Origin of the sequence: Variovorax ureilyticus (genome assembly GCF_050632185.1) — a bacterium.
GTDB lineage: Bacteria > Pseudomonadota > Gammaproteobacteria > Burkholderiales > Burkholderiaceae_C > Variovorax > Variovorax ureilyticus_A.
Genome location: NZ_CP192579.1, coordinates 1917438 through 1974572, shown reverse-complemented (window position 1 = coordinate 1974572; position 57135 = coordinate 1917438). Strand labels below are relative to the sequence as shown.

At 64.8% G+C, this 57135-nt stretch carries 47 protein-coding genes, 1 tRNA gene and 7 pseudogenes (2 of these 55 running past the window's edge); 26 read left to right on the top strand and 29 right to left on the bottom strand.

Annotation, left to right across the window (positions count from 1 at the left end; all coding sequences use genetic code 11):
- On the bottom strand, nt 1-247 hold the 5' portion of the coding sequence (locus ACQ858_RS09765) for a TIR domain-containing protein (protein ID WP_028838255.1). 221 nt of this gene lie to the left of the window's left edge; the window shows 247 of its 468 coding nt (coding positions 1-247); its start codon is at nt 245-247; the stop codon falls past the left edge of the window.
- A 268-nt stretch (nt 248-515) separates the two neighbouring features.
- Between ACQ858_RS09765 and ACQ858_RS09760 the strand changes: the two genes are divergently transcribed.
- Nucleotides 516-899 carry a helix-turn-helix transcriptional regulator gene (locus ACQ858_RS09760; protein ID WP_028838256.1) on the top strand — a complete coding sequence of 128 codons (384 nt, stop codon included), beginning with the start codon at nt 516-518 and terminating at the stop codon, nt 897-899.
- A 14-nt stretch (nt 900-913) separates the two neighbouring features.
- Here the strand turns inward: ACQ858_RS09760 and ACQ858_RS09755 are convergent.
- The 7 genes and pseudogenes from ACQ858_RS09755 to guaB all read right to left on the bottom strand — a co-directional run bounded on the left by ACQ858_RS09755 (nt 914) and on the right by guaB (nt 7189).
- Nucleotides 914-1439, bottom strand: a pseudogene (locus ACQ858_RS09755) (helix-turn-helix transcriptional regulator).
- A 4-nt stretch (nt 1440-1443) separates the two neighbouring features.
- Complete coding sequence (locus ACQ858_RS09750; protein ID WP_083881241.1) at nt 1444-1719, bottom strand: hypothetical protein; 276 nt, start codon at nt 1717-1719, stop codon at nt 1444-1446.
- 60 nt (nt 1720-1779) lie between these two features.
- The gene (locus tag ACQ858_RS09745) at nt 1780-3036 is read right to left on the bottom strand and encodes a tyrosine-type recombinase/integrase (RefSeq protein WP_431276483.1); all 1257 of its coding nucleotides are present in this window, start codon (nt 3034-3036) and stop codon (nt 1780-1782) included.
- A 301-nt stretch (nt 3037-3337) separates the two neighbouring features.
- Complete coding sequence (gene guaA, locus ACQ858_RS09740; protein ID WP_431276482.1) at nt 3338-4951, bottom strand: glutamine-hydrolyzing GMP synthase; 1614 nt, start codon at nt 4949-4951, stop codon at nt 3338-3340.
- A gap of 3 nt (nt 4952-4954) precedes the next feature.
- Nucleotides 4955-5389 (bottom strand): type II toxin-antitoxin system VapC family toxin, encoded by a 435-nt coding sequence (locus ACQ858_RS09735; protein WP_431276481.1) that lies wholly within the window; start codon nt 5387-5389, stop codon nt 4955-4957.
- Nucleotides 5386-5634: a type II toxin-antitoxin system Phd/YefM family antitoxin gene (locus tag ACQ858_RS09730; RefSeq protein WP_431276480.1), complete on the bottom strand. Its 249-nt coding sequence runs from the start codon at nt 5632-5634 to the stop codon at nt 5386-5388. Before ACQ858_RS09730 ends, ACQ858_RS09735 begins: the two co-directional genes overlap by 4 nt.
- Nucleotides 5635-5718: 84 nt before the next feature.
- Nucleotides 5719-7189: pseudogene (gene guaB, locus ACQ858_RS09725) on the bottom strand (IMP dehydrogenase).
- A 242-nt stretch (nt 7190-7431) separates the two neighbouring features.
- Here guaB and ACQ858_RS09720 point away from each other — a divergent pair.
- A complete protein-coding gene (locus ACQ858_RS09720; protein WP_431276479.1) occupies nt 7432-7875 on the top strand; it encodes a DUF4124 domain-containing protein in 444 nt (147 codons plus the stop codon).
- Between the two features lie 19 nt (nt 7876-7894).
- On the opposite strand, the gene ACQ858_RS09715 is transcribed toward ACQ858_RS09720, so the two are convergent.
- On the bottom strand, nt 7895-8227 hold the full coding sequence (locus ACQ858_RS09715; protein WP_431276478.1) for an RnfH family protein: 333 nt from the start codon (nt 8225-8227) through the stop codon (nt 7895-7897).
- Nucleotides 8227-8673 (bottom strand): type II toxin-antitoxin system RatA family toxin, encoded by a 447-nt coding sequence (locus ACQ858_RS09710; protein ID WP_431276477.1) that lies wholly within the window; start codon nt 8671-8673, stop codon nt 8227-8229. The genes ACQ858_RS09715 and ACQ858_RS09710 overlap by 1 nt, the downstream gene beginning before the upstream one ends.
- A 62-nt stretch (nt 8674-8735) precedes the next feature.
- On the opposite strand from ACQ858_RS09710, the gene smpB reads away from it, so the two are divergent.
- The 5 genes from smpB to ACQ858_RS09685 all read left to right on the top strand — a co-directional run bounded on the left by smpB (nt 8736) and on the right by ACQ858_RS09685 (nt 11551).
- Nucleotides 8736-9215, top strand: coding sequence for an SsrA-binding protein SmpB (gene smpB, locus ACQ858_RS09705; protein ID WP_431276476.1), 480 nt, complete (start codon nt 8736-8738; stop codon nt 9213-9215).
- Nucleotides 9216-9224: 9 nt separating this feature from the next.
- Complete coding sequence (locus ACQ858_RS09700; protein ID WP_431276475.1) at nt 9225-9800, top strand: putative colanic acid biosynthesis acetyltransferase; 576 nt, start codon at nt 9225-9227, stop codon at nt 9798-9800.
- A 66-nt stretch (nt 9801-9866) separates the two neighbouring features.
- Nucleotides 9867-10376 (top strand): RNA polymerase sigma factor, encoded by a 510-nt coding sequence (locus ACQ858_RS09695; RefSeq protein WP_431276474.1) that lies wholly within the window; start codon nt 9867-9869, stop codon nt 10374-10376.
- Between the two features lie 12 nt (nt 10377-10388).
- A complete protein-coding gene (locus ACQ858_RS09690) occupies nt 10389-11123 on the top strand; it encodes an anti-sigma factor family protein (RefSeq protein WP_431276473.1) in 735 nt (244 codons plus the stop codon).
- A gap of 44 nt (nt 11124-11167) precedes the next feature.
- On the top strand, nt 11168-11551 hold the full coding sequence (locus ACQ858_RS09685; RefSeq protein ID WP_431276472.1) for an ATP-binding protein: 384 nt from the start codon (nt 11168-11170) through the stop codon (nt 11549-11551).
- Nucleotides 11552-11617: 66 nt separating this feature from the next.
- On the opposite strand, the gene ACQ858_RS09680 is transcribed toward ACQ858_RS09685, so the two are convergent.
- From ACQ858_RS09680 to ACQ858_RS09620, 13 genes and pseudogenes are all read right to left on the bottom strand, one after another.
- The gene (locus ACQ858_RS09680; protein WP_431276471.1) at nt 11618-12028 is read right to left on the bottom strand and encodes a hypothetical protein; all 411 of its coding nucleotides are present in this window, start codon (nt 12026-12028) and stop codon (nt 11618-11620) included.
- A 67-nt stretch (nt 12029-12095) separates the two neighbouring features.
- On the bottom strand, nt 12096-13013 hold the full coding sequence (locus ACQ858_RS09675; protein WP_431276470.1) for a DMT family transporter: 918 nt from the start codon (nt 13011-13013) through the stop codon (nt 12096-12098).
- Nucleotides 13013-14845, bottom strand: coding sequence for a translational GTPase TypA (gene typA, locus ACQ858_RS09670; RefSeq protein WP_431276469.1), 1833 nt, complete (start codon nt 14843-14845; stop codon nt 13013-13015). Before typA ends, ACQ858_RS09675 begins: the two co-directional genes overlap by 1 nt.
- The gene (gene truB / locus ACQ858_RS09665) at nt 14842-15789 is read right to left on the bottom strand and encodes a tRNA pseudouridine(55) synthase TruB (RefSeq protein WP_431276468.1); all 948 of its coding nucleotides are present in this window, start codon (nt 15787-15789) and stop codon (nt 14842-14844) included. Before truB ends, typA begins: the two co-directional genes overlap by 4 nt.
- Before the next feature lie 2 nt (nt 15790-15791).
- Nucleotides 15792-16163 (bottom strand): 30S ribosome-binding factor RbfA, encoded by a 372-nt coding sequence (rbfA, locus tag ACQ858_RS09660; protein ID WP_431276467.1) that lies wholly within the window; start codon nt 16161-16163, stop codon nt 15792-15794.
- A gap of 133 nt (nt 16164-16296) precedes the next feature.
- Nucleotides 16297-19242: a translation initiation factor IF-2 gene (infB, locus tag ACQ858_RS09655; protein WP_431276466.1), complete on the bottom strand. Its 2946-nt coding sequence runs from the start codon at nt 19240-19242 to the stop codon at nt 16297-16299.
- A gap of 24 nt (nt 19243-19266) precedes the next feature.
- Complete coding sequence (nusA, locus tag ACQ858_RS09650; RefSeq protein ID WP_431276465.1) at nt 19267-20751, bottom strand: transcription termination factor NusA; 1485 nt, start codon at nt 20749-20751, stop codon at nt 19267-19269.
- Nucleotides 20752-20768: 17 nt separating this feature from the next.
- Nucleotides 20769-21392, bottom strand: coding sequence for a ribosome maturation factor RimP (rimP, locus tag ACQ858_RS09645; RefSeq protein ID WP_431276464.1), 624 nt, complete (start codon nt 21390-21392; stop codon nt 20769-20771).
- Between the two features lie 158 nt (nt 21393-21550).
- Nucleotides 21551-22755, bottom strand: a pseudogene (locus ACQ858_RS09640) (YbfB/YjiJ family MFS transporter).
- 18 nt (nt 22756-22773) lie between these two features.
- Nucleotides 22774-24387, bottom strand: a complete 1614-nt coding sequence (locus ACQ858_RS09635; RefSeq protein WP_431276463.1) for an ABC transporter ATP-binding protein — start codon at nt 24385-24387, stop codon at nt 22774-22776.
- Entirely contained in the window at nt 24384-25409 is a 1026-nt protein-coding gene (locus ACQ858_RS09630) for an ABC transporter permease (RefSeq protein WP_431276462.1), read from the bottom strand. Before ACQ858_RS09630 ends, ACQ858_RS09635 begins: the two co-directional genes overlap by 4 nt.
- Nucleotides 25410-25428: 19 nt before the next feature.
- Nucleotides 25429-26460 carry a microcin C ABC transporter permease YejB gene (locus tag ACQ858_RS09625; protein WP_431276461.1) on the bottom strand — a complete coding sequence of 344 codons (1032 nt, stop codon included), beginning with the start codon at nt 26458-26460 and terminating at the stop codon, nt 25429-25431.
- A gap of 6 nt (nt 26461-26466) precedes the next feature.
- Nucleotides 26467-28281, bottom strand: coding sequence for an extracellular solute-binding protein (locus ACQ858_RS09620; protein WP_431276460.1), 1815 nt, complete (start codon nt 28279-28281; stop codon nt 26467-26469).
- A 37-nt stretch (nt 28282-28318) separates the two neighbouring features.
- On the opposite strand from ACQ858_RS09620, the gene fabI reads away from it, so the two are divergent.
- Together fabI and ACQ858_RS09610 are read left to right on the top strand one after the other, a co-directional pair.
- A complete protein-coding gene (fabI, locus tag ACQ858_RS09615; RefSeq protein ID WP_431276459.1) occupies nt 28319-29110 on the top strand; it encodes an enoyl-ACP reductase FabI in 792 nt (263 codons plus the stop codon).
- Nucleotides 29111-29314: 204 nt separating this feature from the next.
- A complete protein-coding gene (locus ACQ858_RS09610) occupies nt 29315-30079 on the top strand; it encodes a DNA ligase (protein ID WP_431276829.1) in 765 nt (254 codons plus the stop codon).
- 11 nt (nt 30080-30090) lie between these two features.
- Here the strand turns inward: ACQ858_RS09610 and ACQ858_RS09605 are convergent, their stop codons facing one another.
- Complete coding sequence (locus ACQ858_RS09605) at nt 30091-32361, bottom strand: Orn/Lys/Arg decarboxylase N-terminal domain-containing protein (RefSeq protein ID WP_431276458.1); 2271 nt, start codon at nt 32359-32361, stop codon at nt 30091-30093.
- A 120-nt stretch (nt 32362-32481) separates the two neighbouring features.
- Between ACQ858_RS09605 and ACQ858_RS09600 the strand changes: the two genes are divergently transcribed.
- From ACQ858_RS09600 to ACQ858_RS09560, 9 genes and pseudogenes are all read left to right on the top strand, one after another.
- Nucleotides 32482-32913 (top strand): NfeD family protein, encoded by a 432-nt coding sequence (locus tag ACQ858_RS09600; protein ID WP_431276457.1) that lies wholly within the window; start codon nt 32482-32484, stop codon nt 32911-32913.
- 25 nt (nt 32914-32938) lie between these two features.
- Nucleotides 32939-33172, top strand: a pseudogene (locus tag ACQ858_RS09595) (SPFH domain-containing protein); the annotation flags it as partial.
- A gap of 236 nt (nt 33173-33408) precedes the next feature.
- A complete protein-coding gene (locus tag ACQ858_RS09590; RefSeq protein ID WP_431276456.1) occupies nt 33409-34722 on the top strand; it encodes a hypothetical protein in 1314 nt (437 codons plus the stop codon).
- Nucleotides 34715-37999, top strand: a complete 3285-nt coding sequence (locus tag ACQ858_RS09585) for a VPA1269 family protein (RefSeq protein WP_431276455.1) — start codon at nt 34715-34717, stop codon at nt 37997-37999. The genes ACQ858_RS09590 and ACQ858_RS09585 overlap by 8 nt, the downstream gene beginning before the upstream one ends.
- Before the next feature lie 2 nt (nt 38000-38001).
- On the top strand, nt 38002-38691 hold the full coding sequence (locus ACQ858_RS09580) for a hypothetical protein (protein ID WP_431276454.1): 690 nt from the start codon (nt 38002-38004) through the stop codon (nt 38689-38691).
- A complete protein-coding gene (locus tag ACQ858_RS09575; RefSeq protein ID WP_431276453.1) occupies nt 38688-39143 on the top strand; it encodes a hypothetical protein in 456 nt (151 codons plus the stop codon). The genes ACQ858_RS09580 and ACQ858_RS09575 overlap by 4 nt, the downstream gene beginning before the upstream one ends.
- Nucleotides 39140-41248 carry an AAA family ATPase gene (locus tag ACQ858_RS09570; protein WP_431276452.1) on the top strand — a complete coding sequence of 703 codons (2109 nt, stop codon included), beginning with the start codon at nt 39140-39142 and terminating at the stop codon, nt 41246-41248. Before ACQ858_RS09575 ends, ACQ858_RS09570 begins: the two co-directional genes overlap by 4 nt.
- A 257-nt stretch (nt 41249-41505) precedes the next feature.
- Nucleotides 41506-42261, top strand: coding sequence for an SPFH domain-containing protein (locus tag ACQ858_RS09565; protein WP_431276451.1), 756 nt, complete (start codon nt 41506-41508; stop codon nt 42259-42261).
- A gap of 41 nt (nt 42262-42302) precedes the next feature.
- Nucleotides 42303-42393 (top strand) — tRNA-Ser (locus tag ACQ858_RS09560).
- Between the two features lie 171 nt (nt 42394-42564).
- On the opposite strand, the gene ACQ858_RS09555 is transcribed toward ACQ858_RS09560, so the two are convergent.
- The 4 genes from ACQ858_RS09555 to ACQ858_RS09540 form a co-directional block, all read right to left on the bottom strand.
- On the bottom strand, nt 42565-43782 hold the full coding sequence (locus ACQ858_RS09555) for a branched-chain amino acid ABC transporter substrate-binding protein (protein ID WP_431276450.1): 1218 nt from the start codon (nt 43780-43782) through the stop codon (nt 42565-42567).
- 125 nt (nt 43783-43907) lie between these two features.
- The gene (locus tag ACQ858_RS09550; RefSeq protein ID WP_431276449.1) at nt 43908-44342 is read right to left on the bottom strand and encodes a hypothetical protein; all 435 of its coding nucleotides are present in this window, start codon (nt 44340-44342) and stop codon (nt 43908-43910) included.
- On the bottom strand, nt 44342-44779 hold the full coding sequence (locus ACQ858_RS09545; protein ID WP_431276448.1) for a DNA polymerase III subunit chi: 438 nt from the start codon (nt 44777-44779) through the stop codon (nt 44342-44344). The genes ACQ858_RS09550 and ACQ858_RS09545 overlap by 1 nt, the downstream gene beginning before the upstream one ends.
- Nucleotides 44776-46290: a leucyl aminopeptidase gene (locus ACQ858_RS09540; RefSeq protein WP_431276447.1), complete on the bottom strand. Its 1515-nt coding sequence runs from the start codon at nt 46288-46290 to the stop codon at nt 44776-44778. Before ACQ858_RS09540 ends, ACQ858_RS09545 begins: the two co-directional genes overlap by 4 nt.
- A gap of 20 nt (nt 46291-46310) precedes the next feature.
- Here ACQ858_RS09540 and lptF point away from each other — a divergent pair, with 20 nt between their 5' ends.
- The 5 genes and pseudogenes from lptF (at nt 46311) to ACQ858_RS09515 (ending at nt 51077) form a co-directional block, all read left to right on the top strand.
- Complete coding sequence (gene lptF / locus ACQ858_RS09535; protein WP_431276446.1) at nt 46311-47420, top strand: LPS export ABC transporter permease LptF; 1110 nt, start codon at nt 46311-46313, stop codon at nt 47418-47420.
- Nucleotides 47417-48523, top strand: a complete 1107-nt coding sequence (lptG, locus tag ACQ858_RS09530; protein ID WP_431276445.1) for an LPS export ABC transporter permease LptG — start codon at nt 47417-47419, stop codon at nt 48521-48523. Before lptF ends, lptG begins: the two co-directional genes overlap by 4 nt.
- Before the next feature lie 11 nt (nt 48524-48534).
- Nucleotides 48535-48903 (top strand): sirohydrochlorin chelatase, encoded by a 369-nt coding sequence (locus tag ACQ858_RS09525; protein ID WP_431276444.1) that lies wholly within the window; start codon nt 48535-48537, stop codon nt 48901-48903.
- Between the two features lie 64 nt (nt 48904-48967).
- Nucleotides 48968-49909 carry a CysB family HTH-type transcriptional regulator gene (locus ACQ858_RS09520; protein WP_431276443.1) on the top strand — a complete coding sequence of 314 codons (942 nt, stop codon included), beginning with the start codon at nt 48968-48970 and terminating at the stop codon, nt 49907-49909.
- 75 nt (nt 49910-49984) lie between these two features.
- A pseudogene (locus ACQ858_RS09515) lies at nt 49985-51077 on the top strand (pyridoxal phosphate-dependent aminotransferase).
- 62 nt (nt 51078-51139) lie between these two features.
- Here ACQ858_RS09515 and hrpA read toward each other — a convergent pair.
- A pseudogene (hrpA, locus tag ACQ858_RS09510) lies at nt 51140-55003 on the bottom strand (ATP-dependent RNA helicase HrpA).
- Nucleotides 55004-55139: 136 nt separating this feature from the next.
- Between hrpA and argA the strand changes: the two are divergent.
- From argA to dapC, 3 genes and pseudogenes are all read left to right on the top strand, one after another.
- A pseudogene (gene argA, locus ACQ858_RS09505) lies at nt 55140-56485 on the top strand (amino-acid N-acetyltransferase).
- A 35-nt stretch (nt 56486-56520) separates the two neighbouring features.
- Nucleotides 56521-56967 (top strand): hypothetical protein, encoded by a 447-nt coding sequence (locus ACQ858_RS09500; protein WP_431276442.1) that lies wholly within the window; start codon nt 56521-56523, stop codon nt 56965-56967.
- On the top strand, nt 56964-57135 hold the 5' end (the start) of the coding sequence (dapC, locus tag ACQ858_RS09495; protein ID WP_431276441.1) for a succinyldiaminopimelate transaminase. 1049 nt of this gene lie beyond the right edge of the window; 172 of the gene's 1221 nt are visible here — the first part of the coding sequence; the start codon lies at nt 56964-56966; its stop codon lies off the right edge, out of view. Before ACQ858_RS09500 ends, dapC begins: the two co-directional genes overlap by 4 nt.

Genomic DNA, 57135 nt, shown 5'->3' with positions numbered 1-57135 from the left:
AGTTCACCCAATCGCTGTTCTTGGTTTGGGGTGAGACATAGCAAATGAACACCCCAGCCCAATTGATGGCAGGCGCAAGGATCTGCGTCTTGATGTAGTGCTCATCAGTGGCATTGTTGAACTTTCCTGTGTGGATGGAGGAATCCCGGACTTCCACCCCCTTCGGCGCCAACAAATCCTTGAGCTTCTGGAGCCCATGATCGTCCTTATGGACATGGCTGATGAATACGTTCCTTTTGTCTGCCACCTGTCACCTCCATGGTTTCGCATGTTTTGATGGATCGTAACCGGGTTTACCGCCGGCGTGGTAGGGGCTCCTGGCCAGCTTGAGGTCGAACTGCTGCCGGACGGGCCGAGAGTCAAAATCCATCGCTTTGGGCGAGGCGAAGCGCGCTGGTTGGGACATGACGCTTAACCGAGTGCGCACGAAGCCGTAGACCTCCTATGCCCTCCTACGCCACAACAGGTTGTGCCGATAGGTACTGAAATTCACCATATCGCCATGCAGCGTATTCATGGAGTTCGAGGTGAAAACCCTATCGCACCTATCCAATGTGCTCGAGGCCGTCCCCGGCCAGTCTCTCCCTTTGCCTGGGACGGAGGCCTACGAGGCGCTGCCACAGTTCCCCAAGCGCAGTCCACTTCCATTTCGGCGCACCATCCGCCGTCATGAGTTGCGTCAGATCGTCCCCTTGGCCGAAACGACGATCTACGAAATGGAGCGTCGCGGCGAGTTCCCTCGGCGTTTCAATCTGACGCCGCGCTGCGTGGTGTGGGACCTGGCCGAGGTGGAGGCCTGGATCGAGGAGCGCAAGCAAGCCCCTCGCATCAGCGCCGCCAAGCCGGATGTCCACCTGCGAAAAACCCGCCCTGTTCGGGCGGGTTCCGGTCGGGAATGAGGCTGGCGACGGCCTCATTCAACGAGAGCTTCCAGCTCGTCGGAAGCTGAGCGCGATAACCGCCGCCCCTCCTTGACCACGTTGACCTGCAAGGCAACGCACGCCACCTCCAGAACGTCCATGGCCAGCGAGTAGCTACCCTTTGCCTGCAGCCAGGCCAGCACATCCGCCAAGTGCCAGATCGACGCGCTGCCCTCATGCACCGGCGCTGGGAAGCTGCCCGGATGGGCCAGCATCAGCTTGCGCATGTTCTGCCGCGACACGCCCACGATGTCGGCCACGTCGGTCAGCCCAACCAGATCCGGTGCGACTTCGATCAGCACTGGCCGCTGGCACCGCGCTCCGCACGTCGGCCAACGCGCTGCGCACAGCCGCGTCCGCACTGTCCGCCTCTCGGGTGAACTCCAGCGCGAGCCGCCCCGGCTGCCCGATGCCGACCAGGGCATCGTCGCACCCGGCCTCGCCCAGACGCTCGACCAGTGCATCCGGGTCACGGTCATCGTCGGTGAGTTGGTATTTCAGGGTGAAGGTGTATTCCATCGTGCTACTCCTCGGCATCGTCGGCTGCCTCCTGCTGCTTGCGGTGCGTCGTGCAGTTGTCCACGACTCGCCGCAAGGCACGCGCATGGTTGCCAGGGTTCTTCGGCGTACTCCACACGCTGGTGATACAGAACTCGCCGCAGCGACACTCCGCATCGTTGTACGGACAATAAATCCGCCCCCAGGCGTGGCTGCCACCGACTTCCACACGCCAGCCCTGCCCTTCGGCGTGCCTGAGTGCTTCCTCGACTTCTTTCTTCGGATGAGAGGACCGGGCCATCAACAGTCTCCAGTATGAGAATACTTACCAAGGTTGTCAAGTGACAACCTTGGTCCTGCTTCAGGCCATTGCGCTCAACACCGGCACGACCACGTTGTCCGGCATCAGCTTCGGCACGTAGGTCTGCCCGTCGATCCAGGCATCGACCATGTTGGCCCACTCCTGCAGCATGTGGCGCCGCTGCTCGGCGTACTCGGCCTTGTTGTAGATCGAGCGCGAGGAACGCCCGTCCTCGTGCGCCAGGCACTTCTCGATCCAGTCACGGTTGAAGCCGATTTCGTTCAACAGCGTCGAGCCGGTACGGCGCAGATCGTGGACGGTGAAGGGCTCCAACGGCAAGCCCGCCGCCTTCGCTCGCTCTGCAACGATCTGCGTGACCCGGTTCAAGGTCGCGTTCGACATGCAGCGCTCGGCGTCGTAGCGCGATGGCAGCACGAACTTGGAGCCTGCCGCGCAGGTGTGCAGCGCCACGAAGATGTCCAGCGCCTGGCGCGACAGATAGACCACGTGCGGGTTGCGCCCCTTCATGCGCTGCTTCGGGATCGTCCAGGTCGCATTCTCGAAATCGACCTCATCCCAGGTGGCTTGAATCAGCTCGCTCTTGCGCACCAGCGTCAACAGGATCATGCGCAGCGCCAGCCGGATGGTCGGATAGGTCGCCACCGACTCCATCTGCCGCGCCATCAGCCGGATCTCCAGCGGCGACAAGGCGCGATCCTTCGGCACGAAGGTCGCGATCGATGCGGCGCCCACATCCTCGGCTGGGTTGTCCACCTTCTCGCCGTGCAGGATGGCGAAGGCATAGACCTGCTTCACGATGTCCCGGACGTGTACCGCCGTGGCGGGCGCCCCGCGCGCCTTCACTTTGTTGCAGAGGGCGCGCAGGTCATCGGCGGTGATTTCGTTGAGCTGCCGATTCTGGAAGGCCGGCAGGATGTCCCGATCGACGATGCTCTTGCGCATCGCCTTGGTGCTGTCGGCCATCCGTGCTCCGGCCAGCCACTTCTCGGTCACGTCGCCAAAGGTCTTGGCGGCGGTCAGGCGGCGCTTCTCGCGCTGCTTCTCCAGCGCGGGGGACTTGCCCTGGGCGACGGCCTTCTTGGCGTCGATCAGCTTTTCGCGGGCCATCGCCAGCGATATGCCCGCCGGCCCGTAGCGGCCAATGGTCAGGGTCTCACGGCGCCCGTTGAGACGGTAATCGTAGCGGAAGGTGACGGTACCGGTGGGTGATACCGTCACGTACATCCCGTCCCGGTCAGAAGCCTTATAAGTCAACGACTTAGGCTTGAAATTGCGCAGTGCGGTGTCGGTAAGCATCGAGGTTTTCCTCCTGTTGGTGACGGGCTTTTACCGTCAGGGGTCAGGAGACCTGCTGATGCCCGGAAAGCCGCATGAAATCAGCTTTCCAGAGGAGACTTTTACCGTCAAAGACCGGTTTGGTCTCAATAGTGAACGGGAGGGTCTTAATCCGGCCTCCGGTTCTTACCGCCACTTTTACCGCCAACCTGTTCCGCTGGCCGGCGATAGCCACCGATAGCTGCCGAGACGTATTTCCTTTTAAATCAATACGTTACGGCAGTTTTTCGATAACTGACGATAGTCCCCGAAGGACGTCAATTCACTCCCACTCGATCGTCGCCGGCGGCTTGCTGCTCACGTCGTAGGTCACGCGGTTGATGCCGCGCACCTCGTTGATGATGCGGCCCGAGACCTTCTTGAGCAGCGCATAAGGCAGCTCGGCCCAGTCGGCCGTCATGAAGTCGCTGGTCTGCACCGCACGCAGCGCCACCACGTAGTCGTAGGTGCGACCGTCGCCCATCACGCCGACGCTCTTGACCGGAAGGAAAACGGTGAAGGCCTGGCTCGTGAGGTCGTACCAGCTCTTGCCGGTTTCCTTGTCGACGAAGTTGCGCAGCTCCTCGATGAAGATCGCATCGGCACGGCGTAGCAGGTCGGCGTAGTCCTTCTTGACCTCGCCGAGGATCCGGACGCCCAGGCCCGGGCCGGGGAACGGGTGGCGGTAGACCATCTCGGGCGGCAGGCCCAGCGCGACACCGAGTTCGCGCACCTCGTCCTTGAACAGGTCGCGCAGCGGCTCCAGCAGCTTCAGGCCCAATTGTTCGGGCAGACCACCGACGTTGTGGTGGCTCTTGATCGTGACGGCCTTCTTGCTCTTGGCACCGCCGGACTCGATCACGTCCGGATAGATCGTGCCCTGCGCCAGCCACTTCGCGCCCTTCGCACCCTGGCTGGTGAGCTTGGCCGCTTCCTGCTTGAAGACGGTGACGAATTCGCCGCCAATGATCTTGCGCTTGGCCTCGGGATCGCTCACACCGGCCAGCTTGCCGAGGAACAGTTCGCTCGCATCGACACGGATCACCTTTGCGTGCAGTTGGCCGACGAACATGTCCATGACCATGTCGCCCTCGTTGAACCGCAGCAGCCCGTGGTCGACGAACACGCAAGTGAGCTGGTCGCCGATCGCTCGATGGATCAACGCCGCGGCCACCGAAGAATCGACGCCGCCCGAGAGGCCGAGGATGACTTCCTCGTCGCCGACCTGCTTGCGGATCGCCTCGACGGCCTCGGCGATGTGGTCGCGCATGATCCAGTCGGGCTTCGCGCTGCAGATGCCGAGCACGAAGCGCTCGAGGATCGCCTTGCCCTGCTGCGTGTGCGTGACTTCCGGGTGGAACTGCACCGCGTAGAAGCGCCGTGCTTCATCGGCCATGCCGGCGATCGGGCAGCTCTCGGTCGACGCCATCAGCTTGAAGCCCGGCGGCAATTCGGTGACCTTGTCGCCGTGGCTCATCCAGACGTTGAGCATGCCGTGACCTTCGTCGGTGGTGAAGTCGGCGATGTCGCGCAAGAGCTCGGTGTGGCCGCGCGCACGGACGGCCGCGAAACCGAATTCGCGCTTGTGGCCGCTCTCGACCTTGCCCCCGAGCTGGTGCGCCATGGTCTGCATGCCATAGCAGATGCCCAGCACCGGCACGCCGAGCTCGAACACCGCCTGAGGCGCCTTGTCGGTGCTTTCCTCATACACGCTGGCATGGCTGCCGGAAAGGATCACACCCTTGAGATGGCCGTCCTTCGCGTAGTCGCGAATCCAGTCGTCGGTGACATCGCAGGGATGGACTTCGCTGAGCACGTGGGCTTCACGCACGCGGCGCGCGATCAGTTGCGTGACCTGCGAGCCGAAGTCGAGGATGAGGATCTTGTCGTGTTGCATAGGTCAGAGCGTGGAGAGATCGAGAAGGCGGATGCCGGACTGCGTCGCGGCTTCGGCCAGCTTCCTGTCGAAAGTGGCCAGGGGAAGATTGAGCGATCGGGCCAGCCAGAGGTAGCCCGCGTCGTAGGAGGACAGCCCGCTGTCCATCGCGATGGCAAGCGATGCCTTGTGCTGCGGCGGCGCCATTTCATGGAGTTCGACGCGATGCCGGACCGCCTCGAGCACCGACCACAGGCCTTCGACCGCGGCTTGCGGAATCCGGCCGCGCCGTACGCCGTTGGCGATGATGTTGGCGCACTCCCACTGCCAGAGGTTCGGCGCCTGCGGCTCGACCTCGTCGCGCCGCATCAAGGCGTAGAGGCGCCGGGTATGTTCGTTCGCTTCGTCGGGCAGCAGCCGGGCGGCCGTCACCGAAGCGTCGAGGACGAAGGCGGTCATCCCTGCCGGCCTTCGTCGCGGAGCTCGCGCACGGACGGGCCGGGCCGGATCATCGCGTGCAAGGCGTCGATCTGGCTCAGCTCGCGCTGGATCTGCGCGTCGGTGATCACCGGCTTGCGACGCACCGGGAGGATGCGCGCCACTTCCTTGCCGTGCCGGGTGATGCGAACCTCCTCGCCCTTTTCGACCGATTCGATCAGGGCCGAGAAGTTGTTCTTCGCCTCATAGATGCCGGTGTACTGCATGAGTCTGACCAGATTTGGAAAAGCTGGCCATTATAGGCATCCCGGCCAGAATTTGAAGTCTGGCCAGAATGCTGACTCAAGCGGTCACTCGGCGCGGTAGTTCGGCGCTTCCTTGGTGATCTGCACGTCGTGGACGTGGCTCTCGCGAATGCCGGCAGCGGTGATCTCGACGAACTCGGCCTTGTTCTTCATGTCCTCGATCGTCGGACAGCCGCAGTAGCCCATGCTGGCGCGCAAGCCGCCGGCCATCTGGTAGACGATGGACACCATCGAACCCTTGTAGGGCACGCGGCCTTCGATGCCTTCGGGCACGAGCTTGTCGGCGTTGGGGTTGCCGGTGCTGGATTCCTGGAAATAGCGGTCGGCGCTGCCCTGCTGCATCGCGCCGATGGAGCCCATGCCGCGATAGCTCTTGTAGCTGCGGCCCTGGTACAGCACGATTTCGCCGGGCGCCTCTTCGGTGCCGGCGAACATGCCGCCCATCATCACCGTGCTTGCGCCCGCCGCGATGGCCTTGGCGATGTCGCCCGAATAGCGGATACCGCCGTCGGCGATCAGCGGCACGTCGGTGCCCTGCAGCGCCGTCGCGACGTTGTCGATCGCCATGATCTGCGGCACACCCACGCCGGCCACGATGCGTGTCGTACAGATGGAGCCCGGGCCGATGCCGACCTTGACCGCATCGGCGCCGGCATCGGCCAGCGCACGGGCCGCATCGCCGGTCGCGATGTTTCCGCCGATCACGTCGACCTTCGGGTAGTTCTTCTTGACCCAGCGCACGCGCTCGATCACGCCCGCGCTATGGCCATGCGCCGTGTCGACGACGAGCGCGTCGACACCGGCCTTGACCAGCGCCTCGACGCGCTCCTCGGTGCCCTCGCCCACACCGACAGCGGCGCCCACGCGCAGGCGACCGCTGGCATCACGCGCGGCGTTCGGGAAGCTGGTCTGCTTGGTGATGTCCTTGACGGTGATCAGCCCCTTGAGCTCCCAGACGTCGTTGATGACCAGGAGCCGCTCGAGCTTGTGCTTGTTAAGCAGCGCCTTCGCATCGGCCAGCGTGGTGCCGTCGGGAACGGTGATGAGCCTGTCGCGCGGGGTCATGATCTCGCTCACCGGCGCGTCGTAGCGACTCTCGAATCGCAGGTCGCGGCCGGTCACGATGCCGACCACCTTGCCGGCATCGCACACCGGGAAGCCCGAGATGCCGAGTTGCTCCGACAGCGCGATCACCTGCCGCACGCTGTGGTTCGGCGTGATGACGACCGGATCACGCAGGACGCCGGACTCGTAGCGCTTGACCTTGGCGACCTGCGCGGCCTGCTCGGCGGGCGTGAAATTCTTGTGGATGATGCCGATGCCACCCTCCTGCGCCATCGCGATCGCCGAGGCGAGCCTCGGTCACGGTGTCCATGGCGGCCGAGACCAAAGGCAGGTTCAGGGTGATGTTTCGGGAGAGCCGGGTGGCGAGGGAGGTGTCCTTCGGGAGGACCTGGGAATACGCTGGCACCAGCAACACGTCGTCGAAGGTGAGCGCTTTGCCGAGAAGGCGCATGGGTGAAGCTCCAAAAGACGGATTGTAACGATGGCCTGCGGCCTTCCGGCGCCGTGAGGGATTGCGGCGTCTTGCGCTCATTGAGCGAAAAGCGAGCCTCTTTGGGCTCTGGCGTTGCGAAAATGCCAGTGTTGTGGTTGCAAAACGTAAGGCAAGGCTAAACTGCCGCCCATGAAACTCGCGCATCTCCTGGTCATCGGATCGGTGTTCCTGCTGCCGCTGGGCGCACAGGCGCAGTGGCAATGGATCGACAAGGACAACAAGAAGGTCTTCAGCGATCAGCCGCCTCCGATCGATATCCCCGAGAAGAACATCCTCCGCAGGCCCAATACGGCCAAGCGCCTGAACTTCAGCGTGCCGGCGGTCGAGGGCGGCGCCACCAACGCGCCGGCTGCGGCCCCTCCACGACAGCCGCAGCCAAGCCGTCCGGCGTCGACAAGGAGCTCGAAGAAAAGGCGCGCAAGGCCGAGGAAGCCGAAAAGGCCAAGCAGGCCGCCGAAGCGCAGAAGGTCGCCCAGGCCAAGGCGGACAACTGCAAGCGTGCCCGCGACGGCAAGGCCACGATGGACAGCGGCATTCGCGTGGCGCGCGTCAACGGGCAGGGCGAGCGCGAAATCATGGACGACGACGCGCGCGCCGCCGAACAGAAGCGCCTTCAGACCGTGATCGATTCGGACTGCAAGTAAGCCGCCCTGCGGCGACGACTCAGTACCCCGCCTTGCCGCCCTTGCGGCGACGCGCGAACAGCCCGGTCCCCCGGGCGCCCTGCTGCTTGAATCGCTCGCGCCGCGCCACCTTGGGGTCGACGGCGAGCGGGCGGCAGAGCTCGACGCGATCGAGATTCGCAAGCGCCTGGGTCCATTCGACCGCCCGCCCCCAGATGCCCGGCGCGGCCGCCTGCCAGTCGAATTCAGGATGGGCCGCGGCAAGCCCGCTCGCCCGAACCGCATCGCGCACGGTCGCGCCTTCGGCAAGGCTCACGATCTCCTCGAAAACCTCCCGCGGCGCGGGCGAGCAAACCACCGTCACTTGCAGCATCAGGCAGCGCCGTAGATGTGCTCGGCGCGCTTCACGAAGGCTTCGACCAGGTTGGAGGCGATCTTGTCGAACACCGGGCCGACCAGTGTCTGCAGCGCGATGCTGTTGAAGCCGTACGTGAGGTTCAGTTCGACGCGACAGGCCCGCTCGCCCTCTTCTCCCACCGGCGTGAACTTCCAGACGCCATCGAGATTGGAGAAAGGTCCGTCGACGAGCTTCAGATGCACCTCGCGGCCGGGCACATGGGTGTTTCGGGTCGTGAAGCTCTTGTGCAAGCCGCTGAACGCCAGTCCGACTTCGGCCGTCATGCCGAAGTCGTCCTGTTCGATCACCCTGGACCGGTCGCACCACGGCAAGAATTCGGGATACTTGGCCACGTCGGTGACCAGGGCGTACATCTCATCGGCGCTGTACCAGATGAGGATGGACTTGTGGACTGTTTTCATAGAATGGGCACAGCGTGCGCGACGGATTGTATTGAAGCCATGCCGACCCCACTTGATTCCCCATGGCCACAAAGAAAAAGCAGGACCCCTCTTCCCGGATCGCGGACAACAAGAAAGCCGCGTACAACTATTTCTTCGAGGAGCGCTTCGAAGCCGGCATGGTGCTCGAAGGCTGGGAGGTCAAGTCGCTGCGTGAAGGCAAGGTTCAACTGACCGACGGTTATGTGGTGATCCGCGACGGCGAGCTCTACGTGATCGGCTGCCAGATCAACCCCCTGCGCTCGGCGTCAACCCACATCACGCCCGATTCGGTGCGCACCAAGAAGCTGCTTCTGCACAAGGACCAGATCCGCCGGCTCATCGGCAAGGTCGAGCAGAAGGGCTACACGCTCATCCCGATCAATCTTCACTGGAAGGCCGGCAAGGTCAAATGCGAGATCGCGCTGGCGAAGGGCAAGGCCGAGCACGACAAGCGCGACACCATCAAGGACCGCGAAGGCAAGCGTGAGGTCGAACGGGCCATGAAGAACCGAACCCGCTGAGGAACCCGGATGGCGCTGCAACCCCTCGACGCCTCGCGCGTCAATCCGCTCGAAGGCGGCCCGAGCTTCTCGCTGGGCAACCGGATCATGCGCGCCGTCTGGAATGTGACCTGGGCCGTCCTGGCGTCCTGGACGCCGCCGCAGATGAGCTTCTGGCGCCGCTTCCTGCTGAAGCTCTTCGGCGCCAGGCTGGGCGAGTCGAGCGACGTGCGCGGCAGCGCGAAGGTCTGGTATCCCCCTCACCTGCACCTCGCCGATCGGGCGCTCCTCGCCGAGCGGGTGACTTGCTACAACATGGCGCCGATCTCGCTCGGCCGCGGTGCGCTGGTGTCGCAAGGGGCCCATCTCTGCGCCGGCACCCACGACATCTCGTCGGCCAGCTTTCAGTTGATCGCGCGGCCGATCACGATCGGTCCGCGGGCCTGGATCGCGGCCGAAGCCTTCGTCGGCCCCGGCGTGGAAGTCGGCGAAGGCGCGGTCCTGGGCGCGCGCAGCGTCGCCTTCCGGTCGCTCGATCCCTGGACCGTCTACGGCGGCAACCCCGCAAAGCCGCTGAAGCGGCGAGTCCTCAAAGACGCAGGCTGATTTTTCGGACCCATGGAATAAACGCCGCGCCGCCGGCGTTCGTGCAGCATCAGCCAAACTGCATCCATGGATTCGAGTGCCATCGTCGAACACATCCCGAGCCTGCGCCGCTATGCCCGTGCGCTGACGGGCGACGCCTGGGCCGCCGATGACCTGGTGCAGGACACGCTCGAGCGTGCCTGCAGCAAATGGCGACTGTGGAGCGTCGGCACGGATCTGCGCGCATGGCTCTTCACGATCATGCACAACGTGTTCGCGAGCCAGGCTCGCCGCGCACCCGCACGCAGTTCGGTCGATCTTGAAGACGTGATCCATGAGCTGCGCGTCGTCGACTCGCATCGCGACCAGGCCATCGATCTTCAGCGCTGCGTGCTGCTCCTGCCCGAAGACCAGCGCTCCGTGCTGCTGCTGGTCGCGCTGGAGGACCTGTCTTATGCGCAGGTCGCCAAGGTGCTCGGCATTCCGCTCGGCACCGTGATGTCGCGCCTTTCGCGGGCACGCGAACGCCTCCGAGAACTGATGGAAGCAGCGCCGCCGCCGGTCACGGGTCGTCCCGGTCTGCGGCGTCTCAAGTAGCCGGCCAACGTCATGAAGTCCACCGATCCCAACCTCGATGACGGCGCTCCCGAATGGCAGGCGCAGCGCGATGCCCTGCGACAGCTGCATCGCGGCGTGCTGGACGAGCCGATTCCGCCGAACCTGCTGGCCGCCGCGGGGCTGGCCGCGCGTTCGCACGCCCGCAAGGCCATGTGGGCGCGCTGGGGCGGCGCGGCTGCAGGGATCGCGTTGGCATTCGGCGCGGGCTGGCTGGCCAGCGCGCAATGGTCCGGCTCCTACACCGGTTCGATGCTCGCGCGATCGCCGGCAACCCGGGAGTTCGTTCATGCTGCCGCGGTGGCACATGTGGTCTACGCACCCGAGAAACGTCATCCGGTCGAAGTGGCCGCAGCCGAACAGCAGCATCTCGTCCAATGGCTGTCCAAACGCCTCGACAGGCCCTTGCGGGTGCCCGATCTGTCAGCTCAAGGCTACACGCTCGTCGGTGGCCGGCTGCTGCCGGGCAACGAGGGCGCCCGCGCGCAGTTCATGTTCGAGCGCGCCGGCGGCGAAAGGCTCACGCTTTATATCGGCAGTCTGGGGCCGTCTTCGACGGCTCCACGCGCCGACGAAACGGCGTTCCGCTTCTCGGCCGACGGCCCGGTCCCCAGCTTCTATTGGGTCGACCGCGGTTTCGGCTATGCACTGACCGGTCCGCTCTCGCGGGATGCTCTGCTCACGCTTGCCACCGCCGTCTATCGTCAGCTCGAAAAGGCCGATGGGTAGACTGCGACCTCGCACCGCTTTTTTCAACCGAAGGAGAAAACTTCATGAAACTGCTCAGCGCCTCGATCCTCACTGCCGCCCTGCTTGCCGGCTGCGGAAGCATGTCACCCGCACCGGACACGCCCACCCGCACCGCCGATGGCGTGCTGATCGGCCCGACGGGCATGACGCTGTACACCTTCGACCGTGACGCGCCCAACAGCGGCAAGTCGGTCTGCAATGGTCCGTGCGCGACCAACTGGCCGCCGCTCCCGGTTGCCGATGCGGCCAAGCCCATGGGCGCCTACACGATCATCACGCGCGATGACGGCAAGAAGCAGTGGGCCTACAAGGGCTCGCCGCTGTACTACTGGTCGAAGGACGCCAAGGCCGGCGACAAGACCGGCGACGGTATGTTGAACGGGGCCTGGAAGGTCGCTCGCCCCTGAGCCGAGCCGATGAAAAAGAAAAGGGGCCGGTTGCTACCGGCCCTTTTTCGTCGGGGAGGGGCCGGCTCAGCAACGGCCCTTCTTCGCCTGCCCCGGGGGGCAGTGATAGCGATCATCGTCATAGTCGCCGTGATCGTGGCGGTGGCCCTTCGGCTCCTTGTACCGGGCCGCTCTCCATTCGGGTTCGACCCAGCGCCATCCGCCGTCGGCACGCACCCAGCGGCCGGGCGCATAGAGGTAGTCCGGCCTTGCGGGCTGCCAGTAGCCCTGTTGCCAGGCGTAGGCGTCATGCCGGTACTGCCAGGCCCCGGGCACCCAGACGTACCCCACGCGCGGCGGCGGCACCGGCTCGTAGCGCGGCGCCGGCGGCGCCACCGCCACGACGCCGGGCACGTTGATGTTGATCGACACCTGCGCCGACGCGCAGAACGGCGCTGCGGCCAGGGCGCAGGCCAGAAGCGTGAATGAAAGTCGCATCAATACCTTCCTTCGAAAACGAATCAACGCGGCGGCCTGCGTCGGGTGGTCGGTGCTTGCCCTGAGCTCAGGAAGTCCCGCTCAATGCCGCGCCCGGTGCGCGTCGCTCGCGCATGCCGAGCAGCTCATTGAACACCAATGCGCCGATCACCAGGGCACCCCCGGTCAGCACGCTGGGCGGCGGCTCCTCGCCGGCACCGAGCCGGGCAAGCGCGATACCGAAGATCACCTCGAGGAGCGCGAGCAGCGACACCTCGGGCGCCTTCAGCACGCGGGCGCAGATCACCGACAGCACGCACGGGATCGCGAGCTGCACCAGGCCGAGAAAGGCCAGCAGGCTCAGATCGTGCGCATTCGCCTGGAACGGCCAGGCCAACGGCAACGTGACCAGTGCCGAGATGGCCGCGCCGATCAGCACCGCCGGCACGAGGTCGATGTCATGGCCTTTGGCATGCGCATGCTGGGCCACGGTCCAGTTGCACGCCGCCGCAAGCGGAACGCACAGGGCCACGAGCGTGCCGACGAGCAGGCCTTCTCCCAGTTGCGTCCCGTACATCCAGCCGATGCCGATGCCCGCCAGCACGATGGCGGCCCACGTGCGGGCAGGCAGCTTGTGGCCGATGAAGATCCGCGCGGCCAGCGCGGTGAAGAGCGGTCCGACAGCCATCGTGACGAGAACGTTGGCGACGCTGGTCAGCGTGAGCGCCACCATGAAGGCGGTGAACATCACGCTCCAGCACACCCCCGAGATCCAGAGTTCGCGCCCGCCGCGACGGATCTTGGCGAACACCACCGGTCCCTGCCACAGCGGCAGGATGACGAGCAGCGCGACCAGCGTGAAGAAGCTCCGCCAGAACGTCACTTCGAAGCTGCGCGCATGCTCGAGATGCCGCGTGACGAGACCGGCCGTGGCCCACATCAGGGTCACGGCGACCATCAGCCAGGCGGCCCGGCCATGGGTCAGTCCACGACCGGCGGCCTGCATCAGGCGGCCTCGCGCGAGGCGCGCTTGCGCTCGTGTTCCTTGAGATAGCGCTTGCGCAGGCGCACGCTCTTGGGCGTGATCTCGACCAGCTCGTCGTCCTCGATGAACTCCACGCCGTACTCGAGCGTGAGATCGATCGGCGGCGTGATCTTGATCGCGTCTTCCTTGCCCGACACGCGGAAGTTGGTGAGCTGCTTGGTACGCGTGGCGTTGACCACCAGGTCGTTGTCGCGGCTGTGGATGCCGACGATCATGCCCTCGTACACGGGGTCGTTGGCGCGCACGAACATGCGGCCGCGATCGTCCAGCTTGCCAAGCGCATAGGTGAAGATCTCGCCGTCGTCCATCGAGATCAGCACGCCGTTCTTGCGGCCGCCGATGTCGCCCTTGTGCGGCTCGTAGCCGTCGAAGATGTTGGAGATCAGGCCCGAGCCACGCGTCAGGTTGAGGAATTCGTTGCTGAAGCCGATCAGCCCGCGCGCCGGAATGCGGTATTCGAGACGCACGCGGCCCTTGCCGTCCGGCTCCATGTTGACCAGGTCGCCCTTGCGTTCGCCGAGCGCCTGCATCACGCCGCCCTGGTGCTGCTCCTCGATGTCGGCGGTCACCAGCTCGATCGGCTCGCAGCGCACGCCGTCGATGTCCTTGAACACCACGCGCGGCTTCGACACGGCCATTTCATAGCCTTCGCGGCGCATGTTCTCCAGCAGGATCGTCAGGTGCAGTTCGCCGCGGCCCATCACTTCGAAGACGCCTTCCTCGTCGGTCTCGCGCACGCGCAGGGCCACGTTGTGCTGCAGTTCCTTTTGCAGGCGGTCCCAGATCTGGCGGCTGGTGACGAACTTGCCTTCGCGGCCGGCCAGCGGGCTGGTGTTGACGCAGAAGTTCATCGTCAGCGTCGGCTCGTCGACGCGAAGCATCGGCAGCGGCGCCGGCTTGAGCGGATCGGTCACCGTCACGCCGATGCCGATCTCCTCGATGCCGTTGATCAGCACGATCTCGCCGGGACCCGCTTCCTTGGTCTGCACGCGGTCCAGCCCCTGGAAGGTCAGCACCTGGTTGACGCGGCCCTTGATCGCCTTGCCGTCCGGCCCTTCCATCACGACAACGTCCATCATCGGCCTGATGGTCCCTGCGTTGACGCGGCCCACGCCGATCCGGCCCACGAAGGTCGAGAAGTCGAGTGCGGAGATCTGCAGTTGCAGCGGTGCTTGCGCATCGCCGGCATGCGCTGGCACGTGCTTGAGGATGGTGTCGAACAGGGCCGACATGTCCGGTCCCCACTGCTCACCCGGCGCGCCCTCTTCCAGCGACGACCAGCCGTTGATGCCCGAGGCGTAGACGACCGGGAAGTCCAACTGCTCGTCGGTGGCGCCCAACTTGTCGAACAGGTCGAAGGCCGCATTGACCACGTGATCCGGACGTGCGCCCGGCTTGTCGACCTTGTTCACGACCAGGATCGGCTTGAGGCCGAGCGCCAGCGCCTTCTTGGTCACGAAGCGCGTTTGCGGCATCGGGCCTTCCTGCGCGTCGATCAGCAGCACGACGCCGTCGACCATGCTCAGCGCACGCTCCACTTCGCCGCCGAAGTCCGCGTGCCCCGGGGTATCCACGATGTTGATGTGGGTGCCCTTCCAGGTCACGGCGCAGTTCTTGGCCAGGATCGTGATGCCGCGCTCTTTTTCGATGGCGTTGTTGTCCATCACGGTGTCGACCACTTTCTCGTGCTCGGCAAAGGTGCCCGACTGGCGCAGCAACTGGTCGACCATCGTGGTCTTCCCGTGGTCGACGTGGGCAATGATGGCGATGTTGCGAATCTGATTGGTGCTCATGGTGTCGCTTCGGTCAATAGTGTTTGCTGGATTTCGATGGGGCTCAGCAAGCGCCCCGGAATGAGCTCGCCGGCCTTCACGTGGGCCGTGCCGAGAAAGGTTCGAGGGGTGTCGCCGAACACGGCCACGGCCGGCGAATCGCCCCACCCGCCGCGCCTGCGCAGGCCCGAAAGAAAACGCCCGGCATCTTCGGCACCGAGCGTGACACGGGTGTGATCGGCAACCAGCGACTCGGTCGGCAGCAGTTGGGCGAGACGCTCGCCTTCGTCCATGGCTTCGAGGGCTTCGAGCGCGACACACTGGCTGGCATGGAAGCCACCGGTGGCAACGCGCCGCAAGGCAATGAGGTGGGCGCCGCAACCGAGGGCTTCGCCGATGTCTTCGCCGAGCGTGCGGATGTAGGTCCCCTTGCTCACGGTGGCCCGGATGTGGATGTCATCGCTGCCCGGCCGGGCGGTGATCGAAAGGCTGTGAATCACGACATCGCGCGGCGCGCGCTCGACTTCAAGCCCTTCGCGGGCATATTCGTACAGCGCCCTGCCATCCTTCTTCAGGGCACTGTGCATCGGTGGCACCTGTCGGATCGGGCCGGTGAAGCGAGCTTGTACCCGGGCCAGATCGGCATCATTCACGGCGACCGCGCGGCGCTCGATGACCTCGCCTTCGGCATCCCCGGTGGACGTCCTGATGCCGAGCCGGGCGACGGCCTCGTAAGTCTTGTCGGCATCCAGGTGGAGCTGGCTGAACTTCGTGGCGGCGCCGAAGCACAGCGGAAGCACGCCCGTCGCGAGCGGGTCGAGGGTTCCGGTGTGCCCGGCCTTCTCCGCGCGCAGCAACCACTTCGCCTTCTGCAAGGCCTGGTTGCTGGAGAGACCCAGCGGTTTGTCGAGCAGCAACACCCCATGCACAGGGCGCCGCTGCACCCGTGTGCGTGGCGCGTTCATCTTCAGTCGTCTTTGGAACGTGAAGCGACGGCCTGCGCGATCAGCGCATTCATGTCGGCGGCCCGTTCGGTCGTGCGATCGAACTGGAAGTGAAGCGTCGGCACCGTATGGATGTGCAGGCGCTTGAAAAGGCCGTTGCGCAGGAAACCGGCCGCCTGGTTCAGCGCCTCGGTCGTCTCGACCGGATCGCCCACGAGCAGGCTGAAGAAGACCTTCGCATGCGCATAGTCGGGCGTGACCTCGACCGCCTGGATCGTCACCATGCCCACCCGCGGGTCCTTCAACTCGCGCGCAATCAACTCCGTCAGATCGCGCTGGATCTGATCGGCGACCTTGAAGGCGCGGTTGGGGGGTGCGGCTTTTCTCTTGGGCATTTCAACTCTCCACGATCTTCGTACACGCCATCCTCTTTGCGGGGAACACCGCGGAACCGGCTCTGCCGGGCCGCTGGTGTTGCCCCCAGAAGGGGTTGGCGAAGCGACACGAAGTGCGCGAAGCCTGGCGGCGTTACAAGGTCCTTGCGATTTCCTTGATCTCGAAGAACTCCAGCTGATCACCTTCCTTGATGTCGTTGTAGTTCTTGAGCTTGATACCGCACTCGAAGCCTTCTCGCACTTCGCGCACATCGTCCTTCATGCGCTTGAGCGATTCGATCTCGCCGGTGTAGATCACCACGTTGTCGCGCAACAGGCGGAAATGCGCGTTGCGGTTGACCGAGCCGGACGTGACGTACGAGCCCGCGACCGTACCGATCTTGGACGCCACGAACACGGTGCGGATCTCGGCCGAACCGATGACCTCTTCGCGCCGCTCCGGAGCCAGCATGCCGGCCATCGCTGTCTTCAGATCGTCCACAGCGTCGTAGATGATGCTGTAGTAGTGGATCTCGATGTTGTTGCCTTCGGCGTGCTTGCGCGCGCCGGCGTCGGCACGCACGTTGAAGCCGATGACCATCGCCTTGGATGCGATCGCGAGGTTGATGTCCGATTCGCTGATGCCACCGACGGCGGCATACACGATCTGTACCTTGACCTCTTCGTTCGAGAGCTTGAGCAGCGATTGCGAAAGCGCTTCCTGCGAACCCTGGACGTCGGCCTTGATGATGATCGGCACCGTCTTGACTTCGCCGGCAGTCATGTCCGCGAACATGTTCTCCAGCTTGGCCGCCTGCTGCTTCGCGAGCTTGGTGTTGCGGAACTTGCCCGCACGATAGGTCGCGATTTCGCGCGCACGGCGCTCGTCGCCCATCACCATGAACTCGTCGCCGGCTTGCGGCACTTCCGTCAGACCCTGGATTTCCACGGGGATCGATGGACCCGCGGTCTTCACGGGCTTGCCGTCCTCGTCGATCATGGCGCGGACGCGGCCATAGGTCGAACCCGCCAGCACCACATCGCCGGTCTTGAGCGTGCCGGATTGCACCAGCACCGTCGCAACCGGACCGCGGCCCTTGTCGAGCTGCGCTTCGATGACGAGGCCCTTCGCGGCGGCATCCACCGGCGCCTTGAGTTCCAGAATCTCGGCCTGGAGCAGAACCTGCTCGAGCAGGTCGTCCACGCCCTGCCCCGTCTTGGCGGACACGGGCACGAACGGCGTGTCGCCGCCGTACTCTTCCGGCACGACTTCTTCGGCCACGAGCTCCTGCTTGACGCGGTCAAGGTTGGCATCGGGCTTGTCGATCTTGTTGATCGCCACCACGATCGGCACATTGGCGGCCTTCGCGTGCTTGATGGCTTCCTTGGTCTGCGGCATGACGCCGTCGTCCGCGGCAACCACCAGGATCACGATGTCGGTTGCCTGCGCACCACGTGCACGCATGGCGGTGAACGCCTCGTGGCCCGGGGTATCCAGGAAGGACACCATGCCGCGATCCGTCTGCACGTGATAGGCACCGATGTGCTGCGTGATGCCGCCGGCTTCACCCGCGGCGACCTTGGTGCGGCGGATGTAGTCCAGCAACGAGGTCTTGCCGTGGTCGACGTGGCCCATCACGGTCACGACCGGTGCCCGCGGGAGCGCCTCGGCCTGCTGTGCCGACACGTCCTCGTCGGTGAAGGCTTCGGGATCGTCCAGCGCGGCAACCACGGCGTTGTGGCCCATTTCTTCCACGATGATCATCGCGGTGTCCTGGTCCAGCGACTGGTTGATGGTCGCCATCTGGCCGAGCTTCATCAATTGCTTGATGACTTCCGACGCCTTGACGGACATCTTGTGCGCGAGCTCGGCGACCGTGATGGTCTCGGGCACGTGCACTTCGAGCACCCGTGCCTCGACCGGCGCCGCCGGCGCGCGTTCCTCGACGCCGTTGCGGTCGTTTCCGCGCCGGCCGCGCGGGCCACCGCGCCAGTTGCCACGTCCGACGCCACCGCTGGCGTCACCACGGGTCTTGATTTCCTTCTTCTTGGCGGTGTCGCCGGCCCAGCTCGACGAGAGCTTGGCGGACTTCACTTCCTTCCCGGCTCCGCCAGCGCCCGCGGGGGCGGCAGGTGCCTGTGCGCCAGCCGCCGCAGCCGGTGCGCCCGTACGGGCCGCAGGCGCGGTCGGCTTGTGCAGCGTGCCCTTGACACCTGCCTTGGCTTGCGCAGCGGCGGGCTTTTCGGGCGCCTTCGGCACCAGCACGCGCGCCGGCGAATTCAGCATCGCGCGAATGGCCTCGGCTTCAGCCAGCGCCTTGCGGCGACGCTCGTCGAGATCACGGGCGCGTGCAGCCTCTTCCTCGGCTCGCGCCTTCGACTCGGCGGCAGCCTTGGCCTTGGCATCTTCCTTGACCTGCTCGGGGGTGGGTTCCGCAGCCTTGCGAGTCGCCTCCGCCGGTGCTTCCTCGACCGGTTCGGGGCCACCCGCAGTGAGCGCCGCCGCAGCAGCAGCGGCTTCGGCGGCCTTCTTCTGAGCGGCAGCAGCCTTCGCTTCCTGTTCCGCGCGTTCGGCCTCCTCGGCCCGGGCGCGCTCGCGCGCCTCCGCTTCTTCGCGCAGGCGGCGCTTCTCGGCGAGCTCTTCTTCCTGACGGCGGATCAACTCGGCCTGGCGCCGCGCCTCTTCCTCACGGCGAGCGAGTTCGGCTTCGTCGATACGGGGGGCAGCGGGCACGGCAGCAACAGCTGCCTGGGTCTCGACCTGCGGGGCGGCAGCCTCGGGGGCCGCAGGATGGCCTTCGTCGCGCTGGATGAAGGTGCGCTTCTTGCGCACCTCGACCTGGATGGTCCGGGCGCGACCCGTCGCGTCCGCCTGCTTGATCTCGCTGGTCGACTTCTTCGTGAGCGTGATCTTCTTGCGCTCCGGCTCGACCGTGCCGTGGCTGGCCTTCAGGAAGCCGAGCAAGCGTTGTTTGTCCGACTCGGTGAGCGCGTCCGTTGCGGCAACCTTGGGCACGCCCGCGCTCTTGAGCTGGTCAAGCAGGATTTCTGGAGTCTTCTTGAGCTCTTGCGCGAACTCGGCGACAGTGGTACTGGACATATTCGTTTCGTGCCTCCATGACCATCACTCTTGGCCGGCGAACCAGTGTTCGCGGGCCTTCAAGATGAGGTTCTTGGCGTCATCGGCGCTCTGGCCGGTGATCTCGGTGAGTTCGTCGACCGCGAGGTCGGCCAGGTCGTCACGGGTATGCACACCCGCCTCGGCCAGTTTCGGAATGAGCGCCGGATCGAGTCCGGCGAGGTCTCGCAGATCCTGGGAAACGCTCTCGACATTTTCTTCGCGGGCGATTTCCTGCGTCAGCAATGCATCCTTCGCGCGCGAACGCAGTTCGTTGACCGTGTCTTCGTCGAAAGCCTCGATCTCGAGCATTTCCGAGATCGGCACGTAAGCCACTTCTTCGAGGCTCGTGAAGCCCTCGGAGATCAGGATGTCCGCGATTTCCTCGTCCACATCGAGCTTCTCCATGAAAAGCTTCCGGCCGGCATCGGTCTCGGACGCCTGCTTCTGCGCCGATTCGTTGGCATCCATGATGTTGATCTTCCAGCCGGTCAGATCGGAGGCAAGCCTCACGTTCTGGCCGCCACGGCCGATCGCGATCGCGAGGTTTTCCTCGTCGACCACCACGTCCATCGCATGCTTTTCCTCGTCGACGACGATCGAGGTCACGTTGGCCGGTGCCAGCGCGCCGATCACGAACTGGGCAGGATCCTCGCTCCAGAGCACGATGTCGACGCGCTCGCCGGCGAGTTCATTGGTGACCGCATTCACGCGCGTGCCACGAACGCCGACACAGGTGCCGATCGGGTCGACGCGCTTGTCATGCGACAGCACGGCGATCTTGGCGCGCGAGCCCGGATCGCGGGCGCAGCTCTTGATCTCGAGCAGGCCTTGTTCGATTTCGGGCACTTCCTGACGGAAGAGCTCGATCATGAATTCGGGCGCGGCACGCGACAGGATGATCGGCGCACCGCGCAGCGAGAGGTCGACCTCCATGATCATGGCCCGCACGCGGTCGCCGTTGCGCAGGTTTTCCTTGGCGATCATTTCGCTGCGGCGCAGACGGCCTTCGACACGGCCGGCCTCCACGATGATGTCGCCCTTGTCCAGCCGCTTGACGGTGCCGGTGAAGATCTTCTCGCCGCGCGACATGAAGTCGTTGAGCAGCATCTCGCGCTCCGCGTCGCGGATCTTCTGCAGGATCACCTGCTTGGCAGCCATCGCGCCGATGCGACCGATCGGCATGGACTCGACGGACTCCTCGATGTACTCGTCGACCTCGATGTCCGGCATCTCTTCCTTGGCTTCGAAGAGCAGGATTTCCTGGTCGGGCATTTGCAGGCCGGCCTCGTCCGGCACCACATGCCAGCGGCGGAAGGTCTCGTAGTCGCCACTTTCGCGGTCGATCGCCACACGAATGTCCACCTCACCCGGATAGAGCTTCTTGGTCGCTTGTGCAAGGGCGGATTCGACGGCGCCGAAGACGACGTCTCGCTCGACGTTCTTCTCGCGCGAGATCGCATCCACCAACATCAACATTTCGCGATTCATGCCACCACTCTCCTCGTTCAGTCCGACACCACCGTGCCGGGTTTGGGCCTGCGCCCCTTGAAATCCACAATTGGCGCGAGCCGCGCCTCGCGCAACTCGTCCAAGGCAAAACCGAGCGCCTGCAAAGGGGCGGGCGCGCGCTTCTTGCTGACTTTCTGGCCGGGCTTGGGTGCCGGCCTGCCTTCAGGCTCCTGGCTCCAGACGATTTGCCAACCGTGCGAACCGTCCGGGCTTGCGACACGCTCCAGCGTGCCGCGAAACTTCTTGCGGTTGGCTGCCACCTGCCCACCCGCAGCGGCGCCCATCGGCGCCTTGAGCGTGATGTCGATCACTTCGCCGGCAAAACGCTCGAAATCCTGCTCATTGCGCAACGGACGGTCAATACCCGGGGAGGACACTTCGAGCCGCTTGTAATCGACCCCGTCGACCTCGAGTGCGAACTGCAACTGCCGAGTGACCTTTTCGCAATCCTCGACCGTCACGAAAGGCTCGGGCGCTGCGCTTGCCGCATCCACTGAATTGGGGCCATTCCATGGCAAATCAATCGTGACGCGCAGCAATCCACCGGCCGAGCGCTCGATCTCGACCAGGTCGTAGCCAAGCCCGGCCACGGTTGTTTCCACTGTCTGCTGCAATGCCACGTGTTTGTAAATGCCCTTGAAATGTCCGTGTCGGATGCCGCCAGCCCGCTTTGGCAGCACCAGGAAATGCGTCGACCAATAAAAAACGGGCGGTTGGTACCCGCCCGTTTGGTCGTGAGCTTTGAATTATATGCCAAATGCGTTACGAAATAGTGGTTCTACGCCTTCAAGAGCGCTTGCGGCGCACGTGATCGCCACCAGACGAGACCGAAAAGGACGGCACCGACAGCCAGCGCGGCAGCGGCAGCCAGCAGCGGCACCACGAAAGAGCCCGTGCGCTGGGCCAGCGGCGCAGCAAAGAGTGGGCCCAGGATCTGCCCGACGCCGTACGAGGCGGTTGCATAGCCGATCAAGCCGGCCGAGGAATTACCGCGAAGCCTGCGGGCATCCCGCATTGCAAAGAGGGTAATTGCGGTGAACGGCATGCCCAGCAGCAAGCTACCCAGCGCAAAACCGGCAATGGTCGGCCAGACCACCGAAAGCACCACACCGATGGCCTGGAGCAGGTAAGCCGAGGCCAGAAGCATCCGGTTGTCCCAATGGATCGGCGCCCGCGCGCCGATCAGCGCCCCGGGAACGACGGCCAGACCAAAGAGCGGCCAGAACAGATCGGGCCAGGGCGAGTCCGGCAGCGCATGCCGCGCGATCACCGGAAGAAACGTCGCCGTGATGATGTAGCCGAAACCGGCAAGCCCATAGAGCGCCACCAGCCAGCGTGCGTCGCTTCGCTGGGCGGCCGACCCGGTCCGCGTCGTCCTCGCGACAGCGGCAGCCGGCGCTGCCGCATGCGCTTCGGCCCCGTCCCTGAACACGGTCCAGATCAGCGCGACCAACAGGAAAGCCAGCAGGCCGAAACCGATCCACCCGGCATCCGATCCCCAGCGCCCGATCACCCCTCCGAGCAGACCGGTGACGGCGATGCCGATCCCGGGCCCCGTGTAGATCACGCCAGCCATGGCCGGAGCGCCGGTTTCCGCAAGCCGCCGCAATCCCCATCCGGATGCGAAGACGAAAGTCCATGCACTCATGACGCCCGCGGCGGTTCGCAACACCCCCAGGCGGTGAATCCATGGAGCACCCCCATTCCGAGAAGCAGCGCCGCCGTGGCCACCAGCCCGCCACGGACCATGCTGGCGGGCCTGATGCGAATGGCCGCACAACTCAGCGCTCCGAAAAAGTACCCAAGGTAGTTCAGCGATGCCAGCACGCCCCCAGCCCGCAGGTCGAGCTTGCCTTCGTGGAGCATGACGGGGAGCATGGGCGTGAACGCGAACCGCCCCAATCCCATGGCCACCGCGAGAGCCACCATGCAGGCCAGCGCCGCGCGCCGGGCACCGCGCCTGTCATTGCTGATCAGCGACATTTCCGGAATCGAACTCGTCTAATCCGCCAGCGCCGCGGCGACCAGCTTCTGCGTGTAGGGATGCTCCGGCCCGTCGAGCACGCGCTCGACGGGGCCGGATTCGAGAATGGCGCCGTCCTTCATCACGATGACCTGGTGCGCCATGGCGCGGATCACTTCCACGTCGTGCGTGATCAGCAGATAGCTCAGGCCCCGTTCGCGCTGCAGGCGCTGCAACAGCCCGAGCACCTGCTTCTGGATGGTCACGTCAAGGGCACTGGTGGGCTCGTCGAGCACCAGCAACTTCGGATCGACGATGAGTGCCCGTGCGACGGCAAGCCGCTGGCGCTGGCCGCCCGAGAACTCGTGCGGATAGCGGTCCAGCAGCGCCGGGAACTGCGCTTCCGTCAGGCCGACCTGGGCCAGCACTTCGAGCGAGCGCACGCGCCGCGCCGCGGCGTTGAGTTCCGGCGCGTGCACGGTCAGGCCCTCGCCCACGATCTGCTCGACCGTCATCCGCGGCGACAGCGAGGAGAACGGGTCCTGGAAGACAACCTGCATCACGCGGCGCAACGCACGGTCGCTGGCGCCGCCCGAATTCCAGCGCCGTCCCGCGACGTCGAGCTGGCCCTGATGCCTGAGCAAGCCCAGGGCCGCCAGCGCGAGCGTGGATTTGCCGGAGCCGGATTCGCCGACGACTCCGAGCGTTTCACCCGGCGCGATGCGGAAGTCGGCACCCTGCACCGCGACGAACTCGCCCTTGCGGAACCAGCCCCTGAAGCCGGGTTGCGGAACCGGATAGATCACGCGCAGCGACTTCGCCGCGAGCACCGGTGGAGCCTCCCGCTGCGCCACGGGTGCCACATCCCTCTCCGGTCGGCTGTCGATCAGCCTGCGGGTGTACGGATGTCGCGGCGCATCGAAAACGGTCGACACGGCGCCGTGCTCGACGATGTGACCGTTCTCCATCACCGCCACGCGATCCGCAAACCGGCGCACGAGATTGAGGTCGTGCGTGATGAGCAGCACCGCCATGCCGTGCTTGCGCTGCAGATCGGTCAGCAGATCGAGGATCTGCGCTCGCACCGTCACGTCGAGCGCGGTGGTCGGCTCGTCCGCAAGCAACAACCGGGGCCGGCAGGCCAGCGCCATCGCGATCATGGCGCGCTGGCGCTGCCCGCCCGACAACTGGTGCGGGAACGCCCCCGCCCGCCGCGCCGGCTCGGGAATGCCGGTGTCCGCAAGCAACTGCACCGCCGCCTCGTGCGCCGCCCGGGCCGACATGGCCTGGTGCAGCTCGAGCACCTCGGCGATCTGGTCGCCCACGGGATAGAGGGCATTGAGCGCAGTCATCGGCTCCTGGAAGATCATCGCGATCTCCTTGCCACGGATGGCACGGAGCTTCGATTCCGGCAAGGCCAGGAGATCGCGCGCGCCGCCGCCCTCCGCGCCCGCGAAGGTGGCGACCCCCGAGATGTCGGCGTTCTGCGCCAGTCGAAGCAGGCTCAGCGCGGTGACCGTCTTTCCCGAGCCGGATTCACCGACCAGCGCGAGCTTTTCACCCTGCGCGATCTGGAAGTCGATGCCGTGCAGCACCTCCTTGCCGCCGAACGCGGCGCGAAGGCCCTTGACCTCGAGCAGCGGCTGCGTCATCGATCGGCCTTCCGTGGATCGAGGGCGTCGCGCAATGCGTCGCCCATGAAGGTGAGCAGCATCAACGTCAGCACGAGCACGCCGAAGGTCGAAAGCGAAATCCACCAGGCATCGATGTTGGCCTTGCCCTGGCTCAGGAGTTCGCCGAGCGACGGGGTTCCCGGCGGTACGCCGAGGCCGAGGAAATCGAGCGAGGTCAACGCGAGGATCGCCGCGCTCATCCGGAACGGCAGGAAGGTGACGACCGGCGTCATGCTGTTCGGCAGGATGTGCCGCCACATGATCTGCAGGTTGCCGACGCCCAGTGCGCGCGCCGCGCGCACGTAGTCCATCTGGCGGTTACGCAGGAACTCGGCACGGACGTAGTCGGACAGCCCCATCCATCCGAACAGGCTCAGGAGGATCAGCAGCAGCGCCACGCTCGGCGCGAAAACGGCGCTGAAGATGATCAGCAAATAGAGCTCGGGCATCGAGCCCCAGATCTCGATGAAGCGCTGGAAGGCCAGATCGACCTTGCCGGCGAAATAGCCCTGTACCGCGCCGGCTGCCACGCCGAGCACCGTGCCGATCGCGGTCAGCGCCAGGCCGAACAGCACGCTCACCCGGAAGCCGTAGATCAGCTGCGCCAGGAGGTCGCGCCCGCGATCGTCGGTGCCCAACCAGTTGTCGCGCGTCGGCGCCGCCGGGCTCGGTGACTTCGCGAAGTAGTTGAGCGTCTTCGGCCCATAGGTGTTGGGCGCGTAGATCGCCCAGTTGCCGCCCTGCGTGATGCGCTCGCGGATGAACGGGTCGAGGTAGTCGGTCGGCGTCTCGAAGTCGCCGCCGAAGGTCTTCTCCGGATAGTCGCGAAGCACCGGGAAATAGAGCTGGCCCTCGTAGCGCATCACCAGCGGGCGGTCGGTCGAAAGCACTTCCGCGAACAGGCTCAGGACCACCATCGCGGTGAAGACCACGAAGCTGCAGAAGCCCAGGCGGTTGCGCCTGAAGCGCGTCCACGCGCGGCGTCCCGGGCTCAGCGACACGGGCTGGACGGACGGCGCGCTAGTCAAACTTCACCCTCGGGTCGACCCATACGTAGCAGAGATCGGAAATGAGCTTCGTCAAGAGGCCGATCAGCGTGAAGAGGTAGAGCGTGCCGAGCACCACCGGATAGTCGCGCCGGATCACGCTCTCGTAGCCCAGCAGGCCCAGGCCGTCGAGCGAGAACAGCGTCTCGATCAGCAGCGATCCGGCGAAGAACGCACCGATGAACGCGGCCGGCAGCCCGGTCACGATAGGGATCAGCGCATTGCGGAAGACGTGCTTCCAGAGCACCTGCCGCTCGCCGAGGCCCTTGGCCCGCGCGGTCAGGACATATTGCTTGCGGATCTCCTCCAGGAAGGCGTTCTTGGTCAGCATCGCGGTCACCGCGAAGCTGCCCAGCACCATCGCCGTCACCGGCAGCGTGATGTGCCAGAGGTAGTCGACGATGCGCGCGCCCCAGTTCATGTCGTCCCAATTGGTGGAGGTCAGGCCACGCAGCGGGAACCATTGGAGCTGCCCGCCGAAGACCACCAGCAGCGCCACGCCGAGCACGAAGCCCGGGATCGCATAGCCCACGAGGATCAAGAGCGTCGTGACCAGGTCGAAGCGCGTACCGGCACGGACCGCCTTCGCCACGCCCAGCGGCACCGCGACGCCATAGCTGATCAGGAAAGTCCAGAGACCGAGGCTGATGGACACCGGCAGTTTTTCGAGGATCAGCGTCCATACGTCCTTGTTCTGGAAGAAGCTGCGCCCGAGATCGAAGCGCGCGAACTGTCCGAGCATCTGGAAGAGGCGCTCGTGCGCCGGCTTGTCGAATCCGTAGAGCGCCTTGATTTCCGCCAGCCGCTTGGGGTCGACGCCCTGATCGCCGCGGTAGTTGCTGCCGCCCGATTCCACGCCACTGCCGCGCACGCTCGCCCTCGCCTCGGCCAGGTACTGTTCGACCGGGCCGCCCGGCACGAACTGGATCACGACGAAGGTCACCAGCAGCACGCCGAGCAAGGTCGGAATGAACAACAAAAGCCGCTTCAAGACATAGGACAGCATGCGCGTCTACCTCCCGTCACCCTCACGGGCCCACCATGTCGTCATGATCCAATCCTCCGCCGATGCATAGGGCGGCATCGGCGGCTTGTAGTCGAGCCGCCATGCGTTGTAGGCGACGCGGTGCGCCGTCAGTGTCCATTGCGGGATCAGGTAGTGGCTGTGCATGATCACGCGGTCCAGTGCGCGGCAGGCCGGAAGAAGCTCCTGCTTCGTCTCGGCACGCACGATGTCGGTCACGAGCGCATCGACCGCCGGGCTGCTCACGCCCATGTAGTTGCCCGAACTTTCCGTCCTGGCGGCCTTGCTGCCGAAGATGTCGGCCAATTGCTGGCCGGGGTTGTGGGTGCCGGGGAAGTTGATCGTCGTGATGTCGAACTCGAACTTGTCCAGGCGCTGCTGATAAAGCGCGAAGTCGACCGAGGCGAATTTAAGCGTGATGCCGAGCTTTTCGAGGTTGCGCATCCACGGCGACACGGTGCGCACGCCGCCTTCCTTGCTGTCGAGGTACTCGAGCACCATGGGCTCGCCCTGTGCGTTGCGCAAGGCGCCGTCGCGGTATTCCCAGCCGGCCTCCTTGAGCAGCTCGCGCGCGCGCCGCAGGTTGTTGCGCAGGGACTGGCCCGCACCGTCGGTCGTGGGCGGCGTGTACATCGGACCGAATACCGCATCGGGCACCTTGCCGCGCCAACGCTCGAGCAGCTTGAGCTCCTCCGGCGAGGGCATGCCCTCGGCCGCGCAATCGGTGTTGCCGAAGAGATCCCGTACGCGCGGATAGCCGTTGTAGAACATTTGCCGGTTCATCCACTCGAAGTCGAGCGCGAGGTCGAGCGCCTCTCGCACGCGCGGGTCCTGCAACTGTGATCGACGGCTGTTCAGGACGTAACTCTGGAATCCCGAAGGCAGGCGATGCGTGAATTCACGCTTGACCAGTTCGCCAGAATCGAAGCGCTTGCCCGTGACCCGGCGTGCCCAGTCGCCGGCCGAGTAGAAGCTCATCATGTCGAACTCGCCCGCCTTCAGGGCCTCCAGGCGCGCGGTGTTGTCCTTGTAGATCTTGATCGTGATGCGATCGAAGTTGTTGGTGCCGCGCCGGACACCGAGGTCGCGCGCCCAGTAGTTCGGGTCGCGCACATAGGTGATGTCCTTGCCGAAGCGCACCGGCCCGATCTTGTAGGGACCGCTCCCGATCGGGATGTCCATCACGACCTGGTCGAAAGGCTTGGCCTTGCCGTTCTCCATGCCCCATCTGCGGCTGAAGACCGGCAGGCCGCCGACGATCAGGGGCAGCTCGCGGTTGGGCTTCCTGAACTTGTAGCGGATGGTGCGGGCATCGATCACCTCGGCGCTTTCGACGTCCTCGAGCAGCGTCTTGTAGCCCGGGGACACGTAGGGGCCGATCAGCGTGTCGTAGCTGTGCTTGACGTCCGCCGCCTCGACCGGCGTTCCGTCGTGGAAGCGCGCCTCCGGCCGGAGCCTGAAGGTGGCGCTGAGGCGGTCGGGAGACACGACGACGTCCTCCGCCAGCAGCCCATAGCCGGAGGCGGTCTCGTCCATGGACCCGGCCAGCAGCGAATCGAACATCAGGCTGCCCAGGTAGGCCGGCGGGGCGCCCTTGATCGTGAACGGGTTGTACTTGTCGAAGGTGGAGTAGCGCAGGTTGCTCACGAGCCGCAGCTCGCCGCGCTTCGGCGCATCCGGGTTGACGTAGTCGAAATGCGCAAAGCCCGCCGGGTACTTGAGGTCGTCCCACATCGCGTAGCCATGCGCGGCCCACGCCGGAAACGCGCATGCCATCAGCCACCAGCACCAAAGAAACCGCATGCGAGAATTCTGCCCAAGATTTTCACGAGGTCGTCCCATGGGCTTTCTTTCCGGCAAAAAACTTCTGATCACCGGCGTTCTGAGCAACCGTTCCATCGCCTACGGCATCGCCAAGGCCTGCCACGAGCAAGGCGCCGAGCTGGCGTTCAGCTACGTGGGCGAGCGCTTCAAGGACCGCATCACCGAATTCGCGGCCGAGTTCGGCTCGAAGCTGGTCTTCGACTGCGACGTTTCGGATGATGCGCAGATCGAGAAGCTCTTCACCGACCTCGCCCAGACCTGGCCCAGGTTCGACGGCTTCGTCCACAGCATCGGCTTCGCGCCGCGCGAAGCGATTGCCGGCGACTTCCTCGACGGCCTGTCGCGCGAATCCTTCAAGATCGCGCACGACATCAGCGCCTACAGCTTCCCGGCGATGGCCAAGGCGGCCCTGCCCTATCTCAACGACAAGTCGGCGCTGCTGACGCTGAGCTACCTCGGCGCGATCCGTGCGCTGCCCAACTACAACACCATGGGTCTCGCGAAGGCTTCGCTCGAGGCCTCGGTGCGCTATCTCGCCGAATCACTCGGCCCAAGAGGCATGCGCGTCAACGGCATCAGCGCCGGTCCGATCAAGACACTGGCCGCCAGCGGCATCAAGGATTTCGGCAAGCTCCTGGCGGCGATCTCGAAGGTGGCGCCGATTCGGCGCAACGTCACCATCGAGGAAGTCGGCAATGTCGCCGCCTTCTTGCTGAGCGACCTCGCCAGCGGCGTCACCGCCGAGATCACCTATGTCGACGGCGGCTTCAGCCAGGTCGTCGGCGGTGTCGCCGAACCGGCCGCCTGAAGCAGCGGGCATCGCGCACCATAATCCCGGCATACCTAGAGATGCCAGGGAGAAGACAGTGAGTTTTTCTTTTCGCATGGGCCGTCCCGCGCCCATGGCCGTTTCACGCCGAGCGTTCCTGTTAGCGGTCGCCGGCGCCACTTTCGGCCTCGCGCGCGCGCCGGAGGCGGCTGCGCAACCCCGTCCAAGGTGCCTCCGGCGCTCATGCTGGCCGAGGTCTACCGCCCCGGCATGCCGCTGGCCGACTACTGGGTCAGCGAGAAGTACGACGGCATCCGCGGCTACTGGGACGGCAAGCAACTGTGGACACGCAGCGGCGAGCCGATCGCGGCACCGCGCTGGTTCACCGAAGCACTCCCCACAGAGCCGCTCGACGGCGAGCTTTGGGCGGGTCGCGACCGCTTTTCCCTGACTGTTTCGACGGTGCGCAGCCAGCCTCCGTCGGACGCCGCCTGGCGCGAGATCCGCTTCATGGTCTTCGATGTGCCGGCCCAGCCCGGCGATTTCACGACACGGCTCGCGTATCTGCGCAAGCTGCTGCCGATCACGAGCGTGCCTTGGATCGTGGCCGTCCCGCAGCAACGCGCGACAACAGCCGAAGACCTCGACGCGCTGCTCGAGAAGACGACGAAGATGGGCGGCGAAGGCCTGGTGCTGCACCGCGGCGCTTCGCTCTACCACGCGGGGCGCAGCACCGATCTTCTCAAGGTCAAGGCCCACGACGATGCAGAGGCGCGCGTGGTCGGCCACGTCGGCGGACGCGGCAAGCACGGCGGGCGCCTCGGCGCCCTCGTCGTCGAGATGCCCGACGGCAAGCGATTCAAGCTCGGCGCCGGCCTCGCCGATGCCGATCGCGAGCGTCCTCCAGCGATCGGCACGTGGGTGACCTACCGCTACAACGGCCTGACCCCCTCCGGCCTGCCACGGTTCGCCCGCTTCCTTCGCGTGCGCGAGGACGCGGACTTCTGACCGTCGCGCGGTCAGGCCGCGCGCACGCAGTCGGCGTAGTAGCGCTTCTTGCCCGAGTCATCGATCCGCGCCACCAGCCCGTGGATGTCGGTCTCGAAGCCTGGACACTGCGTGTTGAACTCGCGCGCGAACTTCAGATAGTCGACGATCTTCTTGTTGAACACCTCGCCCGGGATCAGGAGCGGAATGCCGGGCGGGTACGGCGTGATCAGGCTGGTGGTGATGCGGCCTTCGAGCTCGTCGATCTCTACGCGCTCGGTCTTGCGATGCGCGATGTGGGCAAAGGCGTCGCTGGGCTTCATCGCGGGTGTGAGGTCGCTCAGGTACATCTCGGTGGTCAACCGCGCGACGTCGTAGCGCGAATACAGCTCGTGCACGTGCTGGCACAGGTCGCGCAGACCGAGCCGCTCGTAGCCCGGATGCTGCTGACAGAACTCCGGCATGATGCGCCACATCGGCTGGTTGCGCGCGTAGTCGTCCTTGAACTGCTGCAGCGCCGTCAGCAGCGTGTTCCAGCGGCCCTTGGTGATGCCGATCGTGAACATGATGAAGAAGCTGTAGAGCCCCGTCTTCTCCACGATCACGCCATGCTCGGCCAGGAACTTGGTGACGATGGCAGCGGGAATTCCGCTCTTGGCGAACTTGCCGTTGAGGTCCAGGCCCGGCGTCACGATGGTCGACTTGATCGGGTCGAGCATGTTGAAGCCGTCGGCCAGCGCGCCGAAGCCGTGCCACTTCGCGGTGCGCGACTCGCCCTTGATGATCCAGTCGTCGGCGCGGCCGATGCCCTCTTCCACGAGCCGCTCGGGGCCCCAGACCTTGAACCACCATTCGTCCTTGCCGAACTCCATCTCGACCTTGCGCATGGCGCGGCGGAAGTCGAGCGCCTCGAGGATGCTTTCCTCCACCAGCGCGGTGCCACCCGGCGGCTCCATCATGGCGGCGGCGACGTCGCAGCTCGCGATGATCGCGTACTGCGGGCTGGTCGACGAATGCATCAGGTAGGCCTCGTTGAACAGGTCGCGGTCGAGCGCCCGATTCTGCGAATCCTGCACCAGCACATGGCTGGCCTGGCTGATGCCGGCGAGCAGCTTGTGGGTGGACTGGGTCGCGAACACCAGCGATTCCCTCGGACGCACGCGACGCTTGCCCATCGCGTGATAGGCGCCGTAGAACGGATGGAAGGCCGCATGCGGCAGCCACGCCTCGTCGAAGTGCAGCGTGTCGACGAAACCGTCGAGCATGCTCTTGATGGTTTCGGTGTTGTAGATCACGCCGTCGTAGGTCGATTGCGTGAGCGTCATCACGCGCGGCTTGACCTTGTCGGCATCCACGTGCGAGAGCAGCGGGTTCGCGCGGATCTTCGCCTTGATCGCGGTCGGCTCGAATTCGCTCTTCGGGATCGGGCCGATGATGCCGAAGTGGTTGCGCGTCGGCTTCATGAAAACCGGAATCGCGCCGGTCATGATGATCGCGTGCAGCACCGACTTGTGGCAGTTGCGGTCCACCACCACCACGTCGTCCGGCGCCACCGTGTGATGCCAGACCATCTTGTTGCTGGTGCTGGTGCCGTTGGTCACGAAGAAGCAGTGGTCGGCGTTGAAGATGCGCGCGGCGTTGCGCTCGCTGGCCGCCACCGGGCCGGTATGGTCGAGCAGCTGGCCGAGCTCTTCCACCGCGTTGCATACGTCCGCGCGCAGCATGTTCTCGCCGAAGAACTGGTGGAACATCTGGCCGACCGGGCTCTTCAGGAAAGCCACGCCGCCCGAGTGCCCCGGGCAGTGCCATGAATACGAACCATCTTCCGCATAGTCGATCAGCGCCTTGAAGAACGGCGGCTGCACACCCTCCAGGTAGCTCTTGGCCTCGCGGATGATGTGGCGGGCCACGAACTCCGGCGTGTCCTCGAACATGTGGATGAAGCCATGCAGCTCGCGCAGGATGTCGTTCGGGATGTGGCGCGAGGTCTTGGTTTCGCCGTAGATGTAGATCGGCACGTCGGCGTTCTTGCGCCGCACTTCGCCGATGAAGTTGCGCAGGTTGAGAACGGCCGGGTCGAGGTCGGGACCGACCGAGAATTCCTCGTCGTCGATCGACAGGATGAAAGCGCTGGCGCGGCTCTGTTGCTGGGCGAACTGACTCAGGTCGCCATAGCTGGTGGCGCCCAGCACCTCGAAGCCTTCACTCTCGAATGCCTGCGCCAGGGCGCGAATGCTGAGCCCCGAGGTGTTCTCGGAGCGGAAGTCCTCGTCGATGATGACGATCGGAAAACGAAATTTCATGAGCGGGCTCCGGATGGGCTGGCAAACAGGCGCGAAGTGTACGGAATTCAGATGAAGGCGCATGGCGTCTTTCTCCTTTGCCACAATCGCCGTGTCTCAGCGCAAAGAGAGGATTGGGCTATGGCAAGTTCCACCGTGTGGTGGCTCATGACGGGGGCGGCCATCGTGCTGGAGCTGATTTCGGGGACCGGCACGGTCTATCTGCTGCTCATCGGCGGCGGCTTCGCAGCGGCGGCGGTGTCGACGCATCTGGGTGCCTCGCTCGGCACGCAGTTCGTCGTCGCGGCCGTGGTCAGCGTGTCGGCGGTGATCGTCTGGAACGCCATCCGACGACGGCGCCCGCCAGGGCCGCCCACCTCGGCCAATCCCGACGTGAACCTCGACATCGGCGAGCGCGTGCAGGTCGATGCCTGGAACGCGGACGGCACCGCCACGGTCCGCTATCGCGGCACGCAATGGACCGCGGTCGCCCGCGCCGGCGACGTCCCGGCCGCCGGGCAGCACAAGGTCGTCGAAGTGGTCGGCAGCCGCCTCGTCGTCGAAAAGATCTGAGTTCGAAAAAGAAGGAAACCGTTCAATGGAATATGCCCTCGTTCCCCTCGTCATCCTGGGGATCGCCATCATCTTCATCACCCAGTCGATCAAGTTCGTGCCGCAGCAGAACGCCTGGGTGCGCGAGCGCCTCGGCCGCTATCACGGCACCATGTCGCCAGGGCCCAATTTCCTGGTCCCTTTCATCGATCGGGTCGCCTACCGGCACAGCCTCAAGGAGATCCCGCTCGACGTGCCGAGCCAGGTCTGCATCACGCGCGTAGTTGCCAGCTAACTGTTGTAACTTTTCAACCTTATCTCCAGGGCCTAGCGGCCTTTCTTCTCGACCTGGATATAATGATGGTGACCCGTAACTAATAACCTTTTGTGGTTGCCCCAACAAGTACATCGTCCCGACGGACTCAGCATGCAGTTGTTGAAGTTCCCATCGCCGAGCGCACAAACGCAGCACTCCCCCTGCTCTTTCTGGGCGATGGAAACAAGGCAGAGCCTTCCGTGTTCGCCGCCGCCTACCTTCGAAATCGGCAGCTGGAGGGCATCGACGTCGTAACGCTTTATCGCCATGCCAAGGCCATTGGCCTGCTATACGACTACTACACCCTGCAACTTGAGAGCCCTCCGCTCGACGAGCAGCGCATGCAGTTGCTCATTAAACAGTTCTGGGAGGCACGCCGATTCGGCTGCCCTGGTCTCGGTTGGAAGCCGGTCACATACAAGACCGCTCGCGACGACCTCAATGCGGTGAACGAGTTCTCCGACTTCTGCAGCGAGAACTTCGGCCACGCGCACATCAATCCTCAAGAACGGGTCCTCGTCAGCTCGCTGTCACAGAATGAGTTCCGGGCCTGGCTCGCGAAGACCGCACACCGCAAGAAGACCGACCTACTCTTCCACCTCGTGCCGGCCACTAAAGAGGGGCGGGGTGAGCTTCGCAGACGACGCTTCGGCCTCAAACGCAAACCGCAGGGCAGAACGAGGAACGGCAGTTCCTTGAAGCACTTTCCTCCCGACAAGGCCCTTGAGTTCATCCGGACCACCGAGTCGTTGCGCAATCGACTGTGCTGGCTGCTCATGTTCTTCGGCAGCGTGCGTATCTCAGAACTTGCTCACCTGTTCGTCGGCGACATTCTTTTGGACCCATCCGACAACAGCGCTCGCGTAGTTCTCGCAGACCCGCTTGATGGCCAAATGCAGTGGGCTGCACTCGGCAAACAGCGGAATGGAACGCGGGCAGCGTTCCTTCTGGAGAAGTACGGTCGCGTCCCGCGCACTGAATTGCCAACGCGGAATCCCGAGCACGCTGGCTGGAAGGGAATGACCCTAGAAGACGAAAATCGCAACGAGAGTCTTGTGCATTGGTCGCACCCTCAAATCGGTGCGCTCTTCTGGAAGCTGCACACCGCGTACATGCGCGCGGCACGACTACACATCGGCGACGAGCATCCGTACTACTTTGTCTCCCTGAAGGGAAACAGCTACGGCGAGCCGATGAAGTTGGGCGCCTTGCGCAAGCAGTTCTACGCCGCAGCACTGCGTATCGGACTCTCGCCAAGTACAGGGGGTGTCAATCCACATGGTGCACGCCACTTCTACGGCTGGTACTGCGCCAACGTTCTGAAGCTTCCCAAGGAGCGAACGCAAAAGCTGATGCATCACTCGTCCATGCTCTCCACTGAGGTTTACTACAAACTGGACCAAGCTACCTTGAAAGCGGAACTCGAGGCTGCGCAAGCTCGATTGCAGCAGCAGATGCCCAGCTTCCTGAAAGATGACCGGCTGCTGCTGACCCTGGAGAACGACGATGAGTGACGTTATCCAGTGGCACCGCTCCATCAAATCAGGCAGGGACATCGGGCTCAACACGAGCCTCACAGAACTGGCCATTTTGGAACTGCCGGACCATGAGCAGATGGACGGGCTGTTGCAAGCCCACGAGGTTGCGGTCATCGAAGACCTGTGGACGAACAGGCTTGCTGCCGAGCGCGTCGATGACCGGTGTCTTGAAGCATTTGTGGGCACACCCTCTGGCGCGCTGCGATGGTTCGTTCACAGCGCAGTGAACGTACATCTGAACACCTCGAAAGTTCGCGGTCTGGGCGCCGATGTTCGGGCGCTGCCGCTCCCACAGCAGCGAGAGCTATTGGAAAAGTTGCGGCCATCGTCACGCGAGGAAATCGTGCGCATCGCCTCGACAAACGGCCTTCACGACCTTGTGGGGCAGGACTTGCGCGAGGAACTGGCTAAGCACGGCGACGTGGCGTCCTTCACCCGCTTCCTCTACGAGCGCGCTTCCGGTCCACGCCTATCGACGCTGGTCCGAAGCGGTGGAGCAGAGCAATCCATCGAAGTGCTAACCATGATGCGTGCGCGCCGACACTTGCTCCTGCCCGCTCAGTTCCGCCGATGGAAGAGTTCCGTGAAATGGCGCGCCGCACTCAGTCCGAGGTTCTCTGGAAATCTCGCCGAAGGGATGCATGAGGTCGGCAAGTTGCTCTCGCGTCCCAGCAGCGCGACCCTCGTGCCGTTCGGCCAAGTGTGCCTGCTGATGAGCACCTTGGAGTCAATTGACGACCTCTCGGCGTCGCTCGTCGACGCCATGGAGGGACTATTGCTTCAAATCACTGAGCGACCGGCACACGCTCGCGACGTCGCTGCTGCATTCCGTGAGCTATGGAACGAGCGCCATGCGGACGCGCCATTCGTTCGTACTCGCACGGTCGCGCAGCTGAAGGCGCCGAATGAGTTGCGCACGAGCGGCGAGTTTGGCTGGCTGGTCGCACGCAATCCTGCGATGGCTGCGTGGCAGTCGCCGCTGGCTACCTTCGTCGAACAACGCGAGGCCACGTCCAAGCAAGCCGTCATCGCGGACCTCAACTACTTCTGCGACTTCCTCCGGGCGCACCCCAAACCACCGCTCGCACCAGAGAAGACGGAGCGAGTAGTGCACATTCGCGACGTCACCTTCAGGAACAAACACACGTTGATGAAGGCGCTGGAGCAATCGAAACTGAATGGGAAAAGGCGCTCTCGCATTCTTGGATACGTTCGCGAGTTCTTCGACTGGTATCACGATTGGCTCGCTGGGCAGGGCCTGAAGGAAGAGTCCAACGCATTCCGCAACCCCGTCTCGACGCAGGATGGCTTCCAGAGTGACACCAACGTCGGGCAAACCTTCCGCACCGCCCTTCCCTCTTGGCTCTTGCGCGAGTTGCGCAAGTCGTTGACCGCCAATGACTTCGCCTTCGCCAAAGAGACCAACAAGCACGACTGGTGCAACGTCCGCGACGGCGAAACCGGTGAAATCGTCAACGTCTGGTGGCCTGGCACGGCAATCATCCTGACCCTCTTGCTCGACCTCCCCCTTCGCAGCCACCAAGCACGATGGCTCGACTCCGGTGATTTTGACGATGTCGTGTTCGACCTGGAGTCCGGCAAGGAAGTGCCGAACCCGCACCCCGGAGCCATCGTGGGCCGCCGTGAGGCCTGCATCCGTCTATTGCGCGACACGCTTCGACAGGAATCGTGGGCTGGCGCGTTCATCAACACCAACAAGACCGCAACGTACAAGGGCGATAAGCGCGGCTACGAAATTCCCTATCTGCCCCCCGATATGGCCCAACTCTTGAACCACATGGGCCAGTGGAACAAGCGCTATCTGCGGCCGCTGACAACTCTGGTCACGTATCACGAAGAGGGCAAAGCCAGGACACGGTTCGCCAAGGCCGACGAGGCAAAGCTGCCCAAGATTGCACCCTTGTTCCGTGACCCGCGTAGCCCCCAGAAGAACCGGCCACCTAGCAAAGACAAGATTGCCAGTCTCTGGCTTAGAGTGCTTCGCGAGACGGAGGAGCGCGTGCTGCGCGAGCGCGGCGTCAGCCTCCAACTCACCGAGCGCAACGCCGCAGGCGAATTGGTCTGGAAGTACGACTTGCACACGCTTCGCGTGAGCGGCATCAGCGCCATGATTGAAAACGGTGTGCCGCTGGAGGTCGTCAGCGAGTTCGTCGCCGGGCATGCGACGCTCGTCATGACCCTCTGGTACTACAAGAACTCGCCGGGACGGCTTCGCGAGGTCATCGCACAGGCCCACGAACGCGCTGTGGCGGAAGGCGACTTCGTCGGGGGAGACGCCTTCCAAAACAACATCGAGAAGTTCTCGCCGTTCCTGCTGTCCAAGAACTCCCTGCGGCGAATGGAGGACGAGGATGTCGCATACGCGGCGCTCAAAAAGCACACTGGGCTTTGGAGCATCGCCTCGGACGGTATTTGCCCGGGCACATCCTGCTCGACAGGCGGCGATGCGGATGAAGGAGCAACCACCCACGGCCCGGTGCCAGGTGGCCGTCGCTGCGGGCTGTGCCGCTATTGGATTACGGGGCCCGCCTTCTTGCTCGGTCAGATGGCTGAGGCGAACAACCTCATCTACTCCATCCGCAAAAAGGGCTTGCAGCTGAAGGAAGCGCGCGACCAGCTCATCGACCACGAAGAGGATGGGAAGGCTGGCCTGGCTCGGCAGACCCGCAGTCGTGTCGAGGTCCTAGAGCGCGAACTCGAGCTGGACCTCATGGAGTGGCAGGCGCGATACAGCTACGCGATGAACTCGTCCGCGCTGCTCGACGAATACGTCAAGACGCGCGATGACGTCGCACCGGCTGGAAGCGTCCCTGCGCCGCTGCTTACGGCAAATTCGGAGAGCGAGTTGAAGCTCACGCTTCAGCAAGCAGACGAGTTTGTGCTGTTGGAGCATGTCACGCAAATGTCCAACGTCATGCCCGGCTTCAAAAACCGCGAGGCCCAGATGGAGAAACACGCCATCCTCTCGAAGGTCCTCGCTGAGAACGGCCTTCCGCCGCTGCTACTCACCATGGAGCCGGAGCAGGCGGAGGTCGCCGGCAATCTCCTGTCATCGATGCTGTTGCAGTACGTCGAAGCGCAGGACCGTGAGCGCCTCTTCTCGGGCGCAATGAAGCTGAAGGACATCCCGGCGTTTGAAGGTCCGTTGCAGAGCCTTGCAACTGACCTCGTCGGCGCGACGCGGCCGAGGCCCATGCACCGAAAAACCATCCCCCTCAAGCTGGAGTCGTGAGCATGAGCAAAGAACGCGAAGACGTGTTGTTCGAGAACCTGATGGCCGCGGCGGAAAACCCACGCCTGAAGACATCTATTGAGCGAGTCAAGGAAGCCTGCAACTTCCTCGAGCAGTCTCAGGCTGCCATTACGCCAACCTCGGTTGGCAGATACTGCGACGGACGCTGGGGAGGTCCGAAGGCGCAGTCCATCCGAAATGCTCGCGAGACATTGCTCCGCTACGTCGAGACGCGCCAAGGTCTGCAGAGTTTGCCGACGTCGCCGCGGCGCGACAGCGGTGAGCCAGTCATCCACGACGAGACGGTCAAGGCATATGTGAGCCTGCTACGTGCCGAGCGTGATGAAGCCATCCGTCTAAAGAACCGCATCATTGCCGGGTTGCGGAAGGTGCCTGGTATCCCCATCGACGACCTCATCGGAAGCGGGTTCAAAGGTGTTGCAGTGGCGCCGCCTCAGAAGCCCGCAGACCCCTCGGCCGCAGCAACGTCAGCGCTGCTCAAGCTCCTTGACGCGGACCACTTGGCAAAGGTCGGCATGGAACTGCATCGCCACCGCATGCGCAACAGAATCACCGGAGAGGTGCTCCTCGATAAGCCGGACGTGGAGGCCCTCCGCCTATTGGCCACCGGCAGCGGCGAAACAGCCCAGTCATTGGAGCTGACCCATGAACGCCTGAAGGCTCTGAAGTGAGCAAGCGCGCTTCAGGGGTCCAGAAGGCCCACGACAACGTCGAAGCGTTCGAGCGCTATCTCGCCGACTTGAAGCAGCGCGGCGAGCCGTTGCCGCTGCGGCCCAACGGCGACGTCAACCTGTCCAAGGTGGCCAAGGACTCAGGCATTGGGGACCGCGGACGCTTCTACACCAATGACCGCCTGAAGGACCTCTTGGAGGGTGCTCGGCCAGTAGTCCCTCCCGCGGAGGCGACCGTACTCGCGATGCAACATCCCATGGAGAGTACCGACGGGTCTGACGCGCTGCGTCGGTCGGAGCGCCGTGCCCAACGTCTCGAACAACACAACGCGACACTGGTCGCTGAGAATGCCGAGTTGCGCCGTCAGCTGCGCGAACTCCGCCTACAGCTCGGTCGTGAGGACATGGTCATCGAAACGGGACGACGCGTTCCCGCTCCGCCCGAGCAATGAACGCTGTCATAGAAGCGAGGACCTCGATTGCGCTGACGGTCTCGGTGACGCGCGTTCTGGGCACGACCCCTGATGGTGGTGCTGTGTTTAGTGGAGCCTCCGCCGAGGGCGTCACGGTGCGCGTGGTGGCCTCTCCGCGGGTGCTCTCCCGTCCGCCTGTGCCCGGCGAATCATGGCGCATCGAAGGGACTGTCGAGGAGCACCCACGATACGGCCAGCAGGTCATCGCGACGGCCTGCGGATACCAGTTGCCGGCCGGCAGACTGCTCGTCCAGTATCTGACCAACAGCCCCGACTTCCGCGGCATCGGCGCAGCCAAGGCGCAGGCACTCTGGGACTCCCTAGGGGACCGCCTGGCCCCCACTCTTGCCGACGGAAACGTTCGGGCGCTGGAGGCCGTTCTGGCGCCCTCGATGGCCCGGCGCCTGGTCGAGGCCTGGCAGTCCAAGCTGCCGGAGGCCGAGCTGATGTCCTTCCTCGATACCCATGGCTTCGACTTGCGCTTGGCTGCTCGCCTGGCCAGAGTGTGGGGAGACAGGGCTCGTGAGATGGCCGAGCTCAACCCCTACTACATGCTCGCGTTCGCTGGATGGTTGACGGTGGACGCTGCCGCGGCCAAGCTCGGCGTTCGCTCGGATGACAGCCGACGCCTGGTGGGTGCCGTGGAGAGCGCGTTGTACGACCGCTTGCAGCGCGCGCACACGGTGACCGCCCACGAGATGCTCGTCAGGCTCGTCCGTCGCAAGCTCCAAGGCGGTAATGCAGCTCGGGCAATTGAGCTCGCGCACGCCGAACTGGCGGTCTTGGGCACTGTTGACGAGGGTTACCAAGCCACCGGCGCCGCTTCTCTCGAGCGAGGTATCGAAGGCCGGTTGCGCGCCATGCTTGCCGGCGAGGCGGCGCAGCAGACCACGCTGTTCGAAGGGGCAGCGCTGGAGCCCGACTGGGCGACCCGCATCCTGACTGTGGTCGAGCGCGAGCAGGGCTTCGCGCTCAACGTAGAACAGCGCGCCGGCGCGGTCATGCCCTTCGAACATGCCTTCAGCCTTCTCACCGGAGGTGCGGGCGTCGGCAAGACAACGGTGCTACGCGCCATCATCCGACTCGCGCAAGCCAAGCACCTTACTGTTGTGCAGATGGCCCTGGCTGGCCGTGCAGCAAAGCGAATGAGCGAGTCGACAGGGTATGCGGCGATGACCATCGCCAAGTTCCTCATCGATTCCAAAGCTGGCAAGCTCGGACTCGATGGAGACACACTCGTCGTCATCGACGAGGCGTCGATGCTCGACCTGCCTACGCTGTACCGTGTGCTGCGCTTCCTGCCCGACGGCGCTCGACTGTTGCTTGTGGGTGACCCCGCTCAGCTCCCGCCCATCGGGTTCGGCCTGGTCTTCCATCGACTGGTCAGCAGCAGCCTAGTTCCGCAGACTCACCTCGTGCAAGTTCATCGGCAGGCAGAGTCCACTGGCATCCCTGCGGTCGCAAGTGCGGTACGTCACCACGAGGTCCCCGACCTTGCAGCCTACTCTGGCAGCCGTCCCGGCGTGAGCTTCATCCAGTGCGGCGCCCATGAGGTGATGCAGGTCCTCGAGCGCCTCGCTTCCGACTGGAGCGGCGAGGACTGGCAAGCGCTCGCCGCGACCAAGGGCGGTCGCGGCGGCATCGAGTTCATCAACAAGACATTCCATGCCAGTGCCCTCGGTGACGTCATGGGCCCGGTCTTCGTTCGAGGTGAGCCAGTCATCCACTTGGTCAATGACCTCGAGCGTGGGTTGATGAACGGCACACTCGGCCGTGTCGTCGAATCTGACGATGAAGGACTGTCTATCCAGTTCGAAGGCCAACGCCACGACTTTGATTGGGCCACAGCGCGAGACCGCATCGAGCACGCGTACGCCATCAGCGTTCATAAAGCTCAAGGTAGTCAGTTCAAGCGCATCGCGGTGGTCATCAGCCGCAGCCGCCTACTCGACCACGCACTGGTCTATACCGCCCTCACCCGTGGCATCGAGCAAGTCGTCTTCATCGGCGACCGAGTAGCACTTGAACGAGCCATCAGCAACCCTCCACTGGCGCATCTGCGCCAGGTCGCGTTCCACATCTGAGAGGTCTACCGTGCGCACGGGCGGGTCAAGGGCGGGCGCAGCCCGGCGAAGCGAACCCTTGACGCGAACGGGCGCACAACACGCTCCAGGGCCGCGGGCACTGGCATGGCTTTGCTGTGCCTGGCCCCCGAGCCCGTCCGGCGGCGAGGACTTCCCCGCCCCGGGGCGGGGATAGGGGTGGGGTGCACGAAGTGCCTGAGACCTCAAAGAGGGCTAAACCTCGTCGCTAGAAATAGTTACTCAACTACTTCTCAGCGATGCCGTCTTCACTCACACACTCTTCAATAGTTGACTTTTTAGGGTCAACTCCGGCCGACAACACGCAGTTGCAGGTGGACGGCATCCTGTACTTCCAGGTGACCGACCCGATGCGCGCGAGCTACGGCTCGTCGAACTACGTCATGGCCATCACCCAACTCGCGCAAACCACGCTGCGCAGCGTCATCGGCAAGCTCGAACTGGACAAGACCTTCGAGGAGCGCGACATCATCAACGCCCAGGTGGTCTCCGCCATCGACGAGGCGGCACTCAACTGGGGCGTGAAGGTGCTTCGCTATGAGATCAAGGACCTCACGCCCCCCAATGAAATCCTGCATGCGATGCAACGCCAGATCACGGCGGAACGCGAGAAGCGCGCGCTGATCGCTGCCTCTGAAGGCCGCCGCCAGGAGCAGATCAACATCGCCACGGGCGAGCGCGAGGCGTTCATCGCACGCTCCGAAGGCCAGAAGCAGGCGCAGATCAACAACGCACAGGGCGAAGCGGCTGCCATCACCGCCGTGGCCGAAGCGACCGCCGGCGCCATCGAGCGCATAGCCGCCGCGATCCGGCAGCCGGGAGGCGAACAGGCGGTGCAGCTCAAGGTGGCCGAACGGGCAGTCGACGCCTACGGCAAGGTGGCCGCCGACGCGACCACCACACTGATCGTCCCGAGCACCATGAACGAGACCGCAGCCCTGATCGCATCGGCGATGCGGATGGTGCAAGCGGGCAAGACATCGAGCACGGCCTGACTCGGGATATGGGCCCGCGCACTGCTACAATCGTGGGCTTCGGAGCGGTGGATGAGCGGTTTAAGTCGCACGCCTGGAAAGCGTGTGAGGGTTAATAGCCCTCCGCGGGTTCGAATCCCGCCTGCTCCGCCACAAATAGTCAAGTTCCAATCACGGCGCGATCCTCATGAGGGATCGCGCCGTTTTTGTTTACCGCGACCTTCCGGCCTGGCGACCTCATCGACTGCGGGCTGCGACTTATCGCCAAACGCACGCAAAACAAAAGGGCCCCGAAGGGCCCTTTTCATGAGTCGGCGCTTGCGCTCAGCTCGCACCGCGCACCACGGCGATCTGCGTGCGCTGGCCGTTCTTGTAGGTGTACAGCGTCAGCGCACCGTTCTTGATGTCGCCCTTCTCGTCGAACGCGATCGGACCGGTCAGGCCCTTGTATTCGATCTTGCTGATTTCAGGAAGGTACTTCTCGGGATCGGCGGAGCCAGCCTTTTCCATGGCGGCGGCCAGCACGTTCACGGCGTCATAGACGTACGGCGCATAGATCTGCACTTCGACGCCGTTCTTTTCCTTGAACTTGGACTTCCAGGCATCCAGCGGCGCCTTGAAGTCGCCTTCCACACCACCGGCTTCGGCGCACACCACCTTGTCTTCGCCGATCGCGTCGCCGGCGAGCTTGGCCAGTTCGCCGGTGCACAGGCCGTCGCCACCCATGAACTTGACATCCATGCCGAGTTGCTTGACCTGCTTGAGCATCGGACCGCCGACAGCGTCCATGCCGCCGAAGAACAGGACGTCCGGCTTGGCGCCCTTGAGCTTCGTCAGGATCGCGTTGAAGTCGGTCGACTTGTCGGTGGTGAACTCGTGGCCGACGATGTTGGCGCCGGCGGCCTTGGCGGCCTTCTCGAATTCCTCGGCGACGCCCTGGCCGTAGGCGGTGCGGTCGTCGATCACGGCGATGTTCTTGGCCTTCAGCGTATCGACGGCGTACTTGCCCAGCGTACCGCCGAGTTGGGTGTCATCAGCCACCACGCGGAAGGTGGTCTTGAAGCCCTGGCGGGTGTACTTGGGGTTGGTCGCCGAGGGCGAGATCTGCGGGATGCCCGCGTCGCTGTACAGTTTGGAGGCCGGGATGGTGGTGCCGGAGTTCAGGTGGCCGACCACGCCGTTGACCTTGCTGTCGACCAGCTTCTGCGCCACGGCGGTGCCCTGCTTCGGATCGGCTGCGTCGTCTTCGGCAAGCAGTTCGAACTTGGCAACCTTGTCGCCAATCTTGATGCCCTTGGCGTTCAGGTCCTCGATGGCCATGCGCGCACCGAGTTCGTTGTCCTTGCCGAGGTGAGCGATGGCGCCGCTGGTCGGGGCAACGTGACCGATCTTCACGACCAGCGTTTCGGCCGGAGGCGCAGCCGGTGCAGGCGCCGCTGCGGTCGGAGCAGGATTGGCAGCAGGTGCAGCGGCTTCTTCCTTCTTGCCACAGGCCACGAGCGCGAGAGCAGCCAGTGCGACCGCAGTCCATTTCAATTGCATGGGGTACCTCCAGAACATTAGTGAGTGAAGTTGAAAACCGGTCTTTCGATCCGGGCGCTTTCGACTCAGCAAATATCGCGCCGCGGATGCTCTGCGCCCACGCGCTTTACGACCTGGCGCGCAGTTTAGCCCAAGGATTGCGGGCGGAACGTTGGCGTAGACCCGGGGTTTTCCGATAGTTCGCGGGCCAGGGATTCGCTCACCAACTCGCGCAAAACCGCCTCGATTTCCCTGCGCAGACCGGGAATCATCGTGTCGAGGTGATGCTGAACTGCGGCTGACACCGCATCGCTCACCCGCTCTTCGAGCGAGAGGTCCACGCGCTGTAAAACACGGTGCAGCAATTGCTCTTCGAGTCTGAAGGCTTCGGCCTCGGAGATCCGCGCCTCGGGGCTCAACGCGACCGACCCGGAAGGCTCGGCGACAGTCGCCGGAGCCGCAGTCGACGGTGTGTCGGACGGCGCAATGAGCGCAGGTGAAACCGGCGGCGTCTCCGGCGACGGCTCGAACACCGTCGTCAGCGTCGGAACGAAGCGCGGCGGCGTGCGTTGCGTCGACATCAACCGGCGCCTCCGCCGTAGGGATACGTGCGGATCGCATAGCCGCGATCCTTGTAGTGCCGCCAGCGCACGCGGCCGGCCTGCTTGTCGGACTCGTCGCTGCCGACGATATCGATCAGACGCTCGAACCGCTCGAACCTGGCCGGCAGCTCGGCGCCGAGATTGACGAGGATCGGCCGGTCCGGCAGCGACGACGTGCCGCTTTCGGCCAGCACGACCGGCGAACGCGCAACGACGTGCGCCTCGTCGCCGCACCGGCAGTGCGCGACGAACTCGGTCGGCTGCAGGGTCCAGAGGGACTGGTCGATGGCATCCAGCGTGGCCGGATCGGCCATCACCACGAGACGGGCGCCGTGCACTCCGACGGCCTTGCGCAGCAGACGGCAGGCGTAGCTCACCTTGTCCGGCATGTTGTAGTGGCCGTCGATCTCAGTCACTTGGCGCGCGCCTTTCCGGTGGTCTTTCGCACGGCCTTCGGAGCCTTGTCCAAAACGGATCTGGCGCTGTCCTTCCGGCCTTGCGTCAGCAGGTAATTCACCAGCAGGCCCACCGGCCGGCCGCTCGCGCCCTTGGCCGCCCCGCTCTTCCATGCGGTCCCTGCGATATCCAGGTGGGCCCATGGGAAGTCGCTCGTGAAGCGCTGCAGGAACTTGGCCGCGGTGATCGCACCACCCGCGCGGCCCGCAATGTTGGCGACGTCCGCGAAGTTGCTCTTCAGGCCCTCGGCGTAGTCGTCGTCGAGCGGCATGCGCCAGCAACGGTCCTGCGACTGCTCGCCGGCCGCGCTCAAGGCATCCGCCAAGGCGTCGTCGCTCGAGAACAGGCCGCTTCGCACACCGCCCAGCGCGACCACGCAGGCGCCCGTGAGGGTGGCGATGTCGATCACCGCCGACGGTTCGAAGCGCTTGGCGTAGCTCAGCGCATCGCACAGGATCAGCCGGCCTTCCGCATCGGTGTTGAGCACTTCGATGGTCTGACCGCTCATGCTCGTCACCACGTCGCCCGGCTTGACCGCGCGCCCGTCGTTCATGTTTTCGCAGGCCGGCACCAGCCCGATCACGTTGATCGCGGGCTGGATGTCGCCCAGGGCGCGAAACACGCCGAGCACACTTGCCGCCCCGCACATGTCGAACTTCATTTCATCCATTTCGGCGGCGGGCTTCAGCGAGACACCGCCGGTGTCGAAAGTGATGCCCTTGCCGACCAGCACGGTGGGTGCGTGGTGCCGCGGCGCACCGTGGTAGCGCAGGACGATGAAGCGGAGCGGCTCTGCCGAGCCTTGCGCCACCGCGGAGAACGCCCCCATGCCGAGCTTGGCGACCTCCTTGGGACCGAGCACCTCGCACTTCACGTTGGGGAGTTTCGCCAACTCTTCGGCGGCGCCGGCCAGCATGGTCGGCGTGCAGTAGTTGGCGGGCCGGTTCGCCCATTCCTTGGCAAGCTCGATGCCGGCGACGGTTGCGGCGGCTTCTTCGAACGCCCCGCGCAGCCCGCCTGCATCGGGGACGCCGAAGACCACGTGCTTGATGCTGCGGGGTTCCGCCTTGGACTTGGTGGTGCCGTAGACGTAGCTGGCATCGGCCACCGCCATCACGGCGCTGCCCAGTGCGGCGCCGTCCAGCGCCTGCGTGGCCACAATCAGGACCCGCTTGGGGTTCGATCCCTTCGCGGCGCCGATCGCGGCGGCCAGCGCCGAGCGGACCGAGGCGGGCTTGCCATCCCCCGACGACACCAGCACCAGGCGCGGCGCGGCGATCCCGCCCTGCCGGTACAGCGCGAGCAACTTGCCGGACTTGTCGGGCAGGTCGCCGGCCTTGCGCGCCTCGGCGATCAACGCCGAAAGCGCGTCCTTGGCGGTGGTGGGGCCGGATGCCACGAGCACGATGAGCACATCGCTTTTCTCGGCGGCAGCCTGGGCGGTGGAGAGGGTCTTGAGTTGAAAGTCCATAATCCTTTTTTCCCTCGACGATGTTATTCCATTCCTCTATACGCAAGGAGCTCTCCCGCAGCTTCGGGGCGACGCTGGTGGTGCTGGTCACGATCGTGATGACCATGATGCTGATCCGCACGCTCGGACTGGCGGCCAGGGGCAGCGTCAATCCCTCCGAGGTCTTCCTGGTGATGACCTACACGGTGCTCGGCTATATGCCGACCATCCTGAGCCTGTGCCTGTTCATCTCGATCGTCGGCACGCTGTCGCGCATGTACCGCGACAGCGAGATGGTGATCTGGTTTTCGAGCGGCCGCGGGCTGGCCGAATTCCTGCGGCCGCTGTTCGGCTTCGCGTGGCCGATCCTCGTGCTGATCGCGGTCTTCGCGCTGGTCGGCTGGCCCTGGGCCAACTCGCAGACGCAGGGCATGCGCGAACGCTATGAGCGCCGCAGCGACATCGAGCGCGTGGCCCCGGGCGAGTTCCGCGAATCCGCCGGCCGGCTGCGCGTGTTCTTCATCGACAAGGACGCGCCGGACAGCGCCACCGCCAACAACGTCTTCATCCAGTCGATCGAGCGCAACCTGCAGATCATCACCTCCGCGCGCAGCGGCCACATGGAGGACATCGACGGCAAGCGCTACCTGCTCCTGCGTGACGGCCAGCGGCTGGAGCGCTCGCTCGGGGCCGAAGGCACGAAGATCAGCGAGTTCGACACCTACGGTGCCAAGGTCGGCGGCAGCGGCACCGACTCGGCCAACGCCGCGCCGGTGCAGGCGCGAACCACGCTGACGCTGCTGCGCGAGCCGACGCGCATCAATCTCGGCGAACTCGCATGGCGCATCGGCATGCTGCTCGCGGGTGCCAATTTCGTGCTGCTCGCGCTGGCGCTTTCCAGCGTGAATCCGCGTGTGGGCCGCAGCGGCAACTATCTCTTTGCCCTCTTTTCCTTCGTCTTCTACTACAACCTGCTCAACCTCGGCCAGAACTGGGTGAGTTCGGGCAAGTACGGCATGGGCGGATTCATGCTCGCCCTGCATGGCTGCGCCTTCCTGGTCAGCCTCGCCTGGCTCATGAAGCGGCACTACAACTGGGGATTGATGTCGGCGTTTCGCGTCCGCCGCGCCCGAAAGACAAACACCGCGTGAAAACAATCCGTCGCCTCATCTACGTGGAGGTGGCGAAGGCGGTGGCCTTCGTCGCGCTCGGCTTCCTGAGCCTGTTCTTCTTCTTCGACTTCGTCGACGAACTGCAATCGATCGGCCGCCCCGAGTCGCTCGGGTACGGCGCTGCACAGGCGCTGATCTATGTGGCCCTGCTCATCCCCAGCCATCTCTACGAGCTGCTGCCGATCGCCGTACTGATCGGCACGATCTTCGTGATGTCGCGGCTTGCGCAGAGCTCCGAATTCACCATCCTGCGTACCAGCGGCCTCGGGCCATGGCGCGCGCTTCGCACTCTGCTCATTCTCGGCCTCGGCTTCGTCGTGCTCACCTTCGCGATCGGCGACTACATCGCCCCGCTGAGCGACCGCACCGCACAGCTGCTCAAGGTGCGCTTCCAGAATGTCTATTCGCTGGTCGGCAACACCGGCGCGTGGCTCAAGGAGCGCCAGGGCGAGAACTCCTACGCCGTCAACGTGGCCACCATGGACCGCAGTGGCGCGCTGAAGGAGACACGCATCATCGAGTTCGACAACAAGGGCTTCATCACCTCGCAGACGACTGCTGCATTGGCGCACGCCAGCGACGGACACTGGACGCTGGTCGATGTCAGCCGGGAGGAATACAACACGCGCGGCCCTGGCAACGCGCACATCGTCACGACCAAGAGCCCGATGGTCGAGTGGCCGACCTCGCTGACTTCCGAAATGGTGTCGGTCGCCCTGCTGCGCCCCGACCGGATGCGCACGCTCGACCTGTTCGATTACATCCGCCACCTCGAAGCGAACGGACAGACGGCGCAGCGCTACGAGATCGAGTTCTGGCGCAAGGTGTTTTACCCGCTGTCGTGCCTCGTGATGGTCGTGCTGGCGCTGCCGTTCGCGTATCTGCACTTCCGCCAGTCGGGCATCGCGACTTACGTGTTCGTGGGCGTGATGATCGGCATCAGCTTCTTCCTGCTCAACAACGTGTTCGGCTATCTCGGCAATCTCGGCAACTGGCTGCCGTGGGTCACGGCGGCGGCGCCGGGGTTGATCTATTCGGTGATGTCGCTGGGCGCCTTCACCTGGCTGGTGCTGAGGCGCTAGAGGCTGCCGCCATGACTCCGGTTCGCGGCATCGTCCTCTTTGCGCACGGCTCGCGCGACGACCGCTGGCGAGCGCCGGTGGAAGCCGTGGCGCATCGCGTCGCCGAACTCGACCCGCAAGCCAAAGTCTCGTGCGCGTACCTCGAGCTGGTCCAGCCCGACCTGCTCAACGCGGCCGAGGCCTTGATCCGCGAAGGGGCGCGCACCATCCGGGTGCTGCCGCTCTTTCTAGGGATGGGCAAACATGTGCGCGAAGACCTTCCGCAACTTCTCGATGAGTTGCGCGCGCGGCACCCGGCGGTGGGATTCACCCTGGCCGGCGCAGTCGGCGAGGAGCCGGAAGTGATCGAACTGCTCGCCAGAAAGGCGCTGGAATCCTGAACGCGAAGCGATTTTCGATAGATTCCGAAGGCATAATGAATTCCCGAATAAGACGGAATTTGTTATGAATCTTCACCAGTTCAAGTTCGTGCAAGAGGCCGTGAGGCGCAATCTCAATCTGACGGAAGCCGCCAAGGCGCTGCACACCTCGCAGCCCGGCGTCTCCAAGGCCATCATCGAGCTCGAAGAGGAACTGGGCGTGGAAATCTTCGCGCGGCATGGCAAGCGGCTCAAGCGCGTGACGGAACCCGGCCAGCATGTGCTGGCGAGCATCGAATTGATCATGCGCGAGGTCGGCAATCTCAAGCGGATCGGCGAGCAGTTCAGCGCCCAGGACAGCGGCACCCTCTCGATCGCCACCACCCACACCCAGGCGCGCTACGTGCTGCCGGTGCCGGTGGCCAAGCTGCGCGAGGCGTACCCCAAGGTCAACGTGAGCCTGCACCAGGGTTCGCCGGACCAGGTGGCGCGGATGGTGATCGACGAAGTCGCCGAGATCGGCATCGCGACCGAGTCGCTCTCCGACTACGCCGAGCTCGTGACGATGCCCTGCTACGAGTGGCAACACGTGCTGGTGCTGCCGAAAGACCACCCGCTGGCCGCCAAGGAACGCATCACGCTCGAGGACCTCGCCTCCGAGCCGATCATCACCTACCACCCCTCGTTCACCGGCCGCACGCGCATCGACCATGCCTTCGCGCACAAGAAGCTGACGCCGCGCATCGCACTCGAAGCCATCGATTCCGACGTCATCAAGACCTATGTGCGGCTCGGCCTCGGCGTGGGCATCGTGGCCGAGATGGCGGTGCGCGACGAATCGAACAGCGACCTCGTGGTGCGGCCGATGGGCCACATCTTCGGCGTCAACATCGCGCGCGTCGCGTTCAAGCGCAGCGCCTACCTTCGCAACTTCGTCTTCAAGTTCGCCGAGCTGCTTTCGGACCGCCTCGACCGCCACCTCATCGCCAAGGCATTGAGCGGCCAGCATGAAGACTACGACCTGTGAGTACCCACCGTGACTGCACGCACCCCTGAAGTCCAGACCAAGCTGCCCGCCGTGGGCACGACCATCTTCACCGTCATGTCGGCGCTGGCCGTCGAGAAGAACGCGGTGAATCTCGGGCAAGGATTCCCTGATTTCGGATGCGATCCGAAGCTGCTGCAGGCAGTGACCGACGCCATGGCGGCAGGCCACAACCAATACCCGCCGATGCCCGGCATCCTTCCGCTGCGGCAGGCGATCGCGTCGAAGATCGCAGCGCTCTACGGCCACAGCTATGACCTGCAGAGCGAGATCACCATCACCGCCGGCGCAACGCAGGCGATCATCACCGCGATCCTCGCCGTGGTGCGGCCCGGCGATGAAGTGATCGTTCTGGAGCCCTGCTACGACAGCTACGTCCCCAACATCGACCTGGCCGGCGGCACGGTGGTGCGCGTGCCACTCACACCCGGCTCCTTCCGGCCGGACTTCGACAAGATCGCCGCCGCCCTCACGCCGCGCACGCGCGCGATCATCGTCAACACGCCGCACAACCCGAGTGCCACGGTCTGGACCGAGGCCGAGATGCGCCGGCTCGAAGAGCTGCTCGCACCTACCGACGTGCTGGTGATCAGCGACGAGGTCTACGAGCACATGGTCTACGACGGTGCGCGCCACGAGAGCGCGGCGCGTTTCCCGGGCCTGGCTGCGCGCAGCTTCATCGTGAGCAGTTTCGGCAAGACCTACCACGTGACCGGCTGGAAGGTGGGCTATGTCGCCGCGCCGGCATCGCTCACCGCGGAGTTCCGCAAGGTGCACCAGTTCAACGTGTTCACGGTCAACACGCCGATGCAGTACGCGCTCGCGACCTTCATGGCCGACCCGGCGCCTTATCTCGAACTCCCGGCCTTCTACCAGCGCAAGCGCGACCTGTTCGCGCAAGGCACTGGCCAAGACACGGCTCAGGCTCCTGCCCAGCGCTGGCACCTACTTCCAGTGTGTCGACATCAGCGAGGTGAGCGACCTCAACGAGTCCGACTTCTGCCTGTGGCTGACGAGCGAAATCGGCGTGGCCGCGATCCCGCTGTCGGCCTTCTACGGCGACGGCTTCGACCAGCGCGTGGTGCGCTTCTGCTTCGCGAAGAAGGACGAGACGCTGCACAACGCTCTCGAGCGACTGGCGCGGCTCTGACAGGAACGGCACAAGCGTCGTGACCGCGGAGGGCGTGCGTCACGGCGCGGGATTCGTCGGGCTCAGCTTTCGAGTTGGACCCACAGCTTGTCGAGGCGCTTGACGCTCACCGGTTGCGGCGTGCGCAACTCCTGCGCGAAGAAGCTCACGCGCAACTCTTCGAGCAGCCACCGGAATTCGCCCATGCGCTCGTCGATCGCGCCCTTGCGCTCGGCGAGAAGGCGCCAGTAGCGCTGCTCCTGCGGGCGAAGCTCCGCGAGCCGCTGGGCATCGCGCTCGGGGTCGCCGCGCAGCTTGTCGAGCCGCAGCGTGATCGCCTTGAGATAGCGCGCGAAATGCTGAAGACGCGGCCAGGGCGTATCGACCAGGAAGCGCTTGCCGACCAGCCGCTGCAACTGCTGAGACGCATCGGCGGTGGCCGTCGGCTGGATCTTGGTGTCCTTGATCTTGCGCACCGCGACCGCGTAGTCGGCGAGGATCACGCCGGCAAGCCGCGCCACCTCGTTCGCGATCAGCGTCAGCCGACCGCGCCCTTCTTCCACGCGGCGCTTGAAGGCGGCCTCGTCGGTCGGGAGCGGATCCTGCAGGAACGCGCGATCGAGCGCGACATCGATGATCTGCGCGCGCAGCTCTTCAAGCGTGCCGAGCGGCATGTAGGCCACGGCCATCTTCTGCAGGTCGGGGATGTTCTTCTCGAGATACTTGAGGGCATCCTTGATCTGCAATGCGAAGAGCCGCCGCAGGCCGATGCGATGTTTCGCCGCTGCGACCGCGGGCTCGTCGAACACTTCGATGGTGACCGCGTCGCCGCCGTCGACCAGCGCCGGAAAGCCGATCAGCGATTGCGCGCCGCGCCGCACTTCCATCAGTTCCGGCAGCTCGCCGAACGTCCATGCGGTGTAGCGCTGGCCCGCCGGCGCGGCAGCCGCTGGCGCTTCCACCGACTTCGCCGGTCGCTCGCCGTGCTGCTTGCCGGTTGACGCGGCCGGCGCTTCCGGAGCCTTCTTCACATTGAGACCTGCAAGTGCCTGGAACGCACCGCGTGCCTGCGCGCCGAGTTCCGCCTTCAGCGCGCCGAGATTGCGCCCCATGCCGAGCTGACGGCCATGCTCGTCCACCACGCGCAGGTTCATGAACAGGTGCGGCGGCAGCATGTCAAGCTTGAAGTCCGTGCGCTTCACGTCGAGGCTGGTCTCCTCACGCACACGCTTGAGCAGCGCGTCGGTCAACGATCCGTGGCCGAACACTTCGGGGGCACCGAACACCTCGCTGAGCCGCGATGCGGATTCCGGCAGCGGAACAAGCCGCGCGCGCGGCTTCTGCGGCAGGCTCTTCAGGAGCGCCTGGATCTTGTCCTTGAGCATCCCGGTCACCAGCCATTCGCAGCGCTCCTCGCTGACCTGGTTCAGCACGAAGAGCGGCACCGTGACCGTAAGTCCGTCCTTGGCATCGCCCGGTTCGTGCAGATAGGTCGCGGCGCAATCCACACCCCCAGCCGGAGCGTCGGCGGAAAGGCCTGCGTGGTGATGCCCGCCGCCTGGTGCCGCATCAGTTCGTCGCGCGTCAGGTGGAGAAGCCGGGGCTCGCCCTTCGATTGCGCGCGATACCAGTTCTCGAAGCCCTGCCCGCTCGCGACATCCGCCGGCACCTGCGCGTCGTAGAAGGCGTAGATCAGCTCGTCGTCCACCAGCACATCCTGCCGGCGCGACTTGTGCTCCAGCGCTTCGACCTCGCGCACCAGCTTGCGGTTGGCGGCAAGGAAAGGCAGCTTGCTCTCCCACTGGCCGCCCACGAGTGCCTCGCGGATGAAGATCTCGCGCGCCGCCGCCGGGTCGACACGGCTGAAATCGACACGACGCCCGCTGTACACCACGAGCCCATAGAGCGTGGCGCGCTCCAGCGCCGCGACCTGCGCGCCCTTCTTCTCCCAGTGCGGATCGAGCAACTGCTTCTTGAGCAGGTGCGCGCCGACCTGCTCAAGCCATTGCGGCTCGATGTTGGCGATGCCGCGGCCGAAGAGGCGCGTGGTTTCGACCAGTTCGGCGCAGACGACCCAGCGCCCGGGCTTCTTCTTCAAGTGCGCTCCGGGGTGGCGGTAGAACTTGATGCCGCGCGCACCGAGATACGCCTCGTCGTCTTCGAGCTTCCAGCCGATGTTGCCCAGCAAGCCCGAAAGCATCGACATGTGCAGCGCGTCGTAAGTCGCGGGCTCGGTGTTGATCCGCCACTTGTGCTCCGTCACGACGGTCAGAAGCTGCGAATGAATGTCGCGCCACTCGCGCACGCGCCGCACGTTGATGAAGTTCTGCCGCAGCAACTGCTCGTACTGCCGATTGCTCAGCTTGTGGGTCTCTCCGTGCCCGCCGCGCGCATCGTGAATCCACTTCCACAGCCGCAGATAACCGCTGAATTCGCTGCGGTCGTCGTCGAACTTCGAATGGGCCTGATCGGCCTGCTGTTGCGCGTCCATCGGACGATCCCGCACATCCTGCACCGACAGGGCGCTCGCGATCACCAACACCTCCTCCAGCGCGCCACGCGCGCGGGCCTCCAGGATCATCCGGCCGACGCGCGGATCGAGCGGCAGCTTCGACAGCTCCGCGCCGGTGGGCGTGAGTTCGTTCGCGTCGTCGACCGCGCCGAGTTCGTTGAGCAACTGGTAGCCGTCGGCGATCGCGCGCCGCTGCGGCGCTTCGAGGAACGGAAAGCGCTCGACGTCGCCGAGATGAAGCGACTTCATCCGCAGGATCACGCCCGCGAGCGAAGAGCGCAGGATTTCCGGATCGGTGAAGCGTGGCCGGCCCTCGAAGTCCTTCTCGTCGTAGAGACGGATGCAGATGCCGTTGGCCACCCGTCCGCAGCGTCCCGCGCGCTGGTTGGCCGCCGCCTGGCTGACCGGCTCGACCAGCAGCTGCTCGACCTTGCTGCGGAAACTGTAGCGCTTGACGCGCGCGGTGCCGGCGTCGATCACATAGCGGATGCCCGGCACCGTCAGCGAGGTTTCGGCGACGTTGGTCGCCAGCACGATACGGCGGCCGGTGTGGCCGTCGAAGATGCGGTCCTGCTCCGCCTGCGACAGCCGCGCGAAGAGCGGCAGCACTTCGGCGCTGCGCATCACCGGCTGGTGGCTCAGGTGCTTGCGAAGATGGTCGGCCGCTTCGCGGATCTCGCGCTCGCCAGTGCAGGAAGACGAGGATGTCGCCAGCGTTGTGCGGGTCGCGCCAGAGCTCATCCACGCCGTCGGCAATGGCGTCGTTCAGGTCGTAGTCGCGCGATTCCTCGAAGGGCCGGTAGCGCTGCTCGACCGGAAAGGTGCGCCCCGACACCATGATCACCGGCGCGGGCGTCAAGGGCCCCCACGCTCCGCGCTGCGCGTCGTCGCTGCCCCCCGAGGGGGCCGCGCCCGGCTTGGGGCGGCCCGGCGCCGGGCGAGCGGAAGCGAAATGCTGCGCGAAGCGGTCCGCGTCGATCGTCGCGGAGGTCACGATCACCTTCAGGTCCGGCCGCCGCGGCAGGATCTCCTTCAGGTAGCCGAGCAGGAAGTCGATGTTGAGCGAACGCTCGTGCGCCTCGTCGATGATGAGCGTGTCGTAGGCCTTGAGCAGCGGGTCGGTCTGCGTCTCCGCGAGCAGGATGCCGTCGGTCATGAGCTTGACCGAGGCGTCGCGCGAGAGGCGGTCCTGGAAGCGGACCTTGAAGCCGACCACCTCGCCCAGCGGCGTCTTCAGCTCTTCGGCGATGCGCTTGGCGACCGACGATGCCGCGATCCGCCGCGGCTGGGTGTGGCCGATCAACCGGCCCTTGCCGGGCGGCGCATTCAGCTTGCCGCGCCCGAGCGCCAAGGCGATCTTCGGCAACTGCGTGGTCTTGCCCGAACCCGTCTCGCCGCAGACGATCACCACCTGGTGCGCGTCGATGGCGGCCATGATTTCGTCGCGCCGGGCCGACACCGGCAGGGATTCTGGAAACTCGATTCGAAGTGAGGGCGAAGACAAGGCGGGCAGTTCGGGGAAAATCCGCAATTATCTTGCGACCGGCCTCCCTCCACCCCTACCCCCGCCAATGTCCACCGTCTTCAATTTCACCTTCGTCCCCTGGTTCCGCTCGGTGGCGCCGTACATCCACATGCATCGCGGCAAGACCTTCGTGGTCGCCATGGCCGGCGAGGCGATCGCGGCGGGCAAGCTGCAAAGCATCGCGCAGGACCTTGCGCTGATCCAGAGCATGGGCGTCAAAGTGGTGCTGGTCCACGGCTTTCGCCCGCAGGTGAACGAGCAGTTGCGCGCCAAGGGCCACGAGGCGAAGTATTCGCACGGCATGCGCATCACCGACGAAGTCGCGCTGGATTGCGCCCAGGAAGCCGCCGGCCAGCTGCGCTACGAGATCGAAGCCGCGTTCAGCCAGGGCCTGCCGAACACGCCGATGGCCGGCTCCACGGTGCGGATGATGTCCGGCAACTTCATCACCGCGCGGCCGGTCGGCGTGGTCGACGGCATCGATTTCCAGCACTCGGGGCTGGTGCGCAAGGTCGACGCGGTCGGCATCCGGCGCGCACTCGACTTCGGCTCGATGGTGCTGATGTCGCCCTTCGGCTTCTCACCCACCGGCGAGGCCTTCAACCTCACCATGGAAGAAGTCGCGACCAGCGTGGCGATCTCGATCCAGGCGGACAAGCTGATCTTCCTGACCGAAGTCCCCGGCATTGCACAGGATGCGAGCCGGCCGGTCAGCGACGACAACCCGATCGACACCGAACTGCCGCTCGACGCGGCGAAAAACTCCTCGCATCCCTGGCACCGGCCCAACGACCGACCGACACGGCGTTCTACCTCCAGCACTGCGTGAAGGCGTGCGAAGCCGGCGTCGAGCGCAACCACATCATTCCCTTCAGCGTCGATGGGTCGCTGCTGCTCGAAATCTACGTGCACGACGGCATCGGGACGATGGTCATCGACGAGAAGCTCGAATCGCTGCGCGAAGCCACGGCCGATGACATCGGCGGCATCATCCAGCTCATCGAACCCTTCGAGCGCGACGGCACGCTGGTCAAGCGCAGCCGCACCGAGATCGAGCGCGACATCGACCAGTACACCGTGATCGAGCACGACGGCGTGATCTTCGGCTGCGCCGCGCTCTATCCCTATCCCGAAGCCAAGACCGCGGAAATGGCGGCGCTCACGGTGTCGCCCCAGTCGCAGGCACAGGGCGACGGCGAGCGCATCCTGAAGCGCATCGAGCATCGCGCCAAGGCGCAGGGGCTGGAGAGCATCTTCGTGCTCACCACGCGCACCATGCACTGGTTCCTCAAGCGCGGCTTCCAGCAGGTCAATCCCGACTGGCTCCCCGAAGCGCGCAAGCGCAAGTACAACTGGGACCGCAAGAGCCAGGTGCTGGTCAAGAAGCTCTGACCGATCCCCAAGGCCCTACCGACGAGGAGAAGACGATGTTTCCGTGGCTCTGGTTCTGGTCTCCGGTGTTTCATCTCCCCTTCAGCGGCAGCGTGGCTCAGCAGATCGAGCCGGACACGAACTGGTTCTTCGCCGGAATTCCCCAGCAGGCGGGCAACGGCCTGCTTGAGAAGAAGGCGTTCGAAGTCGCCAGCTACGGACGTCAACTGGGCTGGATCACCGAAGTCCTGCTTGCCGCGAAAGGCTCCGACGCGGTCGCGCCCGCCAAGGCGGCTGCCTCGTTGCGCGAGCTCGAGGCCGCCTACCTCGCGATCGAGTCCGTCAAGGAAAAGAGCCGCGCCGAACTGGCCGATGCCGCGAGCGCCGCGCTCGAGAAGCTGCGCCAGGCCGATCCGGCCGCGTACGACTCGCTGATCCTCTCGGCGCAGGCCCGGCGCACGGCGGCGGTGCGAGGGCTCGGCCGCGATAATTCCGCCCCATGAATCCCTTGCTCGCCAAACTGCAGCCCTACCCCTTCGAGCGGCTGCGACAACTCTTCGCGGGCGTCACGCCGAACCCGCAATACACCCCGATCAGCCTGGGCATCGGCGAGCCCAAGCACCCGACGCCCGGCTTCATCAAGGAGGCGCTGTCCGGCAGCCTCGGCGCGC

Excerpts from the sequence above, each read along its gene's own strand:
- ACQ858_RS09675 (WP_431276470.1), bottom strand. The coding sequence starts at position 13,013 with ATGCAGGCCGCCGGTCGTGGACTGACCCATGGCCGGGCCGCCTGGCTG.
- ACQ858_RS09685 (WP_431276472.1), top strand. The coding sequence starts at position 11,168 with ATGAAACTGCTCAGCGCCTCGATCCTCACTGCCGCCCTGCTTGCCGGC.
- ACQ858_RS09690 (WP_431276473.1), top strand. The coding sequence starts at position 10,389 with ATGAAGTCCACCGATCCCAACCTCGATGACGGCGCTCCCGAATGGCAG.
- ACQ858_RS09620 (WP_431276460.1), bottom strand. The coding sequence starts at position 28,281 with ATGCGGTTTCTTTGGTGCTGGTGGCTGATGGCATGCGCGTTTCCGGCG.
- ACQ858_RS09680 (WP_431276471.1), bottom strand. The coding sequence starts at position 12,028 with ATGCGACTTTCATTCACGCTTCTGGCCTGCGCCCTGGCCGCAGCGCCG.
- ACQ858_RS09695 (WP_431276474.1), top strand. The coding sequence starts at position 9,867 with ATGGATTCGAGTGCCATCGTCGAACACATCCCGAGCCTGCGCCGCTAT.
- ACQ858_RS09720 (WP_431276479.1), top strand. The coding sequence starts at position 7,432 with ATGGATCGACAAGGACAACAAGAAGGTCTTCAGCGATCAGCCGCCTCC.
- ACQ858_RS09550 (WP_431276449.1), bottom strand. The coding sequence starts at position 44,342 with ATGTCGACGCAACGCACGCCGCCGCGCTTCGTTCCGACGCTGACGACG.
- ACQ858_RS09600 (WP_431276457.1), top strand. The coding sequence starts at position 32,482 with ATGGCAAGTTCCACCGTGTGGTGGCTCATGACGGGGGCGGCCATCGTG.
- ACQ858_RS09635 (WP_431276463.1), bottom strand. The coding sequence starts at position 24,387 with ATGACGCAGCCGCTGCTCGAGGTCAAGGGCCTTCGCGCCGCGTTCGGC.
- ACQ858_RS09525 (WP_431276444.1), top strand. The coding sequence starts at position 48,535 with ATGACTCCGGTTCGCGGCATCGTCCTCTTTGCGCACGGCTCGCGCGAC.
- typA (WP_431276469.1), bottom strand. The coding sequence starts at position 14,845 with ATGAGCACCAATCAGATTCGCAACATCGCCATCATTGCCCACGTCGAC.
- ACQ858_RS09710 (WP_431276477.1), bottom strand. The coding sequence starts at position 8,673 with ATGAAAACAGTCCACAAGTCCATCCTCATCTGGTACAGCGCCGATGAG.
- ACQ858_RS09520 (WP_431276443.1), top strand. The coding sequence starts at position 48,968 with ATGAATCTTCACCAGTTCAAGTTCGTGCAAGAGGCCGTGAGGCGCAAT.
- ACQ858_RS09745 (WP_431276483.1), bottom strand. The coding sequence starts at position 3,036 with ATGCTTACCGACACCGCACTGCGCAATTTCAAGCCTAAGTCGTTGACT.
- infB (WP_431276466.1), bottom strand. The coding sequence starts at position 19,242 with ATGTCCAGTACCACTGTCGCCGAGTTCGCGCAAGAGCTCAAGAAGACT.
- ACQ858_RS09735 (WP_431276481.1), bottom strand. The coding sequence starts at position 5,389 with ATGACCGCCTTCGTCCTCGACGCTTCGGTGACGGCCGCCCGGCTGCTG.
- ACQ858_RS09555 (WP_431276450.1), bottom strand. The coding sequence starts at position 43,782 with ATGCAATTGAAATGGACTGCGGTCGCACTGGCTGCTCTCGCGCTCGTG.
- ACQ858_RS09610 (WP_431276829.1), top strand. The coding sequence starts at position 29,315 with ATGCTGGCCGAGGTCTACCGCCCCGGCATGCCGCTGGCCGACTACTGG.
- rbfA (WP_431276467.1), bottom strand. The coding sequence starts at position 16,163 with ATGCCCAAGAGAAAAGCCGCACCCCCCAACCGCGCCTTCAAGGTCGCC.
- guaA (WP_431276482.1), bottom strand. The coding sequence starts at position 4,951 with ATGCAACACGACAAGATCCTCATCCTCGACTTCGGCTCGCAGGTCACG.
- lptF (WP_431276446.1), top strand. The coding sequence starts at position 46,311 with ATGTTATTCCATTCCTCTATACGCAAGGAGCTCTCCCGCAGCTTCGGG.
- truB (WP_431276468.1), bottom strand. The coding sequence starts at position 15,789 with ATGAACGCGCCACGCACACGGGTGCAGCGGCGCCCTGTGCATGGGGTG.
- ACQ858_RS09760 (WP_028838256.1), top strand. The coding sequence starts at position 516 with ATGGAGTTCGAGGTGAAAACCCTATCGCACCTATCCAATGTGCTCGAG.
- ACQ858_RS09585 (WP_431276455.1), top strand. The coding sequence starts at position 34,715 with ATGAGTGACGTTATCCAGTGGCACCGCTCCATCAAATCAGGCAGGGAC.
- ACQ858_RS09730 (WP_431276480.1), bottom strand. The coding sequence starts at position 5,634 with ATGCAGTACACCGGCATCTATGAGGCGAAGAACAACTTCTCGGCCCTG.
- ACQ858_RS09605 (WP_431276458.1), bottom strand. The coding sequence starts at position 32,361 with ATGAAATTTCGTTTTCCGATCGTCATCATCGACGAGGACTTCCGCTCC.
- ACQ858_RS09500 (WP_431276442.1), top strand. The coding sequence starts at position 56,521 with ATGTTTCCGTGGCTCTGGTTCTGGTCTCCGGTGTTTCATCTCCCCTTC.
- ACQ858_RS09625 (WP_431276461.1), bottom strand. The coding sequence starts at position 26,460 with ATGCTGTCCTATGTCTTGAAGCGGCTTTTGTTGTTCATTCCGACCTTG.
- ACQ858_RS09540 (WP_431276447.1), bottom strand. The coding sequence starts at position 46,290 with ATGGACTTTCAACTCAAGACCCTCTCCACCGCCCAGGCTGCCGCCGAG.
- ACQ858_RS09715 (WP_431276478.1), bottom strand. The coding sequence starts at position 8,227 with ATGCTGCAAGTGACGGTGGTTTGCTCGCCCGCGCCGCGGGAGGTTTTC.
- ACQ858_RS09580 (WP_431276454.1), top strand. The coding sequence starts at position 38,002 with ATGAGCAAAGAACGCGAAGACGTGTTGTTCGAGAACCTGATGGCCGCG.
- ACQ858_RS09570 (WP_431276452.1), top strand. The coding sequence starts at position 39,140 with ATGAACGCTGTCATAGAAGCGAGGACCTCGATTGCGCTGACGGTCTCG.
- smpB (WP_431276476.1), top strand. The coding sequence starts at position 8,736 with ATGGCCACAAAGAAAAAGCAGGACCCCTCTTCCCGGATCGCGGACAAC.
- nusA (WP_431276465.1), bottom strand. The coding sequence starts at position 20,751 with ATGAATCGCGAAATGTTGATGTTGGTGGATGCGATCTCGCGCGAGAAG.
- ACQ858_RS09700 (WP_431276475.1), top strand. The coding sequence starts at position 9,225 with ATGGCGCTGCAACCCCTCGACGCCTCGCGCGTCAATCCGCTCGAAGGC.
- ACQ858_RS09565 (WP_431276451.1), top strand. The coding sequence starts at position 41,506 with ATGCCGTCTTCACTCACACACTCTTCAATAGTTGACTTTTTAGGGTCA.
- fabI (WP_431276459.1), top strand. The coding sequence starts at position 28,319 with ATGGGCTTTCTTTCCGGCAAAAAACTTCTGATCACCGGCGTTCTGAGC.
- ACQ858_RS09750 (WP_083881241.1), bottom strand. The coding sequence starts at position 1,719 with ATGGCCCGGTCCTCTCATCCGAAGAAAGAAGTCGAGGAAGCACTCAGG.